This window comes from Demequina maris (genome assembly GCF_000971155.1).
Taxonomy (GTDB): domain Bacteria; phylum Actinomycetota; class Actinomycetes; order Actinomycetales; family Demequinaceae; genus Demequina; species Demequina maris.
The window spans coordinates 109,832-162,446 of sequence record NZ_BBLX01000005.1 but is presented as its reverse complement, the minus strand read 5'-3'; the positions used below and the strand labels follow the sequence as shown (position 1 = coordinate 162,446).

At 72.8% G+C, this 52,615-nt stretch carries 45 protein-coding genes (1 of these 45 only partly in view); 16 read left to right on the top strand and 29 right to left on the bottom strand.

Annotated elements, in window-relative coordinates; genetic code table 11:
• Positions 1 to 101: 101 nt before the first annotated feature.
• The 4 genes from AOM02_RS07790 to AOM02_RS07775 all read right to left on the bottom strand — a co-directional run bounded on the left by AOM02_RS07790 (position 102) and on the right by AOM02_RS07775 (position 5,245).
• Positions 102 to 1,418, bottom strand: coding sequence for an extracellular solute-binding protein (locus tag AOM02_RS07790; RefSeq protein ID WP_082099503.1), 1,317 nt, complete (start codon positions 1,416 to 1,418; stop codon positions 102 to 104).
• A gap of 56 nt (positions 1,419 to 1,474) precedes the next feature.
• Entirely contained in the window at positions 1,475 to 2,653 is a 1,179-nt protein-coding gene (locus AOM02_RS07785) for an ROK family transcriptional regulator (RefSeq protein ID WP_082099502.1), read from the bottom strand.
• Between the two features lie 315 nt (positions 2,654 to 2,968).
• A complete protein-coding gene (locus AOM02_RS07780) occupies positions 2,969 to 3,958 on the bottom strand; it encodes a malate dehydrogenase (RefSeq protein ID WP_062298478.1) in 990 nt (329 codons plus the stop codon).
• A gap of 69 nt (positions 3,959 to 4,027) precedes the next feature.
• Entirely contained in the window at positions 4,028 to 5,245 is a 1,218-nt protein-coding gene (locus tag AOM02_RS07775; protein ID WP_062298475.1) for an NADP-dependent isocitrate dehydrogenase, read from the bottom strand.
• A 176-nt stretch (positions 5,246 to 5,421) separates the two neighbouring features.
• Between AOM02_RS07775 and AOM02_RS07770 the strand changes: the two genes are divergently transcribed.
• A complete protein-coding gene (locus AOM02_RS07770) occupies positions 5,422 to 6,270 on the top strand; it encodes an aquaporin (RefSeq protein WP_062298473.1) in 849 nt (282 codons plus the stop codon).
• A gap of 67 nt (positions 6,271 to 6,337) precedes the next feature.
• Here AOM02_RS07770 and AOM02_RS07765 read toward each other — a convergent pair whose 3' ends face one another.
• From AOM02_RS07765 to purN, 3 genes are read right to left on the bottom strand one after another with little or no spacing between them, the layout of a single operon-like run.
• Positions 6,338 to 6,601 carry a hypothetical protein gene (locus AOM02_RS07765; RefSeq protein WP_062298470.1) on the bottom strand — a complete coding sequence of 88 codons (264 nt, stop codon included), beginning with the start codon at positions 6,599 to 6,601 and terminating at the stop codon, positions 6,338 to 6,340.
• Positions 6,602 to 6,610: 9 nt separating this feature from the next.
• Complete coding sequence (gene purH / locus AOM02_RS07760; protein ID WP_062298468.1) at positions 6,611 to 8,167, bottom strand: bifunctional phosphoribosylaminoimidazolecarboxamide formyltransferase/IMP cyclohydrolase; 1,557 nt, start codon at positions 8,165 to 8,167, stop codon at positions 6,611 to 6,613.
• Positions 8,164 to 8,814 (bottom strand): phosphoribosylglycinamide formyltransferase, encoded by a 651-nt coding sequence (purN, locus tag AOM02_RS07755; RefSeq protein WP_062298465.1) that lies wholly within the window; start codon positions 8,812 to 8,814, stop codon positions 8,164 to 8,166. The genes purH and purN overlap by 4 nt, the downstream gene beginning before the upstream one ends.
• A gap of 50 nt (positions 8,815 to 8,864) precedes the next feature.
• On the opposite strand from purN, the gene AOM02_RS14545 reads away from it, so the two are divergent.
• Positions 8,865 to 9,290, top strand: a complete 426-nt coding sequence (locus AOM02_RS14545) for a hypothetical protein (protein WP_062298462.1) — start codon at positions 8,865 to 8,867, stop codon at positions 9,288 to 9,290.
• On the opposite strand, the gene AOM02_RS07745 is transcribed toward AOM02_RS14545, so the two are convergent.
• The 5 genes from AOM02_RS07745 to AOM02_RS14290 all read right to left on the bottom strand — a co-directional run bounded on the left by AOM02_RS07745 (position 9,262) and on the right by AOM02_RS14290 (position 14,841).
• The gene (locus AOM02_RS07745) at positions 9,262 to 10,494 is read right to left on the bottom strand and encodes a cell division protein PerM (protein ID WP_062298460.1); all 1,233 of its coding nucleotides are present in this window, start codon (positions 10,492 to 10,494) and stop codon (positions 9,262 to 9,264) included. The genes AOM02_RS14545 and AOM02_RS07745 overlap by 29 nt on opposite strands.
• 143 nt (positions 10,495 to 10,637) lie before the next feature.
• Positions 10,638 to 11,519: a succinate--CoA ligase subunit alpha gene (gene sucD / locus AOM02_RS07740; RefSeq protein WP_062298457.1), complete on the bottom strand. Its 882-nt coding sequence runs from the start codon at positions 11,517 to 11,519 to the stop codon at positions 10,638 to 10,640.
• A 10-nt stretch (positions 11,520 to 11,529) separates the two neighbouring features.
• Positions 11,530 to 12,699: an ADP-forming succinate--CoA ligase subunit beta gene (sucC, locus tag AOM02_RS07735; RefSeq protein ID WP_062298455.1), complete on the bottom strand. Its 1,170-nt coding sequence runs from the start codon at positions 12,697 to 12,699 to the stop codon at positions 11,530 to 11,532.
• 124 nt (positions 12,700 to 12,823) lie between these two features.
• Positions 12,824 to 13,474 carry a response regulator transcription factor gene (locus AOM02_RS07730; RefSeq protein ID WP_062298453.1) on the bottom strand — a complete coding sequence of 217 codons (651 nt, stop codon included), beginning with the start codon at positions 13,472 to 13,474 and terminating at the stop codon, positions 12,824 to 12,826.
• Positions 13,471 to 14,841 (bottom strand): sensor histidine kinase, encoded by a 1,371-nt coding sequence (locus AOM02_RS14290; protein ID WP_062298450.1) that lies wholly within the window; start codon positions 14,839 to 14,841, stop codon positions 13,471 to 13,473. The genes AOM02_RS07730 and AOM02_RS14290 overlap by 4 nt, the downstream gene beginning before the upstream one ends.
• Before the next feature lie 217 nt (positions 14,842 to 15,058).
• On the opposite strand from AOM02_RS14290, the gene AOM02_RS07720 reads away from it, so the two are divergent.
• Entirely contained in the window at positions 15,059 to 17,230 is a 2,172-nt protein-coding gene (locus tag AOM02_RS07720) for an MMPL family transporter (protein WP_062298448.1), read from the top strand.
• Positions 17,231 to 17,292: 62 nt separating this feature from the next.
• On the opposite strand, the gene AOM02_RS07715 is transcribed toward AOM02_RS07720, so the two are convergent.
• The 6 genes from AOM02_RS07715 to AOM02_RS07690 form a co-directional block, all read right to left on the bottom strand.
• Positions 17,293 to 18,246, bottom strand: coding sequence for an L-lactate dehydrogenase (locus AOM02_RS07715; protein WP_062298445.1), 954 nt, complete (start codon positions 18,244 to 18,246; stop codon positions 17,293 to 17,295).
• Between the two features lie 153 nt (positions 18,247 to 18,399).
• Positions 18,400 to 19,029 carry a hypothetical protein gene (locus AOM02_RS07710; RefSeq protein ID WP_169746612.1) on the bottom strand — a complete coding sequence of 210 codons (630 nt, stop codon included), beginning with the start codon at positions 19,027 to 19,029 and terminating at the stop codon, positions 18,400 to 18,402.
• 42 nt (positions 19,030 to 19,071) lie between these two features.
• Positions 19,072 to 19,665, bottom strand: coding sequence for a hypothetical protein (locus tag AOM02_RS07705; RefSeq protein ID WP_062298440.1), 594 nt, complete (start codon positions 19,663 to 19,665; stop codon positions 19,072 to 19,074).
• 42 nt (positions 19,666 to 19,707) lie between these two features.
• A complete protein-coding gene (gene pcrA / locus AOM02_RS07700; protein ID WP_082104954.1) occupies positions 19,708 to 22,266 on the bottom strand; it encodes a DNA helicase PcrA in 2,559 nt (852 codons plus the stop codon).
• A 172-nt stretch (positions 22,267 to 22,438) separates the two neighbouring features.
• The gene (locus AOM02_RS07695; RefSeq protein ID WP_156156140.1) at positions 22,439 to 23,155 is read right to left on the bottom strand and encodes a hypothetical protein; all 717 of its coding nucleotides are present in this window, start codon (positions 23,153 to 23,155) and stop codon (positions 22,439 to 22,441) included.
• Positions 23,156 to 23,224: 69 nt separating this feature from the next.
• A complete protein-coding gene (locus AOM02_RS07690; RefSeq protein WP_082104953.1) occupies positions 23,225 to 24,694 on the bottom strand; it encodes a DEAD/DEAH box helicase in 1,470 nt (489 codons plus the stop codon).
• A 232-nt stretch (positions 24,695 to 24,926) separates the two neighbouring features.
• On the opposite strand from AOM02_RS07690, the gene AOM02_RS07685 reads away from it, so the two are divergent.
• Positions 24,927 to 25,616: a hypothetical protein gene (locus AOM02_RS07685; protein ID WP_062298435.1), complete on the top strand. Its 690-nt coding sequence runs from the start codon at positions 24,927 to 24,929 to the stop codon at positions 25,614 to 25,616.
• A 15-nt stretch (positions 25,617 to 25,631) separates the two neighbouring features.
• Here AOM02_RS07685 and AOM02_RS07680 read toward each other — a convergent pair whose 3' ends face one another.
• Together AOM02_RS07680 and AOM02_RS07675 are read right to left on the bottom strand one after the other, a co-directional pair.
• Positions 25,632 to 26,282: a response regulator gene (locus AOM02_RS07680; RefSeq protein ID WP_062298433.1), complete on the bottom strand. Its 651-nt coding sequence runs from the start codon at positions 26,280 to 26,282 to the stop codon at positions 25,632 to 25,634.
• On the bottom strand, positions 26,279 to 27,307 hold the full coding sequence (locus tag AOM02_RS07675) for a sensor histidine kinase (RefSeq protein ID WP_062298430.1): 1,029 nt from the start codon (positions 27,305 to 27,307) through the stop codon (positions 26,279 to 26,281). The genes AOM02_RS07680 and AOM02_RS07675 overlap by 4 nt, the downstream gene beginning before the upstream one ends.
• Before the next feature lie 157 nt (positions 27,308 to 27,464).
• Here AOM02_RS07675 and AOM02_RS07670 point away from each other — a divergent pair, with 157 nt between their 5' ends.
• Positions 27,465 to 29,120: a PspC domain-containing protein gene (locus tag AOM02_RS07670; RefSeq protein WP_062298428.1), complete on the top strand. Its 1,656-nt coding sequence runs from the start codon at positions 27,465 to 27,467 to the stop codon at positions 29,118 to 29,120.
• Positions 29,117 to 29,434 (top strand): hypothetical protein, encoded by a 318-nt coding sequence (locus tag AOM02_RS07665; RefSeq protein ID WP_062298426.1) that lies wholly within the window; start codon positions 29,117 to 29,119, stop codon positions 29,432 to 29,434. The genes AOM02_RS07670 and AOM02_RS07665 overlap by 4 nt, the downstream gene beginning before the upstream one ends.
• Before the next feature lie 148 nt (positions 29,435 to 29,582).
• Here AOM02_RS07665 and guaA read toward each other — a convergent pair whose 3' ends face one another.
• The 4 genes from guaA to AOM02_RS07645 are packed head-to-tail and all read right to left on the bottom strand — an operon-like array spanning position 29,583 to position 33,449.
• Positions 29,583 to 31,154: a glutamine-hydrolyzing GMP synthase gene (gene guaA, locus AOM02_RS07660; RefSeq protein ID WP_062298423.1), complete on the bottom strand. Its 1,572-nt coding sequence runs from the start codon at positions 31,152 to 31,154 to the stop codon at positions 29,583 to 29,585.
• The gene (locus AOM02_RS07655) at positions 31,151 to 31,498 is read right to left on the bottom strand and encodes a DUF3817 domain-containing protein (protein ID WP_228373044.1); all 348 of its coding nucleotides are present in this window, start codon (positions 31,496 to 31,498) and stop codon (positions 31,151 to 31,153) included. The genes guaA and AOM02_RS07655 overlap by 4 nt, the downstream gene beginning before the upstream one ends.
• Positions 31,495 to 32,280 (bottom strand): SURF1 family protein, encoded by a 786-nt coding sequence (locus tag AOM02_RS07650; protein WP_062298418.1) that lies wholly within the window; start codon positions 32,278 to 32,280, stop codon positions 31,495 to 31,497. Before AOM02_RS07650 ends, AOM02_RS07655 begins: the two co-directional genes overlap by 4 nt.
• Entirely contained in the window at positions 32,277 to 33,449 is a 1,173-nt protein-coding gene (locus AOM02_RS07645) for a GGDEF domain-containing protein (RefSeq protein WP_062298415.1), read from the bottom strand. The genes AOM02_RS07650 and AOM02_RS07645 overlap by 4 nt, the downstream gene beginning before the upstream one ends.
• Positions 33,450 to 33,641: 192 nt before the next feature.
• On the opposite strand from AOM02_RS07645, the gene pta reads away from it, so the two are divergent.
• From pta to AOM02_RS07620, 5 genes are all read left to right on the top strand, one after another.
• Complete coding sequence (pta, locus tag AOM02_RS07640; protein ID WP_062298412.1) at positions 33,642 to 35,720, top strand: phosphate acetyltransferase; 2,079 nt, start codon at positions 33,642 to 33,644, stop codon at positions 35,718 to 35,720.
• Positions 35,717 to 36,853 carry an acetate/propionate family kinase gene (locus AOM02_RS07635; protein WP_062298410.1) on the top strand — a complete coding sequence of 379 codons (1,137 nt, stop codon included), beginning with the start codon at positions 35,717 to 35,719 and terminating at the stop codon, positions 36,851 to 36,853. Before pta ends, AOM02_RS07635 begins: the two co-directional genes overlap by 4 nt.
• Positions 36,854 to 37,170: 317 nt before the next feature.
• A complete protein-coding gene (locus AOM02_RS07630) occupies positions 37,171 to 39,630 on the top strand; it encodes a phosphoketolase family protein (RefSeq protein WP_082104950.1) in 2,460 nt (819 codons plus the stop codon).
• Between the two features lie 218 nt (positions 39,631 to 39,848).
• Positions 39,849 to 41,348, top strand: a complete 1,500-nt coding sequence (locus AOM02_RS07625) for a hypothetical protein (protein WP_062298404.1) — start codon at positions 39,849 to 39,851, stop codon at positions 41,346 to 41,348.
• Positions 41,349 to 41,423: 75 nt separating this feature from the next.
• Positions 41,424 to 42,383, top strand: a complete 960-nt coding sequence (locus tag AOM02_RS07620; protein WP_062298402.1) for a zinc-binding dehydrogenase — start codon at positions 41,424 to 41,426, stop codon at positions 42,381 to 42,383.
• Between the two features lie 18 nt (positions 42,384 to 42,401).
• On the opposite strand, the gene AOM02_RS07615 is transcribed toward AOM02_RS07620, so the two are convergent.
• Positions 42,402 to 42,788, bottom strand: coding sequence for a DUF3054 domain-containing protein (locus tag AOM02_RS07615; RefSeq protein WP_062298399.1), 387 nt, complete (start codon positions 42,786 to 42,788; stop codon positions 42,402 to 42,404).
• Entirely contained in the window at positions 42,785 to 43,477 is a 693-nt protein-coding gene (locus tag AOM02_RS07610) for a glutamine amidotransferase (protein ID WP_062298396.1), read from the bottom strand. Before AOM02_RS07610 ends, AOM02_RS07615 begins: the two co-directional genes overlap by 4 nt.
• 60 nt (positions 43,478 to 43,537) lie before the next feature.
• Between AOM02_RS07610 and AOM02_RS07605 the strand changes: the two genes are divergently transcribed.
• From AOM02_RS07605 to AOM02_RS07595, 3 genes are all read left to right on the top strand, one after another.
• Positions 43,538 to 45,370, top strand: coding sequence for an ABC-F family ATP-binding cassette domain-containing protein (locus AOM02_RS07605; RefSeq protein WP_062298393.1), 1,833 nt, complete (start codon positions 43,538 to 43,540; stop codon positions 45,368 to 45,370).
• A 123-nt stretch (positions 45,371 to 45,493) separates the two neighbouring features.
• Positions 45,494 to 46,564, top strand: coding sequence for a malate dehydrogenase (locus tag AOM02_RS07600; RefSeq protein ID WP_062298391.1), 1,071 nt, complete (start codon positions 45,494 to 45,496; stop codon positions 46,562 to 46,564).
• Positions 46,561 to 47,016: a hypothetical protein gene (locus tag AOM02_RS07595; protein ID WP_062298389.1), complete on the top strand. Its 456-nt coding sequence runs from the start codon at positions 46,561 to 46,563 to the stop codon at positions 47,014 to 47,016. The genes AOM02_RS07600 and AOM02_RS07595 overlap by 4 nt, the downstream gene beginning before the upstream one ends.
• 19 nt (positions 47,017 to 47,035) lie before the next feature.
• Here the strand turns inward: AOM02_RS07595 and AOM02_RS07590 are convergent, their stop codons facing one another.
• Positions 47,036 to 48,130 carry an NAD(P)-dependent alcohol dehydrogenase gene (locus tag AOM02_RS07590; protein ID WP_062298387.1) on the bottom strand — a complete coding sequence of 365 codons (1,095 nt, stop codon included), beginning with the start codon at positions 48,128 to 48,130 and terminating at the stop codon, positions 47,036 to 47,038.
• A gap of 170 nt (positions 48,131 to 48,300) precedes the next feature.
• On the bottom strand, positions 48,301 to 49,425 hold the full coding sequence (locus AOM02_RS07585; protein WP_062298675.1) for a GuaB3 family IMP dehydrogenase-related protein: 1,125 nt from the start codon (positions 49,423 to 49,425) through the stop codon (positions 48,301 to 48,303).
• A gap of 110 nt (positions 49,426 to 49,535) precedes the next feature.
• Here AOM02_RS07585 and AOM02_RS07580 point away from each other — a divergent pair, with 110 nt between their 5' ends.
• Complete coding sequence (locus tag AOM02_RS07580) at positions 49,536 to 50,303, top strand: exonuclease domain-containing protein (RefSeq protein ID WP_169746611.1); 768 nt, start codon at positions 49,536 to 49,538, stop codon at positions 50,301 to 50,303.
• A gap of 147 nt (positions 50,304 to 50,450) precedes the next feature.
• Positions 50,451 to 51,728, top strand: coding sequence for a Glu/Leu/Phe/Val family dehydrogenase (locus AOM02_RS07575; protein ID WP_062298382.1), 1,278 nt, complete (start codon positions 50,451 to 50,453; stop codon positions 51,726 to 51,728).
• Between the two features lie 256 nt (positions 51,729 to 51,984).
• Here the strand turns inward: AOM02_RS07575 and AOM02_RS07570 are convergent, their stop codons facing one another.
• Positions 51,985 to 52,615: the 3' portion of a TSUP family transporter gene (locus AOM02_RS07570; protein WP_062298380.1), read on the bottom strand. Its footprint extends 119 nt past the window's final position; the window shows 631 of its 750 coding nt (coding positions 120-750); the start codon falls outside the window, past its right edge; the stop codon is at positions 51,985 to 51,987.

Genomic DNA, 52,615 nt, shown 5'->3' with positions numbered 1-52,615 from the left:
GTGCGGAGGGGGTCGGGCGGGCGGGTCCGCCCATGACATGGGCCCGGGTGCGGGGGACACCCGGGCCCATGCGGGGGCGGTCGAGCCGCCCTGAAGGGGTCTTAGCCGTTGATCAGCTGGTCGATCTTGGCGTTCGCCTCGACGGCGAGCTTGGTGACGTCACCGCCCTCGGCGACGGCCTGGAAGTAGTCCTCCATGATGCCCGCCTCCTCGACGCTGGCCCAGCCGGCCGCGGCCGGGGTGAGCTTCGCGTTCGACGCGGCCTCGAAGGCGATCTCGTTGACGCCCTCGAAGGTGGAGTTCTCGATGTAGGTGTCCGCGAAGTCGAGGTTCGCCGGGCCCATGCCGTTCTCCGCGAGCATCGTCTGGTACTCGTCCGAGAAGATGATCTCCATGAGGTCGAGCGCGCCGTCGACGTGCTGCGTCGCGGCCGAGACACCGATGTTCGAGCCACCGGCGAACACCGGGGCCGCACCGCCGTCGACGCCCGGGAGGGCGTAGACGCCGAAGGTCTCGGGGTTCCAGACGTAGGCCTCGGACTCCTTGTCGAAGTCACCGAGGGTCCAGGTCGCCCAGCTCGGCGCCATGGTCGACGACGCGGGCGTGCCCGAGAGGAAGTCGTCGTTGATGGCCGAGTAGGTGGTGGTGTCGTCGTCGGTCGACTTCGCGACGTTCGCGGTCTCGAAGAGCTCCTGCCACTGCTCGACGCCGGCGATCGCCTCGGGGCTGTCCAGCGTGGCGTGCCACTCGGAGCCGTCGTACTCGGCGATGTCGCCGCCGTTGGCGAAGATCCACGAGATGGCCGAGCGCCAGTCGCGGCCCGCGAGGTACGCGCCGCCGACACCCTGGTCGAGCATCGTCTTGTTGACCTCGGTGTACTCCGCGAGGGTGGTGGGCACCTCGACGCCCGCGGCCTCGTAGATGTCCTGGCGGTAGAACACCGCGCGCGAGCCGAAGTAGTACGGGAGGGCGTAGACCGAGTCCCCGATCGAGCCCGCCTCGACGAAGCCGGGGAGCAGCGAGTCGCCGCCGAGCTCCTCGTAGTGGTCCGTGAGGTCCATGAACGCGCCGACGGTGGTGAACGTGGCCGCCTGGGTGTTGCCGACCTCGGCGACGTCAGGGGTGTTCTCCGAGTCGGGCAGCGCGGTGGTGAGCGACGAGATGAGGTCGCCCCAGCCGATTTGCTCGACGGTCAGCGAGCCGCCGTTGACGTCGGTGTACTCGGTCTTGAGGTACTCGATGAGCGCCTCGGGGGTGTCCGTGCCGGCGAGCCAGAGGGTGATGTCCTCGGCGGCCGCCGCGGTGTCGCTGGCGGACGGCGAGGTCTCGGAGGCCGGGTCGGAGGCCGTCGAGCAGCCCGCGAGCGCGATGGCGCCGGCGGCCGCGAAGGCGGTCGCGCCGATCATCGTCTTCTTCATTCCAGTTCCTTCTCTTCAATGGGTTCCGTGGCGGGCTGCCACGGTGGGGACAGAGGTCAGAAGACCCCCAGCTGGCCGGTGAGGACCATGACCGCGGCCCCGAGCACGACGATGTCGCGTCCGAGGGTGGTCATCCGTACCGCAGGACCGCCGTGCGAGTCGGCCATCGTGCGGGAACGGATCGTCTCGGCGGCGGAGTCCAGCAGCGTGCCGTCGAGAAGATCGAGGGGGCCGGACAGGACGACCTCCCCCAGGTTCAGGGCGCCCACGACGGGCGAGATCGAGATGCCGAGACGCTCGCCCGCGGCGGCGAGCACCGCGCGGCGCTCCGCGTCGTCCGCGGCGGCCTCGAGGCGCGCCTGCAGGCGCGGGATCGCGAGCCAGGTCTCGAGGCAGCCGACCTTGCCGCAGGCGCAGGTCTCGCCGCCGTCGGTGCCGACCACGACGTGGCCGATCTCGCCCGAGGCCGAGTGGGCGCCGCGCACGAGGCGCCCGCCCACCACGAGGCCGGAGCCGACGCCTCGGCCGACGCGGATGAGCATCGTGTCGTCGTCGGCGCCGCCGAAGGTGCGCTCGGCGAGGGCCGCGGCGTTGGCGTCGTTGGCGACGAGGACCGGGAGCCCGGTGCGCTCGGCCAGCGTGGCCTGGAGCGGGACGTCGGCCCAGTCGAGGTTCGGGGCGGAGAGGACGACGCCCGCATCGTCCACGATGCCGGGGCTGCCGACGCCGATGCCGAGCACGGGGGCGTCGGCGCGGGCGACGAGGCGCGCGAGGAGCTCGCCGACGGCGTCGACCGCCGCCGCGCCGGTCACGCCGGTGACGTCCATGTGCTCGCGGTGGGCGACCGTGCCGTCGAGGTCGGTGACGACGCCGCGGAAGAGGTTGTCGTACGAGAGGTCGAGCGCGACGATCGCGAAGCCCGCGCGGTTGATGTCGAGCAGCGTGGCCGGCTTGCCGGGGCGGGCGTCGGCGCGGATGCCGAGCTCGATCACCAGGTCGTCCGCGATGAGGTCCGCGACGAGGTCGGAGATGGTCACGCGGGTGAGGCCGACGGCGCGGGCGAGGTCCGCGCGGGACAGGCCCTCGGAGCGGTACAGCTCCTGCAGGACGAGGGCACGGTTGTGGCTCCGCGCCCGCTCGGGGGTGACGCGGGCGCCGGCGCGCACCACGGAGGCGAAGCGCTGCTGTCGCGCCGCACCCCGCTGCGCTGCGGGAGTCGTGACCTCGGAAGCCATGTTTGTTAGTAAAGAGTACTAACAATCAATTCGCAACCCCCTGTTCACCGATCGTTACCGCTCCGTGATGTAAACGTTCACACCGCTCGTGGCGCGTGCGTGGCGGGCGACCCCGCATGTACCAGCGACGATGGACGCGCCACGGACGCAACCGGCGTATGAAAGCCGGCCCGCTCGGCCGCACCAGGCACGATGCGCGGCCACCTCGGGTGTGTACGCCGGTTGCGTCACGGAGCCGGCGCGCCCCGGCCCGCTCCGGGAAAGGCGAAGGCCCCGGGGACAACCCCGGGGCCTCCGACGAACCTTGGACGAGAGCTAGATCAGGCCGAGCCCCGCCACGGCGTCGCGCTCCTCGACGAGCTCCGCGATGGAGACGTCGATCTGCGACTGCGCGTACTCGTCGATCGACAGCCCCTGCACGATCTCCCACTTCCCGTCCTTCGAGACGCACGGGAACGAGGAGATGATGCCCTCGGGCACGCCGTACGAGCCATCCGACGGCAGCGCCACGGAGGTCCACTCGCCCTCGGGGGTGCCGAGGACCCAGTCGTGCACGTGCTCGATCGCCGCGTTGGCGGCCGAGGCGGCGGACGAGGCGCCGCGCGCCTCGATGATCGCCGCGCCGCGCTTCGCGACCGTGGGCACGAACGTGTCGCGGACCCAGGCGTCGTCGCCGATGACCTCGGCGGCCGGACGGCCGGCGATGGTCGCGTGCGCGATGTCCGGGTACTGCTTGGCGGAGTGGTTGCCCCAGATGGTGACCTTCGACACCTCGGAGACGGGCACGCCCGCCTTCTGCGCGAGCTGCGCCTTCGCCCGGTTGTGGTCGAGGCGCATCATCGCGGTGAAGCGCTCGGCCGGGACGTCCGGCGCGTGCTTCGACGCGATCAGCGCGTTGGTGTTGGCGGGGTTGCCCACCACGAGGACGCGCACGTCGTCCGCCGCGCCGGCGTTGATCGCCTCGCCCTGCGGGCCGAAGATGCCGCCGTTGGCCGCGAGCAGGTCGCCGCGCTCCATGCCCGCGCCGCGCGGGCGGGCGCCCACGAGCAGGGCCACGTTGACGCCGTCGAACGCCGCGGTCGCGTCGTCGAAGATGTCGACGCCGTCGAGCAGCGGGAACGCGCAGTCGTCGAGCTCCATCGCCGTGCCCTCGGCCGCCTTGACGGCCTGCGGGATCTCGAGCAGGCGCAGGCGCACGGGCGTGTCCGGCCCGAGCAGCTGGCCCGACGCGATGCGGAACAGCAGGGCGTAGCCGATCTGGCCGGCGGCACCCGTGACGGTGACATTGACGGGGGTGGTGCTCACGTCGTCGTGACTCCTTCGGATTGGGGACGATGCGCCCGGGCCGGGCGCGCCGACGGTGGGGCGTCGCGCCTAGGCCAGGCGCGCCGCGAGGTTGGCGTCGAGGGTCGCGAGGAACTCCTCGGTGGTCTGCCACTCCTGGTCGGGGCCGACCAGCAGCGCGAGGTCCTTGGTCATCGCGCCGGACTCGACGGTCTTGATGATGACGTCCTCGAGGGTCTCGGCGAAGCCGGTGACCTCGGGGGTCGAGTCGAGCTTGCCGCGGTGCTTGAGGCCGCCGGTCCACGCGAAGATCGACGCGATCGGGTTCGTCGACGTCGGCTTGCCCTGCTGGTGCTGGCGGTAGTGGCGCGTCACGGTGCCGTGCGCGGCCTCCGCCTCGACGGTCGAGCCGTCCGGGGTCATGAGCACGGACTTCATGAGGCCGAGCGAGCCGAAGCCCTGCGCCACGGTGTCCGACTGGACGTCGCCGTCGTAGTTCTTGCAGGCCCAGACGTAGCCGCCCTCCCACTTGAGCGCGGCGGCGACCATGTCGTCGATGAGGCGGTGCTCGTACGTGATGCCCGCGGCATCGAACTTGCCCTTGAACTCGGCCTCGAAGACGTCGGCGAAGATGTCCTTGAACGCGCCGTCGTACTGCTTGAGGATCGTGTTCTTGGTCGACAGGTAGACCGGGTAGCCGCGCTGCAGGCCGTAGTTGAACGAGGCGCGCGCGAAGTCCTTGATGGACTCGTTGAAGTTGTACATGCCCATGACGACGCCGCCCTCGTCGGGCATCTTCACGATCTCCATCTCGACCGGCTCGGAGCCGTCCTCGGGCGTGTACGTGAGGGTCACGGTGCCGCCGCCGGGGACCTTGTAGTCCGTCGCGCGGTACTGGTCGCCGTGGGCGTGACGGCCGATGACGATCGGCTGGGTCCAGCCCGGCACCAGGCGCGGGATGTTGTCGATGATGATCGGCTCGCGGAACACGACGCCGCCGAGGATGTTGCGGATCGTGCCGTTGGGCGACCGCCACATCTTCTTGAGCCCGAACTCCTCGACGCGCGCCTCGTCGGGCGTGATCGTCGCGCACTTGACGCCCACGCCGTGCTGCTTGATGGCGTTCGCCGCGTCGATCGTGATCTGGTCGTCCGTCGCGTCGCGGGACTGGATGGAGAGGTCGTAGTACTCGAGGTCGACGTCGAGGTACGGGTGGATCAGGCGGTCCTTGATGAACTGCCAGATGATCCGCGTCATCTCGTCGCCGTCGAGCTCGACGACCTTGCCTTCGACCTTGATCTTCGCCATGCGTCAGTCCTCACACCGTCGGGGATGGTGGCACCAGGCTAGTCCACACACCCGGGCCCTTCGTCACGGCTGCGTAAGCGCGCATCGTCCGCCCGCGTGCCCTCTCGCCTGGGGACGATGCGCGTGCGACGATGCGACAGAGCGCGCCCGCCGCGGCACGCCTGTCAGGAGGAACGATGAGCCAGCCGCCGAACGAGAACGAGCCGAACTCCGTCGAGTCCGAGGTCGAGGACTACTCCGCCGAGCTCACCGAGGAGGTGTGGGACATCGACACGTCCGGTCCCGGCCTCGTGTCCCGCATGTTCGCGGAGCTCGGGGGCACCTTCATCCTCGTCTTCATGGGCGTGGGCGCCGCGCTGTTCTCCGGCGTGCTCGGCTGGGACGCGATCAACGTCGCGTTCGGCTTCGCGCTCGGCGTCATCATCGCCGCGCTGATCTTCGGCGGCGTCTCGGGCGCGCACCTCAACCCCGCCGTCACCGTGGGCCTGTGGCTCGCGGGCCGGTTCCCCGGCCGCGACGTGGCCCCGTACGTGCTCGCGCAGCTCGTCGGCGCCACCGCCGCGGGCGGCCTGTTCTACGGGCTGCGCTCGACGAACGAGCTCTACGACCAGCTCGGCACGCCCAGCGAGTTCCTCGCGACGGCGGCGAACGGCTACGCCGACTTCTCGCCCACGCAGTTCGACTGGCTCGCCGCCGGCATCGTCGAGGTGATCATCGCGGCGCTGCTCGTGGCCGTGGTGCTGTCGGTGACCTCGCGCCGAGCCGTCCCCGGATTCGCGCCCCTGTCGATCGGCCTCACGGTCGGCTTCCTCGTGCTCATCGCGATCCCGTTCACCAACGGCGCCCTCAACCCGGCCCGTGCGACCGGCGTCATCCTGTTCTCCGGCGCCGACCACATCGCGCAGCTGTGGCTGTTCTGGGTGGCGCCGCTGCTCGGCGCCGCCATCACGGGCCTGCTGTTCCGCGCCTTCGGACCGGAGGAAGACCTCGTCACCGTCGAGGTGATCGAGACGATCGAGGACTGACGCTCCCCCACCCGGGAACGACGAAGGGCCCCGCCGGCAGGCGGGGCCCTTCGCACGTCCGGGGCGCTCAGCCCAGCGGCGTCGTGAGGCCGAGGAACCCGAGGGCGACCGCGAGGACCACGAGCACGCCCACGTCGATCGCGCGGCGGCGCACCTCGAAGCCGTGGCCCACGCGCGTGACGATGCGCGCGATCGCGCCCGCCGCCGCGAAGGCCGCGAGCGCGAGCACCGCGACGTCGACGCCCACGACGAGCCCGGACAGCGCGATCGCCACGACGGCCGCGGTCACGGCGACCGCGAGGCCGAGCGGCGTGCGTGTCCTCTCGCCCATGGATGCCCCCTAGTGGAAGAAGTGGCGGGTGCCGGTGTGGAACAGGGTGACGCCGGCCGCCTCGGCCGCCGCGATGACCTCGGCGTCGCGCACCGAGCCGCCGGGCGACACGATGGCGCGCACGCCGCCGTCGACGAGGACCTGGAGGCCGTCCGCGAACGGGAAGAACGCGTCGGACGCGGCCACCGAGCCCGCCGCCCGCTCCTCGCCCGCGCGGCTCACCGCGAGGCGGCACGAGTCGACGCGGTTGACCTGGCCCATGCCGATGCCCACGGCGGCGCCGTCCTTGGCCAGCAGGATCGCGTTGGACTTCACGGCGCGGCACGCGCGCCACGCGAACTCGAGGTCCGCGAGCAGCGCCTCGTCCGCCGCGGGACCCGCGACGTGCTGCCACGCGGCGGCGGAGTCGCCGGGCGCGTCGATCGCGTCGAGCTCCTGGACCAGCAGGCCGCCGGTGACGCGACGCCACTCGGTGGCGAGCGGCGCGGGGTCCATCTGGAGGATGCGCAGGTTCTTCTTCGCGGTGAGGATCTCGACCGCCTCGTCCTCGTAGCCGGGTGCCACGACGACCTCGGTGAAGATCTCCGCGATCTGGCGGGCCGCGTCGGCCGTCACGACGCCGTTGGCGGCGATGACGCCGCCGAACGCGCTGACGGGGTCCGTCGCGTGGGCCTTGGCGTGCGCCTCGGCGATCGTGCCCGCGACCGCGATGCCGCACGGGTTCGCGTGCTTGATGACGGCGACCGCGGGGCCGGCGTGGTCGTAGGCCGCGCGCACCGCCGCGTCGGCGTCCACGTAGTTGTTGAAGGACATCTCCTTGCCGTGGAGCTGGCGCGCGCCGGCGATGCCGGTGCCGGAGCCGTCCGTGTAGAGCGCGGCGGCCTGGTGCGGGTTCTCGCCGTAGCGCAGCTCGGCCTGGCGGGTGAACGATGCGCCCATCCAGCCGGCGAGGCCGGTGCCGTCGTCGTCGGGGGCCTGGGTCTCGCCCATCCAGGTGGCGACCTGGACGTCGTAGTCGGCGGTGTGGCGGAAGGCCTTCGCCGCCAGACGGGTGCGGTCCGCGAGCGTGAAGCCGCCGTGGCCCACGGCGCTGGCCGCCGCCTCGTAGTCCTCGGGGTCGACGACGACGGCGACGCTCGCGTGGTTCTTGGCGGCGGCGCGCACCATCGACGGTCCGCCGATGTCGATCTGCTCGACGACCTCGTCGTCGGAGGCGCCGGACGCGACGGTCGCGGCGAACGGGTAGAGGTTGACCACCACGAGGTCGAACGGCTCGATGCCGAGCTCGTCGAGCTGGCGCACGTGGTCGTCGAGGCGGCGGTCCGCGAGGATGCCGGCGTGCACGCGCGGATGGAGCGTCTTGACGCGGCCGTCGAGGCACTCGGGGAAGCCGGTGAGCTCCTCGACCGGGGTCACGGGCACGCCCGCGGCGGCGATGCGCTGCGCGGTCGAGCCGGTGGAGACGATCTGCACACCCTCGTGGGTGAGCGCCGTCGCCAGCTCCTCGATGCCGGTCTTGTCGTACACGGAGATGAGGGCGCGGCGCACGGCCTGACGCTCGGTCATGGTTCCTCCTGGGGGGTGGGGGTCGCGGCTCCGATGCGGACGGAGCGCCCGTTCACGGTCCAGCCCTCGCGCGCCATGCGGCCGAGCGTGCGGACGACGAGCCCGCGCTCGACCTCCTTGATGCGCTCGTGGAGGGTGGCCTCGGTGTCGTCGTCGAGGACCTCGACCGCCGCCTGCGCGACGATGGGCCCCGTGTCCACGCCGTGGTCGACGACGATGACGGTGCAGCCCGTCACCTTCGCTCCCCCGGCGAGGGCGTCCCTCACCCCGTGCGCGCCGGGGTAGGCGGGCAGCAGGGCGGGGTGCGTGTTGAGGATGCGGCCGCCGAAGCGCTCGAGCGAGGGCTCGCCGAGCAGCCGCATGAAGCCCGCGAGCAGTACGAGCTCGGGGTCGAAGGTGGCGATGGTGCGCGCGATCGCCTCGTCCCACAGGGCGCGGGACTCGAAGTCGGCGAGGCGGACCACCGCGGTGGGGATGCCGGACTCGCGCGCGATGTCGAGCGCCCCGATCCCGTCCTTGTCGGCGACGACGCCGACGACGCGGGCGCCGTACGCCTCGTCCCGCGCGGCGTCGAGGACGGCGCGCATCGTGGACCCTGTCCCGGATGCGAGCACGACGACACGCCGGGGACGAGGTGCGTTTGTCACAGCGTCGAGCCTATCGGCATGCTGGGGGTCACACCGACCGAGGGAGCCGCATGACGCCCACCCCCGACGCCGTGCCCGAGGTGGGTGCCGGCGCTCGCCGAGCCGTCCGCTGGAGCCTCGCGCTCCTCGCGGCGATGCTGCTCGTGCCGATGCTCGGGCCCACGTGGGGGCTGTCGGCGCTGGTGCTCGCACCCGCCGGGGCGGCCGCGATGATCACGGCGCTGGTGATGCTGCGCGGCGCGCGCCTGCCGATGCTCAAGGTCATGCTCGGGATCGGCATCGCGGTCTCCGGCGTGGCCCTGCTGTACGGCTTCGGGCTGGTGATCCTGCACGACCAGGTCCAGGCGCTGGTGGACTGCCAGGACCACGCGATCACGAACACCGCGCGCCAGGTCTGCCTCGACGAGTACGAGCAGTCCTACCTCGACCTGCTCGAGCAGTGGGGGCTCACCGTGCCCGGCCAGCTGGTTCCCTGACGGGCTCGGCGACGGGCTCCGGCGCATCGTCCCTGCGGACGGTCCCGCGCACCCACCGCCACAGCGCCGCCACGGCCCACACGAGGCCGTAGCCGGCGACCACCAGCGCGGTGCCGATCAGCGTGACGGGCACGATCTCCGCGCCCATCTGCTCGAGGCGGCCCGGCCCGCCGGAGCCGCGCGAGGCGGCGGTCAGGGCGGCGAGGCACGCCGCGACCACGGCGATCGCGACGCCGCCAGCGCGCGCCGAGACCCAGTCCAGGCCGATGCGGCGGCTCAGCGCCGCGCGGGCGAGCGCGGCGAGCACGACCACGACGAGCGGCGCCCACGTCCACCAGCCGCCCGAGCCCGACGGCAGCGCGCCCAGGAGCGGCAGCTGCGGGAGCGCGTCGGCGGTGAGCGTGTCGGGCGCGTAGAGCGAGCCGGTGCCGACCACGAAGCCGGGGCCGACGAGCCACGCGACCATCCAGCACACCATCGTGGGGACGTAGAGCGTCTCGACGAGCGCGAGCGCGCCCGCACCGAGCGGGTCCATCCGCAGGTCCGACGCGATGAGCGCGATGCGGTCCATGTTGAGCACGGCCCACGCGCCCCCCACCGCGGCGGCCGCGGCGACGATGAGCGCGACGGTGCCGAGCCCGAGCCGCAGGCCCGCGCGCACCTCGCCGGGGATCCGGTCGAGCAGGTGCAGCCGCGCGCCGTAGGCCCGCCAGATGCCGGTCGCCACGGCGGGCGCGGCGATAAGCGCCCCCACGAGCGCGGCACGCAGGGCGTTGGCCTCGCGCGCGCCGTCGGGGCTGCCGAGCCAGCCGATGAGCGCCGCGCCGCCCGCGAACGAGGCGACGCCGAGCGCCCAGCTGGTCCACGTCTTCACGGCGAACCGTCGCGCCACGGCGGCGAGGATCGCGGCGCTGACCAGGGGCATGCCGAGGGGCACGAGGCTGAGGGTCGCGCCCGCGAACGCGACGGGGACGCCATGGCCGAGCAGCCACACGCTCGTGGCGACGGTGGCCGCGCCGGGCCAGTCGACGGCCGCGGAGCCGTCGAGGCTGGGCGCGCCGGCGACGGCCGCGAGCGCGGGCGCGAGGACGACCAGGTAGGACAGCACCACCGCCTGCGCCCCCGTGAGCAGGCCTCCGGCCCAGCCGGGCAGCGCCGCGCGCAGGCGGTCGAGGCGCGCGGGGCGGGAGGTCTCGGCGGGCATGGCATCCATGGTCGCCGCTGGGATGCACGATGCGCGGGACCGCCACGCGCCCGGCTCGCGTCGACACCCGGGAGACGAGGACGGGGCCCCGACGCTCGCGCGTCGAGGCCCCGCATCGTCCGCCCCCGAGGGAGCGGGAAGGATCAGGCCGTGAGGATCTCCCGCATGAGGCGAGCGGTCTCGGACGGCGTCTTGCCGACCTTCACGCCCGCGGCCTCGAGGGCCTCCTTCTTCGCCTGCGCGGTGCCCGCCGAGCCCGACACGATGGCACCCGCGTGGCCCATGGTCTTGCCCTCGGGCGCCTCGAAGCCGGCCACGTAGCCGACGACCGGCTTGGTGACGTGCTCCTGGATGTAGGCCGCCGCGCGCTCCTCGGCGTCGCCGCCGATCTCGCCGATCATGACGATCGCCGCGGTGTCGGGGTCGTTCTCGAACGCCTCGAGGCAGTCGATGTGGGTTGTGCCGACGATCGGGTCGCCGCCGATGCCCACGCAGGTCGAGAAGCCGAGGTCCCGCAGCTCGAACATCATCTGGTAGGTCAGCGTGCCCGACTTCGACACGAGGCCGATCTTGCCGGGGCCCGTGATGTTCGCGGGCGTGATGCCCACGTTGGACTGGCCGGGGGTGATGAGGCCGGGGCAGTTCGGGCCGATCAGGCGCGTGCCCTTGGACTGCGCGTACGCGAAGAACTCGGCGGTGTCGGCGACGGGGACGCCCTCGGTGATGATGACGACGAGCGGCATCCCGGCGTCGACGGCCTCCATGACGGCGGCCTTGGTGAACGGCGGCGGCACGAACAGCACCGACACGTCGGCGCCGGTGGCCTCCATCGCCTCGGCGACGGTGCCGAAGACCGGCGCGGTGTGGTCCCCGGGGAACTCGACGATGGCGCCGGCCTTGCGGGGGTTGACGCCGCCCACGACGTTGGTGCCGGACGCGAGCATGCGCTGGGTGTGCTTCATGCCCTCCGAGCCGGTCATGCCCTGGACGATGACCTTGGACTCTGCGGTGAGGAAGATGGCCATGTGTGTCTCCTTAGGCGGCCGCGGCGGCGAGCTCGGCGGCCTTGGCCGCGGCGCCGTCCATGGTGTCGACGATGGTCACGAGCGGGTGGGCGGCGTGCGCGAGGATCGCGCGGCCGTCCTCGACGGCGTTGCCGTCGAGGCGCACGACGAGCGGCTTGGTCGCCTTGTCGCCCAGCGCCTCGAGCGCGCCGACGATGCCGTCCGCCACCGCGACGCACGACGTGATGCCGCCGAAGACGTTGACGAAGACCGACTTCACTTGCGGGTCGTGGAGGATGACGTCGAGGCCGTTGGCCATCACCTCGGCCGAGGCGCCGCCGCCGATGTCGAGGAAGTTGGCGGGCTTCTGGCCGCCGAACTGCTCGCCGGCGTACGCGACCACGTCGAGCGTGGACATCACGAGCCCCGCGCCGTTGCCGATGATGCCGACGGAGCCGTCGAGCTTCACGTAGTTGAGGTTCATGTGCTTGGCCTTGGCCTCGAGCGGGTCCGCCGCGGCCTTGTCCTCGAGCGCCGCGTGGTCCGCGTGACGGAACTCGGCGTTCTCGTCGAGGGTGACCTTGCCGTCGAGCGCGATGATCGAGCCGTCCTCGGTGCGCACCAGGGGGTTGACCTCGACGAGCGTCGCGTCCTCGTTCTTGTAGACGGTCCAGAGCTTCTCGATCGCGTCGATTACGGCCTCGCGCAGGTCCGCGGGGAAGCCGGCGGTGTCGACGATCTCCTCGGCCTTGGCGCGGTCGATGCCCACCAGCGGGTCGACCGCGACCTTCGCGAGGGCGTCAGGGCGCTCGACGGCGAGCTGCTCGATCTCCATGCCGCCCTCGACGGAGCACATCGCGAGGTAGCGGCGCTCGGCGCGGTCCAGCAGCACGGAGAAGTAGAACTCCTCGGCGATCGCGGCGCCGGCCGCGATCATCACCTTGTGGACGGTGTGCCCCTTGATGTCCATGCCCAGGATCGCCTCGGCGTGCGCCTCGGCCTCCTCGGGCGTCTTGGCGACCTTCACGCCGCCCGCCTTGCCACGTCCCCCCACCTTCACCTGAGCCTTGACGACGACGATGCCGCCCAGCTGCTCGGCCGCGGCGCGTGCCTCGGCGGGGGTCTCGGCGACGATGCCGGGGAGCACGGGTACGCCGTGCTTCTCGAACATGTCGCGCGCCTGGTACTCGTACAGGTCCATGCACTGTCCTCACGCGAGAGTGCGCGCCCTCGTCGGCGCGCGGGTCCGATGGTGCAGGGCTCAGCCTACCCACGCGCCCGGCCCCGCCGGGACCATCGTCCCGGGAGAGCGCTCCCGCGACGGCTCAGCGTCGGTCCGAGGTCTCCCCCGGCAGCACGAAGCCGCTCTCATACGCGACGATGACCGCCTGCGTCCGGTCGCGCACCCCGAGCTTCATCAGGATCGACGCGACGTGCGACTTGACGGTCTCGACCGACACGAACAGCTCGGCGGCGATCTCGCCGTTCGACCGGCCGCGCGCCAACGCCCGCAGCACGTCCTCCTCGCGCTCCGACAGCTCGGGCAGCCGCTCGCCGCCGCGCGTCGCGAACCGCTCGATGACCGCGCGCGTCGACGCGGGGAACAGCAGCGACTCCCCCGAGGCGACCACGCGGATCGACTCGAGCAGCTCCGCGGGAGGGACCCGCTTGAGGACGAAGCCGGAGGCGCCGGCGCGCATCGCCTCGAACACGTACTCGTCGACCTCGAACGTGGTGAGCACGAGCACGCGGGTGGCGGAGCCGGACCCGACGATCTCGCGCGTCGCCGCCAGCCCGTCGACGCCGGGCATGCGGATGTCCATGAGCATGACGTCGGGGCGCTCCCGGGCCGCGAGCGCGACGGCCGCGGCGCCGTCGCCCGCCTCGCCGATCACGTCCCAGCCGTCCTCCGAGCTCACGATCGCGCGCAGGCCCATGCGCACCAGCGGGTCGTCGTCGACGATCGCCACCCTCATGCGCGCACCTCCTCACGCAGATCGTCCCATGCCGAGCCCGCGCCCGCGGGTCCCACCGTCGCCGACAGCGGCAGCAGCGCCCGCACCCGGTAGCCGCCGTCGGGCGTGGGCCCGATCGACGTGCGGCCGCCGAGCAGGGTGACGCGGTCACGCATGCCGGCCACGCCGCGGCTCGGACGAGGGGACGATGCGGCGGCCGGGTCGGCGCGGCCGCCGGCCGGGCGCGACGGCCCGTTCGCGACGTCGATCCCCAGCGCATCGTCCTCGTGGACGACGCGCACGCTCACCGGGGACCCGGGCGCGTGCCGCGCCGCGTTGGTGAGCGCCTCGCGGACGATGCCGAAGGCGGCGCGGCCGATCGCGGGCGGCACCGGCGAAGTGTCGACGTCCGCGTCGACCGCGATGCCCGCGTCGCGCGACGCGTCGATCAGCGCGGGGACATCGGCCAGGCCCGGCAACGGCGCGCGCTCGACGTGGTCGTCGCCGCGCAGCGTGGCGATGATGCGGTCGAGCTCGCCCATCGCCGCACGCCCGCGCTCCTCGATGTTGCGCAGCGCCTGGCGCGCGAACTCGGGGTCGCTGTCGAAGACGTGCGCCCCGGCGCCCGCCTGCACGATGTTCATGGTGATCATGTGGCCGATGCTGTCGTGGAGCTCCTGGTCGATCCGGACCTGCTCCTCGGCGAGCTGCGCGCGGGCCGTCGCCGCCTCGGCGATCTCGCGGTCGCACGGCCCGAGGGCCCACCGCGCGAGGATGCGGTGCAGCTCCGCCGTGCCCCGCACGATCCAGGCGGGCATGGGGAGCACCAGCACGATGAGCGGCGTGCCGACCGCGACCCAGAACGCCACAGTGTCCACCACGTCGGCCGCGGCGGGGTCCGTGCCGTAGTCCGCGACGTCGACCACGCCCACGAGATGCAGCACCGCCCACCCGACTGCGGCGAGCAACGACACCGGCACGACGGCCGCGACGATCGCGAGCGCGAAGCCGACGGGCCCGAGCACGATGCGCGCCACGATCCACGCGAACGTACGCCACGAGGACTGGTCGTGGAACGGTACGAGCGCGCGGCGGACGCGCCCGGCGTCCGCGGGAGCGCGCAGCGGGGCCGGCGGGCGGACCCCGGCGGCGAGCAGCCCGTTCGCCATGCCGCGCTCGAAGGCGCCCAGCGGGCGCATCGACGCCTGCACCGCGACGAGGATGAGCACGCCGATCCACACCACCGCGAGCCCGATGCCGAGCGCGTAGCCGGTGACGGCGTACACGAACAACGCGATCGAGACGGGCAGGCCGAGCAGGAGGTACAGCACCGCTTTCCAGGTGCGGGCCTCCCAGGTGGCGGCGAGGTAGCCGCGGATGACGTCCATGCGTCCATCGTGCCGTGCCGGCCGGCGGGACGTCCTCGCCCGCCCGGAGGGTTCCCCCTCCCCCGCGCGGGGGACGGTCCCGGCACCCTCCCCCATCCGGGCGAGCGGAGGTTCCCCCGCACGGCGTGCCCGAATCGTCCCTCAGCGGGCTGAGCGCAGGGGGGACGCCTGCCTAGCGTCGAATCAGCCGGGACTCCGGCCTGATCTGGGAGGAATCATGAACCTAGGCTTCACCGGGCGCATCGCCCGCACCGCGGCCGCCCGGCCGTGGGTGACCATCTCCGCCTGGCTCGTCGCGGTCGTCGCGGCGGTCATCGCGGCGGGAGGGCTCGGCGACGCCCTCACCCAGGACGACCGCCTGCTGGTCGCCACCGACTCCGAGCAGGCGGCCGCGCTCGACGAACGTCTCCGCGGCTCGGACGATGCGACGGTCTCCGAGACCATCGTGGTCACCGCGACGGACGCGCGCTTCGGCGACGCGGAGTTCACCGCGGTGGTCGACGACCTCGTCGCGGGCCTCGAGGCCACGCCCGGCGTGCTCGCCGTGGCCGCCCCGACCGCGGAACAGCCCGCGCCGGTCGCGGCCGACGGACGCTCGGCGCTCGTCACCGCGACGGTCGACCCCGGCGACGACTCCACGGCCGTCGCGCAGGCCATCCAGGACGTCACGGACGCGGCGACCGCGGAGGGCTTCGCGCTGCACAACGTGGGCGACGCGACCACGGAGCTCGCGTTCGGCGACCTCGCGGAGGACACGCTCGCGCGCGGCGAGCTGATCGGCATCGCGGTCGCGCTCGTCATCCTCGTGGTCGTGTTCGGCGCGCTCGTCGCTGCCGGCCTGCCGCTCCTGGTGGCGGTGGTGTCGATCGTCACCGCCGTGGGCGCGACCGCCATCATCGGTCAGGCCTTCGAGCTGTCGTTCTTCATCGTCAACATGATCACGATGATGGGCCTCGCGCTCGGCATCGACTACAGCCTCGTCGCGGTCCAGCGCTTCCGCGAGGAGCTGGCGCACGGGCGCACCGTCAGGGACGCCGTCGCGATCACCGGGTCCACCGCCAACCGAGCGGTGCTGTTCTCGGGCGTCACGGTGCTGATCTCGCTGCTCGGGCTGCTGCTCGTGCCGTCGACGATCATGCGCTCGCTCGGCGCGGGCGCGATCCTGGTCGCGATCATGTCGATCGTGTCGGCGCTCACGCTGCTGCCCGCGGTGCTGCGCCTGCTGGGCCACCGCGTCAACCGCGGCCGTGTCCCGACGGCGCACCCCGGCCGCGAGCCCCGCACGTGGACCGCGATCGCCCGCACCGTCACCGCCCGGCCCGCCGTCTCGGCCGTCGCGGGCCTGGGCCTGCTGGTCGCGCTCGCGCTGCCGATGCTGTCGATCCGTCTTGCGTTCCCCGGCCTCGAGTCGCTGCCGGCCGACAACGAGCTCCGCCAGGGCGTCGAGGTCCTCGTCGAGGACTACGGCCTCGGCCAGTCCTCGACCGTCATCGCGATCGAGGACGCGGGCGGCGCCGGCGGCGCCGTCGCGGACCTCGCGGACGCCGTCGAGGCGGACCCCGCCTACGCGGAGACCACCGTCGACTGGCGCGGCGGCACCGCGTTCATCGACACCCGCGACGTCTACGACGCCGCCGACCCGGCCGCCGCGGACGCCCTGCACCGCCTGCGCGACGACCTGGTGCCGGCGGCCCTGGACGGGACCGGCGCCACGGCGGTCGTGGGCGGCGGGCAGGCCGAGGCCGTCGACTTCACCTCGGTGATCGTCGACCACACCCCCGCGGTGATCGGGATGGTGCTGGGCGCGAGCTTCCTGCTCCTGCTCGTGGCGTTCCGGTCGCTCGCGATCCCGCTCACCGCGATCGCGCTCAACGTGATCTCGGCGGGCGCGGCGTTCGGCCTGCTGGTCGGGGTGTTCCAGCTCGGCTGGGGCGCGGACCTGCTGGGCTTCGCCCAGGTCGACGCGATCGCGCCGTGGATCCCGCTGTTCCTCTTCGCGGTGCTCTTCGGGCTGTCGATGGACTACCACGTGTTCCTCATCAGCCGCATCAAGGAGCGTCACGACGCGACCGGCGACACCCGCGACGCGGTGGTGTTCGGGCTGTCCCGCACGGGCTCCCTCATCACCGGGGCGGCGCTCATCATGGTCGCGGTGTTCCTCGGCTTCGCGCTGGGCGACCTCGCGGAGTTCCAGCAGATGGGCTTCGGTCTCGCGGCCGCCGTCATCATCGACGCGACCGTCGTGCGCACCATCCTCGTGCCGTCGCTCATGACGCTGCTGGGCCGGCACAACTGGACCCTGCCGTCGTGGCTCGGCTGGCTGCCGCGCCTCTCGGTCGAGGGACCCGCGCCGGAGGCGCCCCGCGACAAGGAGCTCGTGGGCGTGTGAGCCTCGCGCATACGACGATGCCCCGGCCGCCTCAGGCGACCGGGGCATCGTCCCGCGTGGACTCAGCCCACGCCGAAGCGGTTCGCCGTCTCCTTGATGGACCGCGCCGAGGCCTCAAGGAGCGCCATCTCCTCGGCGTCCATCGGGGTGGCGGCCTGGTGCTCGATGCCGTTGCGGCCGATCACGGCCGGCAGCGACATGCACACCTCGCCGACGTTCGGGTAGTCGATGAGCGTGGACACCGGCATGATGCGGCGCTGGTCGCCCAGCACGGCCTCGACGATGCGGGCGCCGGCGGCGCCGACCGCGTAGTTGGTCGCGCCCTTGCCCTCGATGATCGTGTACGCCGAGCGCATCACGTCGTGGTGGATGCGCTCGCGCACCTCCTGGGTCATCACGACCTCGCCGTCACGGCCGCGCCAGTCGAGCAGCGGCTGCCCGCCGATGGTCGCGGACGACCACAGCGCCACCTCGGAGTCGCCGTGCTCGCCCGCGATGTACGCGTGGACGTTGCCCACCGCGATGTCGCAGTAGGCGGCGATCTGGTGGCGCAGGCGGGAGGTGTCGAGCGCGGTGCCCGAGCCGAACATGCGGGACGGGTCCATGCCGGACTTCTTGATCGCGGCATAGGTCACCACGTCGACCGGGTTCGTCACGAGGATGTAGATGGCGTCGGGCGCGGCCTCCAGCAGGGGCGGCAGCACCTTGTCCATGAGCGAGATCGTCGCGCCCGCGAGGTCCATGCGGCTCTGGCCCGGCTGCTGCTTCGCGCCGGCCGTGATGACGACCACGTCGGAGTCCTCGACGACCCCCACGTCGTTCGAGCCGAGCACGGTCGCCTCGGGCATGAACTGGATGCCCTGCGCGAGGTCGAGCGCCTCCGCCTCGACCTTCGCCTTGTTGATGTCGTACAGCGCGACCGTGCGCGCGAATCCGCGCATCAGCCCTGCGTACGCGAGGGTCGCGCCCACCGCACCCGCGCCGACGATCGACACCTTCGAGGTCTTCGCCTCCATGCCACCCTCCCTGTGATCGGTCCAGGACGAGCCTAGTCCGGCCGCGCCCGGTCGTCTCCGCAAGTCACACATCCGACGCCTTGTGGGTACGCGGTCGTGCGGGGCGCGCCGATCACCGGTCGTCACGGGCGTGACTTGCGTCGGCGGAACGGCTCAGTCCGCGGACTCCAGGCACACCCGGAGGGGCAGGCCGCCGTCCGGCGCGGGCGCGTCGGAGGCCCCCGTGCCGCCCCGCGAGACCTGGACCTCTCCGGCGACGTCGAGGTCGATGCAGCCCCGCCGGTCCGCGTGGACCTCGCCGGGGAGCAACGAGTCGGAGAGCGAGATCCCGTCGGCGGGCTCGTCCGTCGCGAGCGTGAACCGCACCGCGTCGCCCCCGCAGCCGGTGACGTGATCCGCCTCCGGCAGCGTGAGGTCGTCGCCCGCGTCCTCGGGCCAGTCGGCGCAGTCGGAGTCCCCCATGAGCACGTACGCGCCGATGCGGTCCAGCTCGCCGTCGACGGGCTCGCAGCCGGCCGGCGCGGCCGCGGCGATCTCCACCGGGTCCGCGAGCGAGGTGTCGGCCCAGAGCCGCCACGGCAGCGCGGAGATCACGGGGCGCACCTCGCGCCCCGTGAGCGTCGCGTCGACCGCGACGCTCACGCATGCGCCCAGCTCCCGCGAGTCGAAGGTCCACGTGCCGGTCACGGGCGCCTCGGTCTCCTCGGCCGCGGGGAGCACCGGCACCGCCATCAGGGCGATCACGAGCGCGACGGCCACGCCGCCGACGAGCCACCACCGCATCGTGCCCCCCATCGATACCTGGGGGAACGCTAGCGCCGCGCGCTACGCGTTGTCGAGGTCCAGGCAGAGCTCGCCGGGCGCGAGCTCGGTCGCCGTGAGCCCGGCGTCGCCGACGAGCACCCCGAGCGTCGCGTAGACCTCCGTGCACCAGCGCGGGTCGCGCACCCACGCGTCGCCGAGCGGGAAGGCCGCGTCCTCCCACGCGACCCCCGCAGGCTCGCCCTCGGCGGGCGCGAGCGGGAACCGCAGCTCGGTGTCGTAGCACCGCACCGTCGGGAAGGGCGTCGCCTCGGCGAGATCCCACGCGCGGCAGTCGACCGGCCACAGGGACGCTGTGCCGCCCGCCGCCTCGAGCCCGTCGCCGCACGCGGGCTCGACGTCGAGGTCCAGCGCGACCTCGCTCGCCTCGATGCCCGTGACGTGGGACCGGCCGAGCAGGTCCACCAGCGGGGTGACGACCTCGGCGGAGAGCGCGGCCGTGAGGGTGACGGTGCCGCACACCCCGTCCTCGGTCCCCACCGGGACCACGACGGCCTGAGCGTCCGCGGCGACCGCCTCCGACCGCACGGGCAGGACCACGGCGATCACCGCGAGCGCGAGCACGGTCACCGCGCCCGCGAGAAGCCACCACCGCATCGTTCCCCCGTTCGATACCTGGGGGAACGCTAGCGGCGCCCGCTACAGCTTGTCGAGGCTGTTGAAGCGCAGCACCAGGCGCTTGACGTCGCCGCCGAAGTCGACCTTGACGACCGCGTTGCGGCCCACGCCCTCGGTGCCGACCACCTTGCCCATGCCGTGCTTGTCGTGGAGCACCCGCTCGCCGACCTCGAAGCCGATGTCGCCCGAGGCGACGCCGGGCGGGCTCGGCGGCACGCGGCGGGTCGTGACGGCCCCGGCGCGCGAGTACGTGTTGCCGTCCTCGCGGTCCTGGCTGCCGCCGTAGCCCATGCCCGACCACGCGCCCGACCGGGACGAGCCCCGATCGGAGCGCTCGCGCAGCGAGGACATGGTGATCGCGGCGCGCGTCCACTCCATCAGCTCGGCGGGGATCTCCTCGACGAACCGCGAGGCGCCGAAGTACTGGGGCGCACCCCAGCTCGAGCGCGCCTCGGCCCGCGTGAGGTACAGCCGCTCGCGGGCACGGGTGAGGCCCACGTACGCGAGGCGCCGCTCCTCCTCCATGTCCTTGGTGTCGCCCGACTCGATCGACCGCATGTGCGGGAACGTGCCGTCCTCCATGCCGGTGAGGAACACCACGGGGAACTCGAGCCCCTTCGCGGTGTGGAGGGTCATCATCGTGACGACGCCGCCGGTGCCGTCGGAGTCGGGGACCTGGTCCGCGTCAGCGACGAGCGCGACCTTCTCGAGGAAGTCCGCGAGGGTGCCCTCGGGGTTGTCCTCGGAGAACTCGCGGCCCACGGCGACGAGCTCCATGATGTTCTCGATGCGGCTCGCGTCCTGCGGGTCCTCGCTCTTGCGCAGGCTCGCGAGCAGGCCGGACCGGTCCGCGATCGCGTCGAGCACGCCGGCCGGGCCGTTGTCCTTCGCGAGCGCGCGCAGGTCGTCCATGAGGCGCACGAAGTCGCCGATCGCGCGCTCCGAGCGCGCCTGGAGCCCCGCATCGTCCAGCCGTCGCAGGGCCTTGCCGAAGCTGACGTCCTCGCCGGCGGCGACCAGCGTGCGGCGCACGCCCTCGACGGACTCGACGGCGGTGTCGCCGATGCCGCGCTTGGGCTCGTTGATGATGCGGCGGGTCGCGATGTCGTCGTCCTCGTTCACCACCGCGGCGAGGTACGCGAGCATGTCCTTGATCTCCTTGCGCTCGTAGAAGCGCGTGCCGCCGACCACCTTGTGGGGGATCTCGGCGCGGATGAAGCGCTCCTCGACGGCGCGGGACTGCGCGTTGGCGCGGTACATGATCGCGATGTCGTTGGGCTCGACGCCGTCCTCGTCGATGAGACGGCGGATCTCGGTGGCGATGTACTGCGCCTCGCCCTGCTCGGTGTCCGCGGCGTAGCCCTTGATCTTCTCGCCGGCGCCCGAGTCCGTCCACAGGTTCTTGGGCCGGCGATCCGAGTTGTTCTGGATGACCGTGTTCGCGGCGGTGAGGATGTTCTGGGTCGACCGGTAGTTCTGCTCGAGGCGCACGATGTGCGCGTTCGGGTAGTCCTTCTCGAACTCCATGATGTTGCGGATGGTGGCGCCGCGGAACGCGTAGATCGACTGGTCCGCGTCACCCACGACCGTGAGCTCGCCCGCCGGCAGCGACGCGTCGTCCGCCGGGCCCACGAGCTCGCGCACGAGCACGTACTGCGCGTGGTTGGTGTCCTGGTACTCGTCGACGAGGATGTGACGGAACCGCTCGCGGTAGGCACGCGCGACCTGCGGGTGGTGCTGGAGCAGGCCCACCGTCTTGACGATGATGTCGTCGAAGTCGACCGCGTTGGCCGCCTCAAGTCGGCGCTGGTAGAGCGGGTACGCGGTGGCCGCGGCGTGCTCGATCGAGAACTTGCTCGCCATGGAGGCGCCGGCGAGGGCGACCTCGGGGTCGATCAGCTCGTCCTTGAACTTGCCGATGCGGCCCAGCACGGCCTTGGGCGTGAACTTCTTGGGGTCGAGGTTCAGCTCCTTCATGACCAGCTTCATGAGGTTGACCGAGTCCGACGTGTCGTAGATCGAGAACGAGCTCGACAGCCCGGCCAGCTCGTGGTCGCGGCGCAGGATGCGCACGCACGCGCTGTGGAACGTCGACACCCACATGCCGCGCGCCTCGGGGCCGACGATGGCCTCGACGCGCTCGCGCATCTCCGCGGCGGCCTTGTTGGTGAAGGTGATCGCGAGGATCTGGTGGGGGCGCGCGCGGCCCGCCTCGAGCAGGTGCGCGATGCGGTGCGTGAGCACGCGGGTCTTGCCGGAGCCGGCGCCCGCCATGATGAGCAGCGCCTCGCCCTCATGGAGGACGGCCTCCGCCTGCGGCGGGTTCAGCCCCTCGACCAGGGACGATGCGCCGCGCGCGGGTCGGTTCGGGGCCGCGGCGGGACGGTGGTGCCCCGACAGGATCGGGGCCGGCGGGATCCAGGCGTCCTCCGGCTCGGGCTCGTAGTCGGGCTCCGGGGCGGGCTCGTGCTCCGGCTCGGGCCAGGGCTCGGGCTCGGGCGCGGGCGCGGCGGCCTCGGGCTCGGCGGGCGTGCGGGGCTGGGGCTCGCTGGAGCCGTCGAGATCGAAGAGCGCATCCATGACCCGGAAAGTCTAGGCGCTGGCGCCGACGCCGCGACCCTCCGCGTGCGCCTCTCCACACAGGATCGGCATCTCTCCACCGACGACCCCCGGTTCACGGCGGAAGTTGCATCGGCGAGCGTTCACATCCCGCACGCTGTGTGGAGGGGTGCACCGCGGGTGCACGGAGACGTCAGGCCTTGGGCGTCGTGCCGTACGTCTCGAGCGCGACGAGCGCCTCGTCGGCGGCCGCGCGCACCTCGGGATCGGGGTCGCCGTCGGCGAGCTGCAGCAGCGCGCGCCACACCCGCCGGTCGCTCACCGCCCGGCCCAGGCGCGCGAGCATGCCCTGGCAGCGTGCGTACGTGATGCGCCCCTCGGGGTCCTCGACCGTGACGAGGCAGTCGAGGTGCGGCGCGAGGTCGACGAGCATCTCGAGTGCCTCGTCGATCTCGCTCGCCTCGTCGGCCCCGGCGGCGACCGCGTCGGACGCCGTCGACGCGGGCTCGACGGCCGCGGGGTCCGGCGCGCGGTCCGGCACGGCGGCCAGCGCGACCGGCGGCACGGACACGACCGGCACCTCGCCGGACTGCCGCGGCAGCTGGATCACGTCGGGGTCGTCGATCTCCTCGCGCGCGAGGACCGCGGGCGCCACCCGCATCGGCAGGCCCGCGGAGGTGCGCTCGAAGGGACGGTCGGCCGCCGCGACCACCGGCATGGGCGGCTCGACGGGCCGGGGCGCGAGCGGACGGCTCTGCTGCTGGCGCACGGACCACGACCGCGCGTTCCAGTACTCATGCGCGCGGCTGCGTCGCGCCCGCCGTCCTACGAATCCCTCGTATGCGGGCGCGCCCGATCCGACCGCCGCAGCGGTCGTGCGCACCGGCCCCTCAGCCTCGTCGCCCCCCATGGGACCGAGAGTAGGACGACTCCCCGTGAGGGCACAACCCCCCAAAGGTACATACCAGGGATATCACCATTATCGCGAGCGGCGGCGCGACACGCCGGAGCCGCCGCGCGAGGAGAACGCGGCCGCGCCGCCGTTGCCGGACGACGAGGAGCCGCGCTGCGCCTGGCGCTGCGGACGCGCGCTCGACGCGGGGGCCGCGGACTTCCCGGCACCGGAGCCCTGCGCGGAGCCCGCGCCGGAGCGGCGGCGTCCGCCGCGACGACGGCCCGAGCGCACGGAGTCGCCGCCGGCCGACGAGCCGGCGGACGAGCCGGGACGCTGCGTCCGGGAGCGCTGGGCGGGCGCCGGGGCGGCGGAGGGCGCGACCGGCGCCGCGACCTCGCCGACGAGACGGACCACCTGCGGGGACGCGGCGCTCACGGCCTCGGGCCGGACGGTGATGCCGGCCTTGCGCAGGAGCTGCGAGGTCTCGCGGCGCTGCTCGGGCAGCACCACGGTGACGACGTCGCCCGCGGAGCCGGCGCGCGCCGTGCGGCCGGAGCGGTGGAGGTATGCCTTGTGCTCGGCCGGCGGGTCCACGTGGACCACGAGCTCGACGCCGTCGACGTGCACGCCGCGGGCCGCGACGTCCGTCGCGACGAGCACGCGGGCCTCGTCGCCGGCGAACGCGGCGAGGTTCCGGTCGCGCGCGTTCTGGGACAGGTTGCCGTGGAGGTCGACCGCGGGGATGCCGGCGGCCGTCAGCTGCTTGGCGAGCTTCTTCGCCTGGTGCTTGGTGCGGGTGAAGAGGATGCGGCGCGAGGTGCCCGAGGCGAGCATGTGGATGAGGTCGCGCTTCGCGTCGGCGCCCTCGGTGTGGAACACGTGGTGCGTCATCGCCTCGACGGGGCTGTCCGCCGGGTCGACCGCGTGCGTGACCGGGTCGGACAGGAAGCGCTTGACGAGCTTGTCCACGCCGTTGTCGAGCGTCGCGGAGAACAGGAGGCGCTGGCCGCGCTGCGGCGTCGCGTTCATGATGCGGGTCACGCCGGGCAGGAAGCCGAGGTCCGCCATGTGGTCGGCCTCGTCGAGAACGGTCACCTCGACGGCGTCGAGCGAGACGTGGCCCTGGCCCATGAGGTCCTCGAGGCGGCCGGGGCACGCGACGACGATCTCGACGCCGCGGTGCAGCGCCTGCTCCTGGCGGCGCTGGCTCACGCCGCCGAAGATCGTCGCGGTGCGCATGCCGTAGGCGGCCGCGAGAGGCGCGATGACGGCGTCGATCTGGGTGGCGAGCTCGCGCGTCGGCGCGAGGATGAGCGCGCGGGGACGGCCCGGCTTGGCGCGGCCGCCGCGCGCGCCGAGGCGCGCCGCGGTCGGGAGCGAGAACGCGAGGGTCTTGCCGGAGCCGGTACGGCCGCGGCCGAGGACGTCGCGGCCCGCGAGGGTGTCGGGCAGCGTGCCCACCTGGATGGGGAACGCGTGGGTCTTGCCGTCGCGCTCGAGGACGTCCGTCAGCTGGACGGGCACGCCGAGCTCGGCGAAGGTGGTGGAGGACATTCAGGTGCCTTTCGGGGCAGGGGCCGATGCGCGCGCCGCCCTGGCGGGCGAGGGCACCGGCGATGGTGGCGAAGGCGGAGGTGTCCGCTCTCGTTCGCCGAAGAGAATCTCTACAAGCCGCGCCGCCGGAAGGTCGGGCGCTGGCGAGAGGTCGAGGCAATCTGCGACGCAGGAGGACCGTGCTGGCCCTGCAAGTACCCCCAAGGGTAGCAGGGAGGAGCACAATCGCCTCATGACGGCGATCCCGGAGGGCGGCCGCGGCGAGCATCGCTGGCCCGCGGTGGTCGCGCTGCTCGTCGCGCTCGGCCTCTACCTCGCGCTCCCGTCGACGTTCCTGCCGGCGTTCCGCTACGCGGTGGTGGGGATCGGTCTGCTGCTCCTGATCCCGCTCCTCGTCGCCAACCCGGTGCGCCTCCATGTCCAGACGGCATGGACGCGCACGCTGTCGGTCTCGCAGGCGCTGCTGCTCGCGGCGGCGAACCAGGTCATGCTGGTGCAGCTGCTCGTGTCGCTCACCGAGCCGACCACGGGCTCGGGCTCGCGCGTGCTGGTGGCCGCCGCCCAGGTGTGGATCACCAACGTCATCGCGTTCGCGCTGCTGCTGTGGGAGCTCGACCGCGGCGGGCCGGTCGTGCGGCGCGCCCTCGAGCGCGGCGACGTGCCGGCCGCGGACATCAGGTTCGCGCAGGACGAGGACCACGACGCGATCGCCGAGGTGGCCGCCGCATCGTCCCTCCACGCGGGCTGGCGTCCGCGCTTCGGCGACTACCTCTACACGTCGCTGTCGAACTCGATGGCGTTCTCCGCCACCGACGCGATCCCGCTCTCCGGGCGCGCCAAGGCGCTCATGGGCCTGCAGGCCTTCTCGGGCTTCGTGCTGCTCGCGCTCGTGATCGCGCGGGCGGTGTCGCTGTTCCAGTGACGCGGCGGCCGCGTCCTAGACGATCCGCCGCTGCGCCGCCCAGTGCGCCAGCTCGTGCCGGTTCGACAGCTGGAGCTTGTGCAGCACCTTGCCCACGTGCGTCTCGACGGTCTTGATCGAGATGAACAGCTTCTCCGCGACCTCGCGGTACGTGTAGCCGCGCGCGATCAGCCGCATGACCTCCTGCTCGCGCTCGGTGAGCTTGTCGAGGTCCTCGTCGGCGGCCGCGACCTCGCCGCCCGCCGCGCCGAACGCGTCGAGCACGAAGCCGGCCAGGCGCGGCGAGAACACCGCGTCCCCGGTGGCGACGCGGCGCACCGCGTCGGAGAGGTCGGGCCCGGAGATGGACTTCGTGACGTAGCCGCGGGCGCCGGCGCGCACCGTCGCGACGACGTCCTCGGCCGCGTCGGAGACGGACAGGGCGAGGACGCGCGGCGCGCCGGGACGATGCAGGATCTCGGCGAGCACGTCGAGCGCCCCTCCCCCGGTGCCGCCGGGCAGGTGCACGTCGAGGATCACCACCTGCGGGGTGCGGGCACGGATCTCGGCGACGGCGGACTCGACGTCGCGGGCCTCGCCCACCACCTCGATGTCGTCGTCGAGGCTCTCGCGCACCCCCACACGGATGACGTCGTGGTCGTCGACGATCACCACGGACACGGTCATGGTCGTTCCTCTCGGGCCTCGGGCTGGACGGCGACCGCGACCTCGGTGCGGCCGCCGGGAGACGATGTGATGGTCGCGGAGCCGCCGAAGCGCTCGACGCGGCCGACGATGGACTCGCGGATCCCGAGGCGGCCCTCGGGGATCGCATCCGGGTCGAAGCCGGGGCCGCCGTCGCGCACGAAGGCCTCGAAGGCGCGCGGCGTGACCTCGGCGTACACGGCGTAGGGGCCCGTCGCGTGGCGGGCGGCGTTGGTGGCGGCCTCCGCGATCGCGCGGACCGCGCCGTGCAGCGCCGGCGTCGTCTGCGCGTCGCCCACCGTCACCAGCTCGATCTCGACGCCGTGGCGGTCCTCCACCTCGGCGATCGCCTCCGCGAGCGCGGTCGCGACCGACTCGGAGGTGCTGCGCCGCTCCTGGTAGAGGTACTGGCGCAGGTCGCGCTCCTGGGCGCGGGCGAGGCGCGCGACGGCCTCGGGGTCGTCGGCCCGCGCGCGGATCAGGGTGAGCGTCTGCAGCACGGAGTCGTGCAGGTGCGCCGCGATCTCCGCGCGCTCGAACTCGCGGACCCGCTGCTCGCGCTCGACCCGCACCTGGCGGATCAGCCGCAGCCACCACGGCGCGAGCAGCAGCGCGAGCCCCAGGACCACCGTGGCGGGGAGCACCACCGCGCGCACGAGCGGGTTCCACTCGGGGTCGGCGGCCGCGAACCACCACAGCGCGCCGACGGCGAGGCCGATGCCCGCGAGCATCCGCAGCCACGCGTCCCGGGAGAACAGGGCCACCACGTCCGGCCGCCGCGCGTCGAGCTGCACCGCGCTCTCGAGCGGGCTCCACACCAGGACCACGCCGACGACGAACACGAGCATCGGCAGCAGCCACCATGCGAGGTGCGCCCACTCGTACCGGTGGATGAGGAGGCTCGCGGCGATCGCGAGCAGCACGCCACCCAGCGAGGCGCGCCACCACTGCGCGGCCGGGGAGCGACGCTCCAGCGGCCGCGCGACACGGGGCGCCGGGGCGGTCATGGGTCCACCTTCGCACAGCGGCGGAGGGCGTCGCCTCGGCCGCGGGGACGATGCGGCGGGCACCCGGGCGCGGCCGAAGATCAGGGTCGAATCAGGGGGTTCCCTCATGGTGGCGCACCGGGTCGGGGGGCGAGACTCGAGGAAGAAGGAGGCAGCCATGACCGACCAGCAGACGCCGCCCACCGAGGCGCCGTTCTTCACCAGCATCCGCGGATGGGGCATCACCCGCGGCGACTCGCGCGTCCTCGGCGGCGTCGCGAGCGGGCTCGCCGAGCGGCTCGGCTGGTCGCTCGGCTGGACCCGCGTCGCCGTCGCCGCCGTCGCGCTCCTCACGCACGGCTTCGGCCTGCTCGCCTACGCCGCCGCGTGGGCCCTCCTGCCGGACCGGCAGGGCCGCATCATCGCGCAGGACTTCGGCCGCGGCGTCCCGAACGTGGGCGCGCTCATCGTCATCGGCATCCTCACCGTGCTCGGGCTCATCGGCCTCGGCGACGCCGGCGGCCCGTGGACCTGGGGCTGGGACGGAGGACCCGATCTGGGCGGCCCGCTCCGCACGGTCGCCGCGGTCCTCTCCGTGCTGATCCCGCTCGCGATCGTGGGCGGCGTGATCGCGTTGATCGTGGTGCTGGCCCGTCGCGGCCGCACGGGCTCGGCCCCGCGCCCCGACGGCGCGCCCCCGGTCTACGCGGTCCCGCCGGCGTGGGCCGCCGAGCGGCAGCGTCAGCGCGCCGAGGCCGCCGCGTACGCGGCCGAGGCAGGAGCCGCGGCGGGTGCCGCCGCGACCGCCGCGGGCGTCCAGGCCGCGCAGGCGGCGCAGGAGGCCGGTGCCGCCGCGCAGCAGGCCGCCCACACGGCGGCGCAGGCGGTGCCGACCTGGGGCCCGGCCCCGGCGGCCGGCGGACCCGTGCCCCCCGCGGCCGCCTACGCCCCTCCCCGCCCGCCGCGTCCCCCGCGCGTGCCGGGCCCCGGCACCCCGTTCTGGCTCCTCACCCTCGCGTGGCTGGTGCTGTCCGGCGCGGGCACCGCCTGGGCGACCTGGCAGGACCGGATCGTCGTGCACCCGCTGATCGCGTGGTTCGCGCTGTTCGTGACGGGCCTGGGCGTGATCCTCATGCTGGTCGCGCTCACCGGGCGTCGGCTCGGCTTCCTCGCCTTCCTGTCAGCGGTGCTCCTCGTGCCGGTCACCGCGATGATCATCGAGGCCGACAACATCCGCGACGGCTGGGCCGACCGCTACTTCCCCGAGATCCACGTCCAGCGCGACGGCGACCAGGTGACGCGCATCGAGATCGGCGACGGCAGCATCACCATCGGCGAGGACGGCGTGGTCATCGGCGACGACGGCCTCGCCATCGGGTCGGCACCGCCGAGCTCACCGGAGGCGACCGCGGCGACCGCCACGCCCGACGTCGAGCCGACCACGGACGCCACGCAGGAGCCCGCGCTCGTCGACGCCGTCGCCGAGCTCGAGGACACCTACTCGCTGCTGTTCGTCCCCTCGGCGTGCAGCGACGACGTGTCCGTCGCGGCTGACGGCGCGTCGCGCGGGCTCATCTCGACGCGTGGCCTCGACGGCGAGCGGACCGTGAAGCCGTCCGCGAATGTCACGACGCTCCGGATCGACGCCGGCACCGGGATCGCCATGGAGCTCGCCGACGACGAGGCCGTCCGTCTCGTGTGGGCGGACCGCGGCTTCGCCTGCCACGTGGCGCCGGGCGAGTCCTTCGCCGCCCTCAGCCTGAGCGACCCGCTCGTCACCGTGGACCCCACCACCGAGGTCCAGTACATCGTCATCGAGGAGGTCGCATCATGAGCGCCGACATCAAGCCCCGGCGCGGCGCCACCGAGCGCATCACCGGCATCATCTGGGGCGCCATCGTCACGGCGGCCGGCGCGTGCCTCATCGCCGCGCTCTCCGGCTACGCGATCGACCTCGAGCTCGTCGCGATCCTCGCGCTCGTCGCGCTCGGCGGGTGGCTGCTCTTCTCCGCGATCAGCGTCGCGATGCGCGACCGCCGCCGCGAGACGTGGCAGCCCCCGGTCGAGGCCGACGAGCCCGACGATGCGGCGCCCGTCGGGCCCGCCGACCCGCCCGGCACCGAGCCCGACCGTCGCAGCGATCCCTGATCGATCCGACGTGCGGGCCGGGAACGGCACGCCTGTCGGATCGATCGCCGATCGGTCCGACATGGAGGACGCCGGTGCGGGGCCCACAGCACGCCCGTGAGACACAGAGAGGGCCCCGCGCATCAGCGCGGGGCCCTCTCCGTTCAGCTCACTCCCACTCGATGGTGCCCGGCGGCTTGCTCGTCACGTCGAGCACCACGCGGTTGACCTCGACCACCTCGTTGGTGATGCGGTTGGAGATGTGCGCGAGCACGTCGTAGGGCACGCGCGACCAGTCGGCGGTCATGGCGTCCTCGGACGACACGGGGCGCAGCACCACGGGGTGGCCGTAGGTGCGGCCGTCGCCCTGGACGCCCACCGAGCGGACGTCCGCGAGCAGCACCACGGGGCACTGCCAGATGTCCTGGTCGAGGCCGGCCCTGGTGAGCTCCTCGCGCGCGATCGCGTCGGCGCGGCGCAGGATCTCGAGGCGCTCCCACGTGACCTCGCCGATGATGCGGATGCCCAGGCCGGGGCCCGGGAACGGCTGGCGGCCGACGATCTCCTCGGGGATCCCCAGCTCGCGGCCCACCGCGCGGACCTCGTCCTTGAACAGCGTGCGCAGCGGCTCGACGAGCGAGAACTGCAGGTCGTCGGGCAGGCCGCCGACGTTGTGGTGGCTCTTGATGTTGGCCGCGCCCTCGCCGCCGCCGGACTCGACGACGTCGGGGTACAGCGTGCCCTGCACGAGGAACTCGACCTGCTCGCCGTGCGCGCCGGCCTCCTCGACCACCTGACGGGCCGCGTCCTCGAACACGCGGATGAACTCGCGACCGATGATCTTGCGCTTCGTCTCGGGGTCCGAGACGCCCGCGAGCGCGGACAGGAAGCGCTCCTTCTCGTCGCGGATGATGAGGCGCACGCCGGTCGACGCGACGAAGTCCTTCTCGATCTGCTCGACCTCGCCCGCACGCATGAGGCCGTGGTCGACGTGGATGCACGTGAGCTGGTCGCCGACTGCCTTCTGCACGATCGCCGCGGCGACCGCGGAGTCCACGCCGCCGGACAGCGCGCAGATGACCAGCTTGTCGCCCACCTGGGCGCGGATCCGCTCGACCTGCTCGTCGATCACGTTCTCGCTGGTCCAGTCGGGCTGGAGGCCGGCCACGTTGTAGAGGAAGTTCTCGATCGCGTGCTGGCCCAGCGGCGAGTGCTTGACCTCGGGGTGCCACTGCACGCCGCACATGCGCTTGTCGAGGTTCTCGAAGGCCGCGACGGGCGCGCCCTCGGTGGTGGCGAGCACCTCGAAGCCGGGCGGCGCGGACTGGACCGAGTCGCCGTGGCTCATCCAGACCTCCTGGACGGCGGGGCTGCCCGCGAGCGCGGTGCCGGCCGTCCCGACCGAGGCCTGGGTGCGGCCGTACTCGCGCAGGCCGGTCTGGGCGACGGTGCCGCCCATGGCCTGCGCCATCGCCTGGAAGCCGTAACAGATGCCCATGACGGGCACGCCGGCGTCGAACAGCGCGGGGTCGATCGTCGGGGCGCCGGGCTCGTACACGGAGGACGGCCCGCCCGACAGGATCACCGCGGCGGGGTCCTTCGCGAGCATGTCGGCCGCGCTCATCGAGTGCGGGACGATCTCCGAGTAGACGTGCGCCTCACGCACGCGTCGCGCGATGAGCTGCGCGTACTGCGCGCCGCAGTCGACGACGAGGACGGGACGATGCTGCGTCTCGTTCACTTGGCCTCCTCCAGTCGGGCCGAGACCTCCGCGTGCACGCGGCGCTCGGCGAAGAACGACAGCAGCGGGACCACGCCGCCGGCCGCCATGTAGACGAGCCGGCCGAGGTCCCACCTCATCAGCATCCACAGCTGCGTCACGGTGACGAGGTAGACGATGAACACCCAGCCGTGCAGGATCGCGACGGGCCCGAGGATCGGGTCGAGCGTCTCCTTGACCCCCTCGAGGCCCGGGATGTAGCGCAGCAGCCCCACGAACACGATCATGAGCAGCGTTCCGGTGATGAACGCCATGACGCGGTAGCGGGACAGTGCCCCGGGGATCCTGCTCGAAGCGTCGCTCACGCCTGGTCCTCTCCGGTGTCGCGCGCATCGTCCGGGGTCTCCGGGTGCGCGCGTCCATTGTCCCGTATCCAGCGCATCGTGATGAACAGCGCGAAGGCCCCGAACAGCCACCACTCGAGCGCGTACGCCGCGGACCGGAAGTTGAGCTCGGTGGTGGGCGGCAGCGGCTCGAGCGCGGTCCACGTGTCGGTGCCCTCGTAGGAGACGAGCAGCGCGCTGTAGAGCGGCGCGGGCCAGTGCTGCGCGAGCTCCGACGTGGCCATCGCCGAGGCCCAGAAGGTCCCGTCCGCCGGCGCCACGTCCGGGGTGGACGATGCGGTGGACGCCTCGGGCGCCCGCAGGTAGCCCTCGAGGCTCACCTCGGTGCCCGGCGCATCGTCCGGTCCCGCGACGTCGCCCTCGGGGCGCCAGCCGACGACCACCGCGAGCGTGGCCTCCTCGCCGGTGCCGGTCTCGGAGGCGGGCACGGTGAGCGCGCGCACGAGCATCTCGGCGGCGACGCCGTCCACCTCGCGACCGGTGACGACCGCGGCGTCCTCGTCCGCCCACGTGCCGGTGACGGTGACCTGCCGCCCGTACGCGGTGCCGGCGCCCTGCGCGGGCGCGAGCACCTCGGCGAGCGGGACCGCGGGGTCGGGCTGCACCGTGCGACCCGTGGTCGAGGCGCGCGACCACTGCCACCAGCCCAGGGCGCCGCACACCCCGACCGCGAGCGTCGCGACGAGCACGGCCGTGAGCACGCGGCCCCAGAGGATGGCGCCGCGCGTGTCCTCCGCCGTCACCGGGTGCGCCGGATGATCGGCGTCGGGGCGGTGGGCGCGTCGTCGTACGGGCGCGTGCGGACGCGGTCGCGGCCCGCGAGCTTCGCGTCGTAGAGCGCGTCGTCCGCGCGCTTGACCACGCGGTGGCTCGCGCGGTCCGCGATCCCCTCGGAGACGCCGACGGACACCGTGACGCGATGGGTGTGGTCGCCGCATGCGACCGGGCTCTCCCCGACGATCCTTCTCATGCGCTCCATCATGACGGCTGCATCGGCCAGCGAGGTATCCGCGAGCACGACGATGAACTCCTCGCCGCCCCACCGGCCCAGCTGGTCGGTGACCCGGACCTGGCCGCGCAGGCGGTCGCCGAGCGCCGCCAGCACGCGGTCGCCGCACGCGTGCCCGTAGTCGTCGTTGAGCTGCTTGAAGCGGTCGAGGTCCGCGATCGCGACGGCGTACCTGCGGCCGTCGGCGGCCGCGAGCTCCTCGAGGCGCGCCATCACGGGGCGCCGGTTCGCGAGCCCGGTGAGCGGGTCCGTGTTCGCGAGGTACGCGGCGCGTTCCGCGAGCCTGCGGGCCTCGGCCTGCGCGACGCCGGCGCGATGCTGCGCGACCACCGACAGCACGAACATGAGCGTCGCGGTGCCCACCGCGTTGACGGCGAAGTCGGTGCCGACACGGTCGGCGACGGCGTAGGGGCCGAGCCCGGGCGCGGCGAGCTGCGCGAGCAGGAAGGCGCCTGCGGAGACGAGCACGAACAGCCAGCGCCACGCGCGCTGGCGGTCCGTGAACATGAGGAACACGAGCTGCGCCGCGGTGATGAGGTAGAGGTGATGGCCCGATCCCCACCCGAACATCACCGCCATGTAGAGGGTGCCGGCGGTGGCCACCGTGAGGTAGACGGCGGCGCCGAGGAGCTGATGACCGCGGGAGACCGCGACGAGCACCAGCGCGAACAGCGCCACGGAGACCCCGTTGAGCCACGGCAGCGGCCCGGAGGCGACCTCGGGCACGCCGACGTAGCGCACGGTGAACGCGAGCGTCGACACGATCGACAGCAGCGCGAACGTGTGGACGGTGCCGGCCGCGGAGCCCTCGGCGCCGGACAGGCCGCCGGCGCGGCGGTCGAAGAACCGCGACAGCAGGGCGGGCAGGCGCGACTCGCGCTGGATGCGCTCGTCACCCGCCATCGCCGCTCCCTCCCGTCGCGCGGCGGCGCGCTCGCAGGGGGAGATCGGCCTCACCCCTCAGCACGGCCGTGGGCCCAGCCTACGCACCTGCGTGCCGGAAGCGGGCAGGAAGTGACCGTAGTCGCACGATCGCATACCCCCCATGGGACCTTCGACCATGTAGGTCCTACGAGTTCGTGAAACCATAGGCGCGTGGCACGAAGCATCTACATCGCATCGGCCGAAGGCGACACAGGCAAGTCAACGATCGCGCTCGGCATCACCAATCTCCTCGCGAAGCAGGTCGGACGGGTCGGGATCTTCCGGCCGGTCGCCCGCGTCGCGGACGGATCCGACTACGTCCTCCAGCTGCTGCTCGGGCATGACAGCATCGACCTCTCCTACGAGGAGGCGATCGGCGTCACGTACGACGACGTCCACGCCGACCCCGAGAAGGCGCTGTCGACGATCGTGTCGCGCTATCACGAGGTGGAGCGCCGCTGCGACGCGGTGGTCATCGTGGGCACCGACTACACGGACGTCTCCGCCGCCGCCGAGCTCGAGTTCAACGGCCGCATCGCCGCGAACCTCGGCGCGCCGGTCGTGCTCGTGGTCCGCGGCCACGAGCGCACCCCCGCCGAGGTGCACCAGGTGGTCGAGCAGGCCCGCAACGAGCTGGTGAACTCGCACGCGATCATCGCGGGCATCTTCATCAACCGCGCGCAGCCCGACGACCTCGACGCGATCCGCGGGCTGCTGCCCGAGGAGCTCCGCCTGGGCGTGCTGCCCGAGGACCCGCTGCTCATCGCCCCGTCGATGAACCAGCTCGTGGAGGCCGTCGAGGGCACCCTCGTCACCGGCGACCCGACGCTGCTGTCGCGCGAGACGCGCGGCATCACGGTGGGCGCGATGACCACGTCGAACCTCCTCGACCGCCTCGAGGACGGCTCCGTCATCATCGTCCCGGGCGACCGGTCCGACACGGTGCTCGCGCTGCTCGCCGCGCACGGCGCGGAGGGCTTCCCGTCGCTGTCGGGCGTGATCCTCACGGGCGGCCTCGAGCCGCGCTCCGCGGTGCGCCGCCTGCTCGAGGGCCTCAGCTCGCCGCTGCCGGTCGTGCGCACGGACCTCGACACGTTCGAGACCGCGCGCCGCTGCTCGACCACGCGCGGCCGGCTGTCGCGCGAGAGCCAGCTCAAGGTCGACACCGCGCTGGCGATGTTCGACCAGCACGTCGAGGTCGACCGCCTGCAGGCGGCGCTCGACCTCGCGAGCACCGAGGTCATCACGCCGCTCATGTTCGAGTACGGCCTGCTCGACCGCGCCCGCAGCCGCAAGCAGCGCATCGTCCTGCCCGAGGGCAGCGACGACCGCATCCTGCGCGCCGCATCGTCCCTGCTCACCCGAGACGTGGTGGAGCTCATCATCCTCGGCTCGGGTCAGACGATCCGCGCCCGCGCGGCGGAGCTCGGCCTCGACATCGAGGACGCGACGATCATCGACCCGACGGACCCCGAGTACGTCGAGCGCTTCGCGCACGAGTACTACGAGATGCGCAAGCACAAGGGCGCGACCCTCGAGGCCGCGCGCGACCGCGTCCAGGACGTCAGCTACTTCGGCACGATGATGGTCGAGCTGGGGCTCGCGGACGGCATGGTGTCGGGCGCGGCCCACACCACGGCGCACACGATCCTGCCGTCGTTCCAGATCATCAAGACGGTGCCGGGCGTGTCCGTCGTGTCGTCGGTGTTCTTCATGTGCCTCGCCGACCGCGTCCTCGTCTACGGCGACTGCGCGGTCAACCCCGACCCGACCGCCGAGCAGCTCGCGGACATCGCGATCTCGTCCGCGGACACGGCCGCGCAGTTCGGCGTCGAGCCCAAGGTCGCGATGCTGTCGTACTCGACCGGCGAGTCGGGCACCGGCTCGGACGTCGACAAGGTGCGCGAGGCGACGGCGATCGTCAAGGAGCGCCGCCCCGACCTGCTCGTCGACGGCCCGATGCAGTACGACGCCGCAGTCGAGCCGTCGGTGGCCCGCTCGAAGGCGCCCGGCTCGCCGGTCGCCGGCCAGGCCACGGTCCTCGTGTTCCCCGACCTCAACACCGGCAACAACACCTACAAGGCCGTGCAGCGCTCCGCGGGAGCGGTCGCCGTCGGCCCGGTCCTGCAGGGCCTGCGCAAGCCGGTCAACGACCTCTCGCGCGGCGCGCTCGTGCAGGACATCGTCAACACGGTCGCGATCACCGCGATCCAGGCCCAGAACCTCGACACCCCGGAAGGCAACGCGTGAGCGTCAACTACAACGGCATCGCCCTCGTCCTCAACTGCGGGTCCAGCTCGATCAAGTACCAGGTGGTGGACACCACCCTCGACGCGCCGCTCGCGTCGGGCCTGGTCGAGCGCGTGACCGACCACAACGAGGGCGTCAACGCCGTCATCGAGTCCCTGTCCCAGCCCGACTCGGGCGTGGACCTGTCCCAGCTCACCGTCGTCGGCCACCGCGTGGTCCAGGGCGGCTCGGAGTTCTCCGCGCCGACCATCATCGACGACGAGGTGCAGGACGGCATCGCGAAGCTGTCGGTGCTCGCGCCGCTGCACAACCCCGGCCACGTCGCCGGCATCGCCGCCGCCCGCGCCGCCTTCCCGGACATCCCGCACGTCGCGGTCTTCGACACCGCGTTCCACCAGACGCTGTCCGAGGCCGCGTACTCGTACGCGATCGACCAGCGCCTCGCGCACGAGCACGGCATCCGCCGCTATGGCTTCCACGGCACCTCGCACGGCTACGTGTCGCGCGAGTGCGCGCGCCTCATGGACCGCGACCCCAAGGAGCTGCGCATCATCACGCTGCACCTCGGCAACGGCGCGTCCGCGGACGCGATCAAGGGCGGCCACGCGATCGACACGTCGATGGGCCTCACCCCGCTCGACGGCCTCGTGATGGGCTCGCGCACCGGCGCGATCGACCCGGCCGTCGTGTTCCACCTCCACCGCGCCGCCGGCATGGACATCGACGAGATCGACGACCTGTTCAACAAGCGCTCCGGCATGCTCGGCCTCACCGGCTACTCGGACATGCGCGACGTGCACAAGGCGATCGACGAGGGCAGCCACGAGGCCAAGGTCGCGCTCGACATCTACACCCGCCGCATCAAGGGCTACGTCGGCCAGTACATGGCGCAGCTCGGCGGCCTCGACGCGATCGTGTTCACCGCCGGCGTCGGCGAGAACGACGACATCGTCCGCCTCGAGTCGCTCAAGGGCCTCGAGGAGCTCGGCATCGAGATCGACGAGGAGCGCAACGCGGGCCGCAAGAAGCAGGAGACCCTCATCTCGACCGACGCCTCGCGCGTCCAGGTCTGGGTCATCCCGACCAACGAGGAGCGCGAGATCGCGCTGCAGTCGATCGCGTCGGTCTCCTAGCCGCCGCATCGTCCACGAGGGCCGGTCTCCCGCGAGGGGGCCGGCCCTCGTCGCGTCTCCGGCCCGCTCCACCCCGCCCCCCTTCACCGAACCGGCGTACGTCGCCCGCCTCGAACTTCCGTACCAGGCACGATGCGCGGCGCACCCGGTCCCGTACGCCGGTTGCGTCGGGAGCGGGTCGCGGAAGGGCGCCGGGACGATGCGGCAGTCGCCGGCAGCCGCCCCGTTCACCGGGAATTCGCACACGAATCAGGACCTTCGCCGCGCCGTGTGAACGTTCACCATGGAATGCTGAACGGGTACCCGAGATGGAGGAAATGATGGCACCGACGCCCTGGTCCCCCCGCACTGCGGATTCCGTCACCGATGCCGAGGTCGAGGCCATCGACCTGTGGTGGCGGACGGCCAACTACATGTCCGTTGGCCAGATCTACCTGCTCGACAACCCCCTCCTGCGCGAGCCGCTGCACCGCGACCACGTGAAGAAGCGCCTCGTGGGCCACTGGGGCACCACGCCCGGCCTCAACTTCATCTACACGCACCTCAACCGCATGATCTCGACGCGCCAGCAGCCGACGATGTACATCATCGGCCCCGGCCACGGCGGCCCCGGCCTCGTCGCGGCGAGCTACCTCGAGGGCACCTACAACGAGACCTACCCGGAGATCTCCGAGGACGAGCGCGGCCTGCAGCGCCTCTTCAAGCAGTTCTCCTTCCCGGGCGGCATCCCCTCGCACGTCGCGCCCGAGACGCCTGGCTCGATCCACGAGGGCGGCGAGCTCGGCTACGCCCTCTCGCACGCGTACGGCGCGGCCTTCGACAACCCGGACCTCCTGGTCGCGGCGGTGGTCGGCGACGGCGAGGCCGAGACCGGCCCCCTCGCCACCAGCTGGCACTCCAACAAGTTCATCAACCCGGCCACCGACGGCGTCGTGCTGCCGATCCTGCACCTCAACGGCTACAAGATCGCCAACCCGACCGTGCTCGCGCGTATCGGCGACGAGGAGCTCGAGGCGCTCATGGTGGGCTACGGCCACAAGCCGCACTTCTTCACCGCCGGCTTCGACGACGAGTCGCCGGCCTCGTTCCACCGCCGCTACGCGGAGCTCATGGACGAGGTCATGGACGAGATCGCCGCGATCAAGGCCGAGGCGAAGGTGAACCCGAACATGGACCGCCCCCGCTGGCCGATGATCGTGCTGCGCACCCCCAAGGGCTGGACGTGCCCGCCGTCGATCGACGGCAAGCGCACCGAGGGCTCGTGGCGCGCGCACCAGGTGCCGCTGTCGAACGCCCGTGACACCGACGACCACCTCCACACCCTCGAGGCGTGGCTGCAGTCGTACGGCCCCGACGACCTGTTCGACGAGGACGGCGTGGTCAAGCCCGCCGTGCTCGCGACGGTCCCGGAGGGCGAGCTGCGGATGTCGGCACGCCCCGAGGCCAACGGCGGCCTGCTGATGAAGGACCTGGTCATGCCCGACTACCGCGACTTCGCGGTGGACGTGCCGGCGCCCGGCGCCGAGATCGGCGAGGCGACCCGCACGCTCGGCAACTTCCTGCGCGGGGTCATGGAGAACAACCCCGACAACTTCCGCATCTTCGCGCCCGACGAGCTCGCGTCGAACCGCATCCAGGCGGTCCTCGACGTCACGCAGAAGGTGTGGAACGCGGAGATCGACCCGGACGACGGCCCGATGGGCCACGAAGGCCGCGTGGTCGAGATGCTGTCGGAGCACCAGTGCCAGGGCTGGCTCGAGGCGTACAACCTCACAGGCCGCCACGGGCTCTTCACCAGCTACGAGGCGTTCATCCACATCGTCGACTCGATGTTCAACCAGCACGCGAAGTGGCTCAAGGTCGCGCACGAGCTGCCGTGGCGCCGGCCCATCCCGTCGCTCAACTACCTGCTGTCCTCGCACGTGTGGCGCCAGGACCACAACGGCTTCTCGCACCAGGACCCGGGCTTCATCGACCACGTGGTCAACAAGAAGGCCGAGGTCGTGCGCGTCTACCTGCCTGCCGACGCGAACACCCTGCTCGCCACCTACGACCACTGCCTGCGCAGCCGCGACCGCGTCAACGTCGTCGTCGCCGGCAAGCAGCCGCAGGCCCAGTGGCTCACCATCGAGGAGGCCGAGAACCACTTCGCGCGCGGCGCCGGCATCTGGGACTTCGCGTCCAACGTGCCGCTGGGCGAGGAGCCCGACGTGGTGATGTGCGGCATCGGCGACGTGCCGACGATGGAGGTGCTCGCGGCGATCGACATCATCCGTCAGGAGCTGCCCGACCTCAAGGTCCGCATGGTCAACGTGGTCGACCTCATGCGCCTGCAGCCGGAGAAGGAGCACCCGCACGGCATGTCGGACCGCGAGTTCGACCAGCTCTTCACGTCGGACAAGCCGATCATCATGAACTACCACGGCTACCCGTGGCTCATCCACCGCCTCACCTACCGCCGCAACGGCCACCCGAACCTGCACGTGCGCGGGTTCAAGGAGGAGGGCACCACCACTTCGCCGTTCGACATGGCGATGGTCAACGACATCGACCGCTACCACCTGGTGATGGACGTCATCGACCGCGTCCCGTCGCTCGGCGGCCGCGCCGCGTCGCTGCGCCAGAAGCTGCAGGACAAGCGCTTCGAGGCCCAGCGCTACGCGTACGAGACCGGCGCCGACCTCCCCGAGGTCGCCGAGTGGGTCTGGTCCGGCGCCGGCACCGAGGTGCAGGCCAAGCTCTCGGGCGCGCTCGCAACCGACGGCGACAACGAGTAGGGACTCCTCTCCCTCTCCTCCTGGGGGGACGATGCGCGGGCCGGGCCCGCGCATCGTCCCCCTTTCGCATGTCGGGAAGCGGGCGGGAACCAGCGCATATGCACCCAATCCACCCCGGTCTCGGGGACATCGCCCGACACGTGCCGCTACCGCGCGGCCGGTGGCACCCAGGCGCGATACCGTCGGCCGACACTGTCGAGGACTGGGGGGTCTATCCCATGAGGAACCGTCTCGGCGCGCGCGCAGTCGCCGCCACCACCGCCGCCGCGCTCGCGCTCGTGGGGATCGCCACGGCCGCCTCGGCGGAGGACGCGACCGCGACCCTCACCCTGGGCAAGGCCTCCGTCCTCACGCTGCCCGCGGGGGACGGCGTGCGCGACTCGACGTCGGTCTCGGTCACCTCGGACGTCGCCACGAGCGCCGACGTGGCCCTGGTCCCGGACGGCGGCGCGCCGCTCCCCCTCGCACCCGTCGAGATCACCGATCCGGCGGTGCCCGTACTCGTCACCGTGCCCGTCGACGGCCTCGCCGCGGGCGCCCACGAGCTGGTCGTGACCCCCGCGGTGGGCGACCCGGTCGTCGCGCCGATCACCGTCGGGTCCGGCGACCCGGTGAAGGTCTCGCTGACGCTCTCGCGTGCGAAGCTGTTCACGTGGAGCGGCGCGAGCCCGCGCACCGCGGTCGCGACCGTCAGCGCCACGGACGAGACAGGCCTCAAGGTCCCCTTCACCGGCAAGGTGGTCGCCAAGGCCGGCGGCAGGACCTCGACCGTGTCGGTGGCCTCGACCGCCGGCGCCGCGGTCAAGCCCACGATCTACGCGTCGAAGCTCGCGGCCGGCACCGGCACCGTGACGGCGAAGCTCGACGGCCCCACCCTGGTCGGTTCGACGGCGTCGGCGCCGATCACGATCAAGAAGACCGCCATCACGGGCGTCTCGCTCGCCACGAGCCGGGGGGACGTCTATCCGGCGAAGGACGACTACCGGGACTCGGTCAAGCTCACGGTGACGCCGACCACGTCGCGAGCGGCGAGCGTGACGTTCCCCGTCACCGGCTCCGTCAAGATCAAGCGCGACGGCCGGATCGTCAAGACGTGGAGCCTGACCTCCTCCGAGAAGCGGTCCCTCAGGTGGTACGGGAAGAACGGCGGCAGGATCGTCCCCGGCACGTACAAGGTCACGGTGACGCTCAAGGGACCCGAGGGCTCCTGGCGGACCGCGACCCGGTACGTCAAGGTCAAGGCGGGGCGCCTGGTCACCGTGACCAAGAAGGTCACCCACACGGCCGCCTCGGTGCTCACCAGCTTCACGTCGCACGACCCTCAACGAGCCGGGTACTGCGAGCCGCACCACTCCCGCGCCGGCGATGTCTTCTGTCGAGGCGTCGCTTCCTCCAGCGCCTACGGGTTCGCTCTGTCGACGTCCGGAACCGCGACGGTGCCCGCGGACGTGGCGTCCAACGCGAAGTGGGGCAGGGCAACCGCGAAGGTCGTCGCGGACTGGGCGAGCATCGACGGCTCGGCGCAGTGGTTCTACGGCAAGAGCTCGACAGACACGACCCGGTTCGGCTACGTCATCAAGGGTTCGCAGTCGCTCGGCGACATCGGGCTCGATGCGAACACGACTCGCGTGCACATCCGCGTGAGCCTCTTCCCGGACACGCGCGTGCAGGTGAACACGTTCACCGTGACGTACTCGTACAGGAAGATGGTGGTCTAGTCAGCCTCGCGCCCGGGTTGCGCTGCGGGTCCTGGGTCCCAGCACCCGCGCCCGGGGCACCGTAGGTTGGGTGGCATGCTCGCCGCGTATGCCGCCCGTTTCAGCCCCGACGATCCCGCGGGCGCGCTCGAGGTGGGCGACCGGCCCGAGCCGGAGGAACGCGAGCACTGGTCAACCGTCGAGGTGCGCGCCGCCAGCGTCAACCACCACGACGTGTGGAGCCTCAAGGGCGTGGGCCTCGCCGAGGCACAGCTGCCGATGATCCTCGGCTGCGACGCGGCCGGGATCGCGCCCGACGGCACCGAGGTGGTGGTGCACGGCGTGATCGGCGCGGACGGCCACGGCGTGGGCCCGCGCGAGCCGCGCAGCATCCTCTCGGAGCGCTACCCCGGCACCCTCGCCGAGCGGGTCGCGGTGCCCACCGCGAACCTGGTGCCCAAGCCCCCTGAGCTGTCGTTCGAGGAGGCCGCGTGCCTGCCCACCGCATGGCTCACCGCGTACCGCATGCTGTTCCACGGCGCCGATCTCAGGCCGGGGCAGTCCGTGCTCGTCCAGGGTGCGGGCGGCGGGGTCGCGAGCGCCGCGATCGCGCTGGGCGCGGCCGCGGGGCTCGAGGTGTTCGCGACCTCGCGGTCGGAGGCCAAGCGTGCCGCGGCGCTCGGGCTGGGCGCCGTGGCGGCCGTGGAGCCGGGCGCGCGCCTGCCGAAGCGCGTCGACGCCGTGGTCGAGACGGTCGGCCGGGCGACGTGGAAGCACTCGATCTCCTCGGTGCGCAACGGGGGCACCATCGCGATCGCAGGTCACACCACGGGCGACCCCGACCCCGCGCTGCTCACCCGGGTGTTCTTCCACGAGCTGCGCATCCAGGGCGTCACCATGGGCACCCGCGAGGACCTCGCCGCGCTCATGTCGTTCCTGGTCCGCACGGGCCTGCGGCCGACGATCGACTCGACGTTCCCCCTCGCGCGGGCACGTGACGCGATCGCGCGGGTCGCATCCGGCGATCAATTCGGGAAGGTCGTCGTCACGGTCTGACGCGGCCTCCGGCAGCGCTCAGCCCGTGAGGCCCCTGCGCTTCGCGATCGCGCCGGACACCACGCGCCAGCCGACGAGGAAGGCCGCCAGGACCGTCCCCGCCACGATCACGAACGACACCTGCACGCCCTGGCCGTAGACCGCCCGCAGCGCCATCCCGGCCACCAGGGTCGACGCCCACACGATCACGCCGGTCCGCCGCCAGTCGCACGGACGCCTCCACGCCCGCGCGATCAGCCACCCCAGCGCAGCTCCGGTGAGGAACGGCGACACCGTCTCCAGCAGGCCCCAGCCGTTCTCACCGAGGATCCCCTCCTCGTGGCTCGCCCGCCCGATCGCGGCGAAGACCACGATCGCCCCCGCGTCCAGCGCCGCGGCGCCGAGCGCCGCCTGCCTGAGGTTCATGCCCCGCTCCCGTCCTCACCGCGCAGCCACTCCCGGAGCATGAGGATGCCCGCGACCGCCGCATCGTCCCCCGCCTCGCGGGACGCCGCACGCAGGTCGCGCGGCGAGATGCCCATCGCCCGCAGCTCGCCCGTGTGGCCGATGAGCCAGCGCTCGATCCGCTCGGCGTCGACCTCGGGGTGGAACTGCAGCGCCAGCGCGCTGCCGATCGCGAAGGCCTGGCACGGCGTCGCCGGCGTCGAGGCCAGCACCACGGCGCCGGGCGGCGGCGCGATCGCGTCACCGTGCCAGTGCAGGACGGGCGCGCCGGCGAGGTGACGCAGCGGGGTGGACGATGCGGCGGGGGCGAGGTCGACCGTCCCCCAGCCGACCTCGGGCTCGCCGGGCGCGACGGAGCCGCCCAGCGCGTGCGCGAGCAGCTGGGCACCCAGGCACACCGCGAGGGTCGGCAGCCCGGCCTCGACCCGCGCGCCGAGCAGCGCCGCCTCCTCGGCGAGGACCGGGTAGTCGTCGACCTCGCCCACCCCGACGGGTCCGCCCAGCACGACGCCCAGCTCCGCGGCCGCGAAGGGCGCGAGGTCGTCGACGCCCGCGTCGAGGTAGGCCACCTCGTAGCCGTGGGCGGCGATCTCCGCCTCCCAGATCCCGAGGTCCTCGAAGGCGACGTGGCGGATCGCGACGCATCTCATGGCTGGGAGCCTAGGCCCGATGCGGGCGGGCCCGCGCCCGGACGCGACTACCCTTGACGGGTGGCACACCTGCTTGGCGCCGAGGCGCTTCACCTGGACTTCGGCACCGGACCGGTGCTCGGCGGCATCTCGATCGGCCTCGACGACGGCGACCGGATCGGCATGGTCGGCGCCAACGGCGCCGGCAAGTCCACGCTGCTCAAGGTCCTCGCAGGCCGGGTCGAGCCCGACGACGGCCGCGTCACGATCGCGCGCGGCACCCGCATCGGCGTGCTCGACCAGTCCGACCACGTCGACGAGTCGCTCACCGTCGCGCAGGCGATCGTCGGCGACCGGGACGAGCACGAGTGGGCCGCGGACCCGCGCGTGCGCGACATCATGTCCGGCCTCGTGCCGGACATCGCCGCGGACGCGGTCGTCGGCGACCTCTCCGGCGGTCAGCAGCGACGCGTCGCCCTCGCGCACGTGCTCGTGGGCGACCACGACGCGATCTTCCTCGACGAGCCCACCAACCACCTCGACGTCGAGGGCGTGACCTGGCTCGCCGAGCACCTCAAGCGGCGCTGGCCGGCCAACCGCGGCGCGCTGCTCGTGGTCACGCACGACCGCTGGTTCCTCGACGAGGTGTCGACGCGGACCTGGGAGGTCCACGACGGCGAGGTCGACCAGTACGAGGGCGGCTACGCCGCGTACGTGCTCCAGCGCGTCGAGCGCGACCGCATCGCCGCCGTGACCGAGCAGCGCCGCCAGAACCTCATGCGCAAGGAGCTCGCGTGGCTGCGGCGCGGCGCGCCGGCCCGTACCTCCAAGCCCAAGTTCCGCATCGACGCCGCCAACGCGCTGATCGAGGACGTGCCGCCCATCCGCGACACCGTGAAGCTCCACCGCATGGCCGCGGCGCGCCTCGGCAAGGACGTCGTCGAGCTCGTCCGCGTGGGCGTGCGCTACGGCGACAAGGAGGTCCTCCACGACCTCGACTTCAACCTCGGCCCCGGCGATCGTATCGGCCTCCTCGGCGAGAACGGCGCCGGCAAGTCGACGCTGCTGCGCCTCATCACCGGAGAGCAGGAGCCCACCTCGGGACGCGTGAAGACCGGCCTCACGGTGCGCGTCGCGCAGCTGAGCCAGCAGCTCGCGGAGCTCGACGAGCACGCCGACGAACGCGTGTCCGCGGTGGTCAAGCGCTTCTCCTCCATCCAGCTGTCCGACGGCCAGGAGATGACCCCCGGCCAGCTGCTCGAGCGCATGGGCTTCACGTCCGCCCAGCTCAAGACCCCGGTCGGGCGCCTGTCCGGCGGCCAGCGCCGCCGCCTCCAGCTGCTCGTCGTGCTGCTCGGCGAGCCGAACGTGCTCGTGCTCGACGAGCCCACCAACGACCTCGACACGGACATGCTCGCCGCGCTCGAGGACCTGCTCGACTCGTGGCCCGGCACGCTCGTCGTGGTGAGCCACGACCGCTACCTCATGGAGCGCATCACGGACCAGCAGTACGCGGTCGTCGACGGCGGGCTGCGGCACCTCCCCGGCGGCGTCGACGAGTACGTCGAGCTGTCCCGCGAGCGCCGCACCGGCACGTCCGGCATCGGCACCTTCGGCCAGGCCGAGGACGCGGCCGCCACCGTGCGCGCGGCCTTCCCCGGCGCGGTGGCAAGCCACGCGGCGCCCACGCTCACCGGCGCCGAGCGGCGCGCGGTCGAGAAGGAGCTCAAGGCCGTCGAGCGTCGCATGGCGAAGATCCAGGAGCTCACCGAGGGCACCCACCACGAGATGGCGATGCACGACCAGTCGGACTTCGCGGGCCTCGCGAAGCGCATGAGGTCGTTGCAGGAGCTCGCGGACGAGAACTCCGAGCTCGAGGAGCGCTGGCTGGAGCTGTCCGAGCAGCTCGGCTGAGCCGGCCACGACGCGCCACCCGCGCCAAGGGCCGGGGATCGTGTCGCCGTGGCGGCCCGTCGGGGCCTTGTGGTGCCGATCCGTGACGCCTGCGCGAAACATCCCCCGCGTACGCTCGACGGCATGGATGTGGCGATCGTCGGAGCGACAGGGGACGTCGGCAGGGCGATCTGCGGGCAGCTGATCGAGCGGGGCGAGCTGGGCCCCACCTCGCGCCTCCAGCTGGTCGGACGGCCGGGCGGCTCCTCGGGCGACGCGGTGCACGGCCTGCGGGTCGACCTCATCGACGCGCACGACGAGCACGCGCCCCACATCGACGTCGCCACCCGACCGGAGGACGTGGTCGCGGACGTCATCGTGATGACCGCGGGCCGCACGCTCCCCACCGGCACGGGCCAGCCGATCGATCGCGACAAGCTGGCCGAGGACAACCGCCGGGTCTTCGAGCAGTACGCGGACGCCCTCGCCGCGCACGGCAGCGGCCACGAGGTCGTCATCGTCGTGTCCAACCCGGTCGAGCTGGCCGTCGAGGTGTTCGCGCGCCGCCTGGGCCGCCACCGGGTGATCGGGATGGGGGCGTGGCTCGACACGCTGCGCTTCCGCCGCGAGATCGCGAACACCCTCGGCATCCGCCGGCACCGCGTGGGCGGCTTCGTCGCCGGCCAGCACGGCGACCGCATGGTGCCGCTGTGGTCGACCGTGCGCCTGCGCGGCCTCGACCCGGATGAGCGCGCCGAGATCGTCGACCGGCTGCGCGGCGACCGCACGCTGGCCTCGTTCGCCTCCGAGGTGCGCGCCGCCAAGGAGCGCATCTCCGAGGCCCCCGACATCTCCGCCGCCTTCGCCGCGGTCGACGCCTACCCGCCCGACGTCCAGGCCGTGATCCGCCCGTACCTCACGCACCAGAGCGGCGCGAAGACCGCGCACGGCACCGCGAACGCGACGGTGGACCTGGTGCGTACCGTGCTCGACGGGCGCGACATCGTGGTCGCCGGGCAGGTGCTGCTCGACGGGGAGATCGAGCTCGGCGGCAACCCGTGGCACGGCGTGATCGGCGTGCCGGTCGCGGTCGGCCCGGACGGCTGGTCCCAGGTGATGCTCGACGACCTCGCGCCGGACGAGTCGCGCGCCCTGTGGGAGGTCGCGCAGTCGATCAACGAGTCCCTCGTGACCTGGGGCGGGGGTGCGCGATGAGCGCGATCACCCAGCGCTGGTTCGCGTTCGTCCAGGTGGAGGACCGCAGCGGCGCCTCGGCGGCCCTCACGGGCGTGTTCTCCGAGCGGGGCGTGAGCTTCGGCTCGATCTCGACCCTCGACGTCCACGCCGGGCTCGGCACCATGTCGGTCGAGTTCGCGGCCTCCGAGCGCCTCGCGCACGTGCTGATCCGCACGCTCGAGCGCCTGGCGGTGGTGCGCGCGGTGACGCTCATCCGGGCGGACGATGCGCGGGTCCAGGCCGTCGCCGTGCTCACCGACGTGCCCGCCGACCTCGACGCCGACGCACGGGTGAGCGTGCATCGTCACGGCGACGGTGCCGCCGCCGTGACGATGCTCGCGGGTCCGCTGCCCGCGGTCGACGCGGCCGTCGCCGCCCTCCGCGACCGCGGCGCGACGGTGGAGGCCCTCACGGTCCTGCCGCCCCGCTGAGCACGCGAAGCCTCGGCGACTAGACGGAGGCGAGCTCCTCGGAGGGAGCGATCTCGATGCCGGCCGCGTCGGGGTGCGGCACCACGACGGCACGGCCGAGCAGCGTGCCCTGCTCGAGCTGCTCGTAGGCCGCGAGCGCATCGTCGATGGCGAACGTGGTGACGTCGACCTCGAGGTGGCCGTCGCGGTACAGCGCGGCGAGCTCGTGGAGCTCCTCGATGGTGCCCCAGTAGGTGTTGGTGAGCTCGGCCTCGTAGGGGTTCGAGTAGAAGTCCCACTGGACCGGGCCGCCGGCGATGCCGACCACCGTGATGCGGCCCTGCTTGGCCACCACCTTCTGCGCGAGCTGGATGGTCGGGGTGAGGCCGACGAAGTCGAAGACCGCGTCCACGCCCTTGCCGCCGGTGAGCTCGCGGATCCGCGCCGCCTGGTCCTCGCCGCCCGCGACCGTGACCGCGCCGCGGGACTCGGCGACGGCCATCGCGTCCGCCTTCATGTCCGTCGCGATCACCGTGGCCGCGGTGGTCGCCTTGAGGATCTGGACCGCGAGCTGGCCGAGCCCGCCGAGGCCGATCACGAGCGCGGTCTTGCCGCCGCCCGCCAGCTTCGGGAGGGCGAGCTTGATCGCGTGGTACGGCGTCAGGCCCGCATCCGCGAGCGGCGCGGCGGCCACCGGGTCGGCATCGCCGAGCGGGACGAGGTTGCGCGCGGGCACGGTCATGTACTCCGCCATGCCGCCGTCGCGACCCAGTCCCGAGGCGAGGAACGGCGTCTTGGCCGCGTTCTCGCAGTAGGTGTCCTGGCCACGCGAGCAGGCCGGGCAGTGGCCGCAGCCCATCGGGCCGTAGACGAGGTACGCGTCGCCCTGGGTGAGCCCCAGCACGCCCTCGCCGACCTCGTCGATCCAGCCGGCCGTCTCGTGGCCGAGGGTGTAGGTGGGCGCGAGCTGGGGGCCGACGGTGCTCTCGTCGAACTGCTCGTAGACGGCGACGTCGGAGTGGCAGGCGCCGGCGCCGGCGACCTTGAGCAGCACCTCGCCCGGTCCGGGGGTGGGACGCTCGATCTCCTGCAGCGACGGCTTGGTCTTCCAGTCGGTGAACCGCAGTGCCTTCATCGGGGGACTCCTTCGCGGCGCCCAGGGGATGAGTCGGCACGGCCGCGGCGCCATTGCTTGACACGTGTCATATAGATCATGACACGGATCGGGGCCGCGATATTCCGCCCCGGGCGCGCGGACGCCCGGGCGATCGCTCGCCCGGGCGTCCGGAGGTCGCAGGGGTGGGGCTATCCCGCCTGGTAGGGGCTCACCACGATGTCGACGCGCTGGAACTCCTTGAGGTCCGAGTAGCCGGTCGTCGCCATCGAGCGGCGGAGCGCCCCCATGAGGTTCGAGGTGCCGTCGGCGTGCGTGCCGGGGCCGAAGAGGATCTCGTCGAGCGAGCCGGTGGTGCCCACGTGCACCCGCTCGCCGCGCGGCAGCTCGGGGTGGTGCGCCTCGGGGCCCCAGTGGTAGCCGGCGCCGGGCGCCTCCTCGGCGCGCGCGAGGGCGGCGCCGAGCATGATGGCGTCCGCGCCGCACGCGATCGCCTTGACGATGTCGCCGGAGCGGCCCAGGCCGCCGTCCGCGATGACGTGGACGTAGCGGCCGCCCGACTCGTCGAGGTAGTCGCGGCGCGCGGCCGCGACGTCGGAGACGGCGGTCGCCATGGGCGCGTGGATGCCCAGCGTGGTGCGCGTGGTCTGGGCCGCGCCGCCGCCGAAGCCGACGAGCACGCCCGCGGCGCCGGTGCGCATGAGGTGCAGCGCCGCCTGGTAGGTCGACGCGCCGCCGACGATGACCGGCACGTCGAGGTCGTAGATGAACTTCTTGAGGTTGAGCGGCTCCGCGCCGTCCGAGACGTGCTCGGCGGACACCGTGGTGCCGCGGATGACGAACAGGTCCACGCCGGCCTTGAGCACCGTCTCGTAGTGCTCCTGCGTGCGCTGGGGGCTGAGCGCGCCCGCGACCACCACGCCCGCCGCGCGGACCTCCTGGAGGCGCGCGGTGATGAGCGCGTCCTTGATGGGCTCGCGGTAGATCTCCTGCATCCGCGCCGTCGCCGCGGCCGGGTCGAGCGCGGCGATCTCCTCGAGGAGCGACGCCGGGTCCTCGTAGCGGGTCCACAGGCCCTCGAGGTCGAGCACGCCGAGGCCGCCGGCGTTGCCCAGCGCGATCGCGGTCGCGGGGCTCATCACCGAGTCCATGGGGGCGCCGATCACGGGGATCTCGAACTGGAAGGCGTCGATCTGCCAGCCGAGGCTCACCACCTTGGGGTCGCGCGTGCGTCGCGACGGCACCACCGCGATGTCGTCGAAGGAGTAGGCACGGCGACCGCGCTTGCCGCGGCCGATCTCGATCTCGTTGCTCACGGGCTCCACCCTATCGTTCGGCGAGGACACCCCGCCGGGACGGGACGATGCGCGCAGCGCCTGGGGACGACGTCGCACCGATGGTCGGAGGGGCGTGCCAGGCTAGGACCATGAGCTGGCTCGACGAGACCATGGTGGGCTTCGACACCGAGACGACCGGGGTGTCCACCGAGAGCGACCGCATCGTGACCGCGGCGGTGATCACGCGGCGCGGCGACGACGTCACGACCCGCACGTGGCTGATCGACCCGGGCGTCGACATCCCGGCGGCCGCGAGCGCGGTCCACGGCATCTCCACCGAGAAGGCGCGCGCGGAGGGCGTCCAGCCGCCGGACGCGCTCGAGGAGATCGCGACGGCGCTGGCCGGCGCGCTCAACGCCGGCTTCCCGGTGGTCGCGTTCAACGCGCAGTTCGACCTCACCCTGCTCGAGAACGAGCTCGCACGCCACGGCCTGCGCTCGCTCGCGTCGCGGCTCACGCGCGGCGAGGTGCGGCCCGTGGTGGACCCGCTCGTGCTGGACCGCAAGCTCGACCAGTACCGCAAGGGCAAGCGCAAGCTCATCGACCTGTGCACCCTCTACGCGGTCAGCGTCGTCGCGGACGACCTCCACGCCGCGGACGCGGACGTTCTCGCCACGCTCGAGCTCGTCCACGCGCTGGCGGCGGCGCATCCGGCGATGCGCGACACCCCGCTCGAGTCGCTGCACGACCTGCAGGCCGCCGCGCACCACGACTGGGCCGTGCGCTTCGGGGCGTGGCTGAAGTCCAAGGGCACCACCGACGACCTCCCGGACCCGCTCTGGCCCGTCGCCGCACCGGCGCTCGCCGCGGCCTCGGCGGGAGGCCAGGACGAGGGCGACGGCGGCACGCTGTTCTAGCCGGCGCATCGTCCCGCGCGTAGCGCAACGAGCGTCCGGAGGTCGCTGTACACGGCGGCCAACCGCGCATCGTCCGCTGGCCCATGCGGCGTACGGCGGACCCTCCGGACGGGGTTACTGTCGAGGGACACACCCCTGGAGGTCACAATGACGTGGTCCACCACCACGACGGCCGCGCCCACCGGCGCCGGTCCTCTGACGGACGCGCTCGCACAGCTCGAGTCCGCGCTCGCACACCTGGGCTACAACGGCGGAACCCGCCAGATGCTCGCCACCCCGCGTCGGGAGCTCATGGTGAGCGTCCCGCTCCGCCGTGACGACGGCTCCATCGCGGTCTACTCCGGCTACCGCGTGCAGCACAACTTCTCGCGCGGCCCGGCCAAGGGCGGTCTCCGCTTCGCCCCCAACGTCGACCTCGACGAGGTCCGCGCGCTCGCCATGTGGATGACCTGGAAGTGCGCGCTCGTCGACGTGCCGTACGGCGGCGCGAAGGGCGGCATCGCGATCGACCCGCGCGAGCACTCGCTCGCCGAGCTCGAGCGCGTGACGCGGCGCTACACCTCCGAGATCCTTCCGATCATCGGCCCCACCAAGGACATCCCCGCGCCCGACATCGGCACGGACGAGCGGACGATGGCCTGGATGATGGACACCTACTCGGCCGCCATGGGCCACACGGTCCCCGGCGTCGTCACGGGCAAGCCCGTGAGCCTGGGCGGGTCGCTCGGCCGCGCCGCCGCCACGTCGCGCGGCGTCGCCCACGTCGCGCTCATGGCGATGGCCTCCCACGGCCTCGACCCCGAGCGCACCACCGCGTCGGTGCAGGGCTTCGGCAAGGTCGGCCGCGACGCCGCCCGGTTCCTCGCGGCCGCGGGCGTCAAGGTGCTCGCCGTGTCCGACATCGACGGCGCGATCTACGACGAGCGCGGCCTCGACATCGGCCGGCTCGCGCAGCACGTCGACGCGACCGGCTCGGTCGCGGGCTTCGAGGGCACCGAGTCCATCGACCCCGCCTCGATCCTCACGCTCGACGTCGACCTGGCGGTCCCCGCCGCGGTCGAGGGCGTGCTCACCGGGGCGAACGCGGACCGCGTGCAGGCCAAGATCATCGTGGAGGGCGCCAACGGCCCCACCACGCGCGAGGCCGACGCGATCCTCGCGGACAAGGGCGTCGTCGTGGTGCCCGACATCCTCGCCAACGCGGGCGGCGTGGTCGTCTCCTACTTCGAGTGGGTGCAGGCCAACCAGGCGTACCAGTGGTCCGAGCGGGACGTGAACGACCGCCTCGAGGACAAGATGACCACGGCGTGGCACGCGGTGGTCGACTACGCCGGCGCGCACGGCCTGTCCTACCGCGAGGCCGCCACCGCCCTCGCCGTCCAGCGCGTCACGGAGGCGCACCGCCTGCGCGGGCTCTACCCGTGACCTGACCCGGACCCCCGCCGGCTCCTCCGGCGGGACCCGCGTCGCACCCCCGAGCGACCTCGACCCGCGTGACCTGCTCCGTGCGTCCGCGGCCCGCTCGGGGGTGCGGCGCGTCCCGGCGCGCCCTCCCCCGTGCACCCAACCGGCGTACGGGAGCCCGCTCGCGCGCATCGTGCCTGGCCCGCTCGGGCGAGGACCACCGTGTACGCCGGTTGCGTCGCGGGGCCCCAAGAGCGGCGCGGGGACGATGCGGGGGCTACCCGATCAGGTAGCGCACCAGCATCGCGACGCTCACCACCACGATCAGCACCCGCAGCACCACCGGGTTCACCTTGAAGAGCACGTGCGACGCGACGTAGGCGCCCACGAGCTGGCCGCCGATCATCGCGCCGCCGACCGCCCAGGCCATCTGCCCGGCGAAGGCGAATACCAGCAGCGACGCGATGTTGGTGGCGAAGTTCAGCGTCTTGGCGACGGCGGTCGACCGCACCAGCGGGTACGCCCGCAGCGTCACCCCCGACAGGGCGAACAGCGAGCCCGTGCCGGGGCCGAAGGCGCCGTCGTACGCGCCGATCGCGGGCACCACGGTCGCCTCGTACGGGGCGGCGCTCATCCGCTCATGGTCCGGCGGCTGGTGCGCCTTGGGCACGAACGCGAAGTACGCCGCGATCACCGCGAGCACGACCGGGATGACGATCCGCAGGGGCTCGGGGTCGGCGAACTGGATCGCGATCGAGCCGGCCGCGGATCCCAGGAAGGCCCACAGCATGGGCCAGCGCGCATCGTCCCATCGCACGCGGCGTCGGCGGATGACCTGCCAGGTGGCCATGCCCGTCCCGAACGAGCCCTGCAGCTTGTTCGTGCCGAGCGCCTGCAGCGGCGGCACG

Excerpts from the sequence above, each read along its gene's own strand:
- AOM02_RS07675 (WP_062298430.1), bottom strand. The coding sequence starts at position 27,307 with ATGACCGCCCCGGCGCCCCGTGTCGCGCGGCCGCTGGAGCGTCGCTCC.
- AOM02_RS07595 (WP_062298389.1), top strand. The coding sequence starts at position 46,561 with ATGAGCGCGATCACCCAGCGCTGGTTCGCGTTCGTCCAGGTGGAGGAC.
- AOM02_RS07610 (WP_062298396.1), bottom strand. The coding sequence starts at position 43,477 with ATGAGATGCGTCGCGATCCGCCACGTCGCCTTCGAGGACCTCGGGATC.
- AOM02_RS14290 (WP_062298450.1), bottom strand. The coding sequence starts at position 14,841 with ATGGACGTCATCCGCGGCTACCTCGCCGCCACCTGGGAGGCCCGCACC.
- AOM02_RS07690 (WP_082104953.1), bottom strand. The coding sequence starts at position 24,694 with ATGTCCTCCACCACCTTCGCCGAGCTCGGCGTGCCCGTCCAGCTGACG.
- AOM02_RS07745 (WP_062298460.1), bottom strand. The coding sequence starts at position 10,494 with ATGCCCGCCGAGACCTCCCGCCCCGCGCGCCTCGACCGCCTGCGCGCG.
- AOM02_RS07600 (WP_062298391.1), top strand. The coding sequence starts at position 45,494 with ATGGATGTGGCGATCGTCGGAGCGACAGGGGACGTCGGCAGGGCGATC.
- AOM02_RS07775 (WP_062298475.1), bottom strand. The coding sequence starts at position 5,245 with ATGGCGAAGATCAAGGTCGAAGGCAAGGTCGTCGAGCTCGACGGCGAC.
- AOM02_RS07765 (WP_062298470.1), bottom strand. The coding sequence starts at position 6,601 with ATGGGCGAGAGGACACGCACGCCGCTCGGCCTCGCGGTCGCCGTGACC.
- AOM02_RS07670 (WP_062298428.1), top strand. The coding sequence starts at position 27,465 with ATGACCGACCAGCAGACGCCGCCCACCGAGGCGCCGTTCTTCACCAGC.
- AOM02_RS07665 (WP_062298426.1), top strand. The coding sequence starts at position 29,117 with ATGAGCGCCGACATCAAGCCCCGGCGCGGCGCCACCGAGCGCATCACC.
- AOM02_RS07625 (WP_062298404.1), top strand. The coding sequence starts at position 39,849 with ATGAGGAACCGTCTCGGCGCGCGCGCAGTCGCCGCCACCACCGCCGCC.
- AOM02_RS07630 (WP_082104950.1), top strand. The coding sequence starts at position 37,171 with ATGATGGCACCGACGCCCTGGTCCCCCCGCACTGCGGATTCCGTCACC.
- AOM02_RS07770 (WP_062298473.1), top strand. The coding sequence starts at position 5,422 with ATGAGCCAGCCGCCGAACGAGAACGAGCCGAACTCCGTCGAGTCCGAG.
- purH (WP_062298468.1), bottom strand. The coding sequence starts at position 8,167 with ATGACCGAGCGTCAGGCCGTGCGCCGCGCCCTCATCTCCGTGTACGAC.
- AOM02_RS07645 (WP_062298415.1), bottom strand. The coding sequence starts at position 33,449 with ATGGCGGGTGACGAGCGCATCCAGCGCGAGTCGCGCCTGCCCGCCCTG.
- AOM02_RS07680 (WP_062298433.1), bottom strand. The coding sequence starts at position 26,282 with ATGACCGTGTCCGTGGTGATCGTCGACGACCACGACGTCATCCGTGTG.
- AOM02_RS14545 (WP_062298462.1), top strand. The coding sequence starts at position 8,865 with ATGACGCCCACCCCCGACGCCGTGCCCGAGGTGGGTGCCGGCGCTCGC.
- pcrA (WP_082104954.1), bottom strand. The coding sequence starts at position 22,266 with ATGGATGCGCTCTTCGATCTCGACGGCTCCAGCGAGCCCCAGCCCCGC.
- AOM02_RS07620 (WP_062298402.1), top strand. The coding sequence starts at position 41,424 with ATGCTCGCCGCGTATGCCGCCCGTTTCAGCCCCGACGATCCCGCGGGC.
- AOM02_RS07785 (WP_082099502.1), bottom strand. The coding sequence starts at position 2,653 with ATGGCTTCCGAGGTCACGACTCCCGCAGCGCAGCGGGGTGCGGCGCGA.
- AOM02_RS07615 (WP_062298399.1), bottom strand. The coding sequence starts at position 42,788 with ATGAACCTCAGGCAGGCGGCGCTCGGCGCCGCGGCGCTGGACGCGGGG.
- AOM02_RS07715 (WP_062298445.1), bottom strand. The coding sequence starts at position 18,246 with ATGGAGGCGAAGACCTCGAAGGTGTCGATCGTCGGCGCGGGTGCGGTG.
- sucC (WP_062298455.1), bottom strand. The coding sequence starts at position 12,699 with ATGGACCTGTACGAGTACCAGGCGCGCGACATGTTCGAGAAGCACGGC.
- sucD (WP_062298457.1), bottom strand. The coding sequence starts at position 11,519 with ATGGCCATCTTCCTCACCGCAGAGTCCAAGGTCATCGTCCAGGGCATG.
- AOM02_RS07580 (WP_169746611.1), top strand. The coding sequence starts at position 49,536 with ATGAGCTGGCTCGACGAGACCATGGTGGGCTTCGACACCGAGACGACC.
- AOM02_RS07710 (WP_169746612.1), bottom strand. The coding sequence starts at position 19,029 with ATGCGGTGGTGGCTCGTCGGCGGCGTGGCCGTCGCGCTCGTGATCGCC.
- AOM02_RS07790 (WP_082099503.1), bottom strand. The coding sequence starts at position 1,418 with ATGAAGAAGACGATGATCGGCGCGACCGCCTTCGCGGCCGCCGGCGCC.
- AOM02_RS07705 (WP_062298440.1), bottom strand. The coding sequence starts at position 19,665 with ATGCGGTGGTGGCTTCTCGCGGGCGCGGTGACCGTGCTCGCGCTCGCG.
- AOM02_RS07695 (WP_156156140.1), bottom strand. The coding sequence starts at position 23,155 with ATGGGGGGCGACGAGGCTGAGGGGCCGGTGCGCACGACCGCTGCGGCG.
- AOM02_RS07720 (WP_062298448.1), top strand. The coding sequence starts at position 15,059 with ATGAACCTAGGCTTCACCGGGCGCATCGCCCGCACCGCGGCCGCCCGG.
- AOM02_RS07575 (WP_062298382.1), top strand. The coding sequence starts at position 50,451 with ATGACGTGGTCCACCACCACGACGGCCGCGCCCACCGGCGCCGGTCCT.
- AOM02_RS07590 (WP_062298387.1), bottom strand. The coding sequence starts at position 48,130 with ATGAAGGCACTGCGGTTCACCGACTGGAAGACCAAGCCGTCGCTGCAG.
- AOM02_RS07730 (WP_062298453.1), bottom strand. The coding sequence starts at position 13,474 with ATGAGGGTGGCGATCGTCGACGACGACCCGCTGGTGCGCATGGGCCTG.
- AOM02_RS07685 (WP_062298435.1), top strand. The coding sequence starts at position 24,927 with ATGACGGCGATCCCGGAGGGCGGCCGCGGCGAGCATCGCTGGCCCGCG.